This is a genomic window from Massilibacteroides vaginae (assembly GCF_900178525.1).
Classification (GTDB): Bacteria; Bacteroidota; Bacteroidia; order Bacteroidales; family Tannerellaceae; genus Massilibacteroides; species Massilibacteroides vaginae.
Genome location: NZ_FXDJ01000009.1, coordinates 1,472,672 through 1,530,342 on the forward strand (window position 1 = coordinate 1,472,672; position 57,671 = coordinate 1,530,342).

44 protein-coding genes, 2 tRNA genes and 1 other RNA gene (2 of these 47 running past the window's edge) are annotated in these 57,671 nt (G+C 38.6%); 29 read left to right on the forward strand and 18 right to left on the reverse strand.

What is annotated here, in order from left to right:
• The 14 genes from gmd to B9Y81_RS14670 all read left to right on the forward strand — a co-directional run.
• On the forward strand, positions 1–601 hold the 3' portion of the coding sequence (gene gmd, locus B9Y81_RS14605) for a GDP-mannose 4,6-dehydratase (protein WP_085537635.1). It extends 551 nt beyond the left edge of the window; only the last 601 of its 1,152 coding nucleotides appear in the window; the start codon falls outside the window, past its left edge; the stop codon is at positions 599–601.
• Positions 598–1,542: an NAD-dependent epimerase/dehydratase family protein gene (locus B9Y81_RS14610; RefSeq protein WP_085537636.1), complete on the forward strand. Its 945-nt coding sequence runs from the start codon at positions 598–600 to the stop codon at positions 1,540–1,542. The genes gmd and B9Y81_RS14610 overlap by 4 nt, the downstream gene beginning before the upstream one ends.
• A 268-nt stretch (positions 1,543–1,810) precedes the next feature.
• Positions 1,811–2,752, forward strand: coding sequence for an MraY family glycosyltransferase (locus B9Y81_RS14615; protein WP_085537802.1), 942 nt, complete (start codon positions 1,811–1,813; stop codon positions 2,750–2,752).
• A 272-nt stretch (positions 2,753–3,024) separates the two neighbouring features.
• The gene (locus B9Y81_RS14620) at positions 3,025–3,780 is read left to right on the forward strand and encodes a polysaccharide biosynthesis/export family protein (RefSeq protein ID WP_245832472.1); all 756 of its coding nucleotides are present in this window, start codon (positions 3,025–3,027) and stop codon (positions 3,778–3,780) included.
• 10 nt (positions 3,781–3,790) lie between these two features.
• Positions 3,791–6,139, forward strand: a complete 2,349-nt coding sequence (locus tag B9Y81_RS14625; protein WP_085537638.1) for a GumC family protein — start codon at positions 3,791–3,793, stop codon at positions 6,137–6,139.
• Complete coding sequence (locus tag B9Y81_RS14630; RefSeq protein ID WP_085537639.1) at positions 6,136–6,879, forward strand: tyrosine-protein phosphatase; 744 nt, start codon at positions 6,136–6,138, stop codon at positions 6,877–6,879. The genes B9Y81_RS14625 and B9Y81_RS14630 overlap by 4 nt, the downstream gene beginning before the upstream one ends.
• Positions 6,880–6,947: 68 nt before the next feature.
• Positions 6,948–8,228 (forward strand): phosphopyruvate hydratase, encoded by a 1,281-nt coding sequence (gene eno, locus B9Y81_RS14635; RefSeq protein ID WP_085537640.1) that lies wholly within the window; start codon positions 6,948–6,950, stop codon positions 8,226–8,228.
• 185 nt (positions 8,229–8,413) lie between these two features.
• Positions 8,414–8,485: transfer RNA gene (locus tag B9Y81_RS14640), tRNA-Glu, on the forward strand.
• Positions 8,486–8,529: 44 nt separating this feature from the next.
• Complete coding sequence (rpsT, locus tag B9Y81_RS14645) at positions 8,530–8,784, forward strand: 30S ribosomal protein S20 (RefSeq protein WP_085537641.1); 255 nt, start codon at positions 8,530–8,532, stop codon at positions 8,782–8,784.
• A gap of 63 nt (positions 8,785–8,847) precedes the next feature.
• Positions 8,848–8,919: transfer RNA gene (locus B9Y81_RS14650), tRNA-Glu, on the forward strand.
• 171 nt (positions 8,920–9,090) lie between these two features.
• Positions 9,091–11,046, forward strand: coding sequence for a DNA topoisomerase (ATP-hydrolyzing) subunit B (gene gyrB / locus B9Y81_RS14655; protein WP_085537642.1), 1,956 nt, complete (start codon positions 9,091–9,093; stop codon positions 11,044–11,046).
• Between the two features lie 20 nt (positions 11,047–11,066).
• The gene (locus B9Y81_RS14660; protein WP_085537643.1) at positions 11,067–12,851 is read left to right on the forward strand and encodes a gamma-glutamyl-gamma-aminobutyrate hydrolase family protein; all 1,785 of its coding nucleotides are present in this window, start codon (positions 11,067–11,069) and stop codon (positions 12,849–12,851) included.
• 5 nt (positions 12,852–12,856) lie between these two features.
• Positions 12,857–13,840, forward strand: a complete 984-nt coding sequence (locus B9Y81_RS14665; protein WP_085537803.1) for a M28 family peptidase — start codon at positions 12,857–12,859, stop codon at positions 13,838–13,840.
• A 10-nt stretch (positions 13,841–13,850) separates the two neighbouring features.
• Positions 13,851–14,270 (forward strand): SufE family protein, encoded by a 420-nt coding sequence (locus B9Y81_RS14670; protein WP_085537644.1) that lies wholly within the window; start codon positions 13,851–13,853, stop codon positions 14,268–14,270.
• A gap of 4 nt (positions 14,271–14,274) precedes the next feature.
• Here the strand turns inward: B9Y81_RS14670 and B9Y81_RS14675 are convergent, their stop codons facing one another.
• The 10 genes from B9Y81_RS14675 to B9Y81_RS14720 form a co-directional block, all read right to left on the reverse strand.
• Positions 14,275–14,874 carry a ribonuclease HII gene (locus B9Y81_RS14675; protein WP_085537645.1) on the reverse strand — a complete coding sequence of 200 codons (600 nt, stop codon included), beginning with the start codon at positions 14,872–14,874 and terminating at the stop codon, positions 14,275–14,277.
• Positions 14,875–14,879: 5 nt separating this feature from the next.
• Positions 14,880–15,275: a VanZ family protein gene (locus tag B9Y81_RS14680; protein WP_085537646.1), complete on the reverse strand. Its 396-nt coding sequence runs from the start codon at positions 15,273–15,275 to the stop codon at positions 14,880–14,882.
• A 10-nt stretch (positions 15,276–15,285) separates the two neighbouring features.
• A complete protein-coding gene (locus B9Y81_RS14685; protein WP_085537647.1) occupies positions 15,286–16,500 on the reverse strand; it encodes an aminotransferase class V-fold PLP-dependent enzyme in 1,215 nt (404 codons plus the stop codon).
• A 57-nt stretch (positions 16,501–16,557) separates the two neighbouring features.
• Positions 16,558–18,801, reverse strand: coding sequence for a GH92 family glycosyl hydrolase (locus B9Y81_RS14690; RefSeq protein ID WP_085537648.1), 2,244 nt, complete (start codon positions 18,799–18,801; stop codon positions 16,558–16,560).
• A gap of 92 nt (positions 18,802–18,893) precedes the next feature.
• Positions 18,894–19,400, reverse strand: a complete 507-nt coding sequence (locus B9Y81_RS14695; RefSeq protein ID WP_085537649.1) for a hypothetical protein — start codon at positions 19,398–19,400, stop codon at positions 18,894–18,896.
• Positions 19,401–19,478: 78 nt separating this feature from the next.
• Positions 19,479–20,846, reverse strand: a complete 1,368-nt coding sequence (locus tag B9Y81_RS14700) for an MATE family efflux transporter (protein ID WP_085537650.1) — start codon at positions 20,844–20,846, stop codon at positions 19,479–19,481.
• A 9-nt stretch (positions 20,847–20,855) separates the two neighbouring features.
• Positions 20,856–22,220 carry a YihY/virulence factor BrkB family protein gene (locus B9Y81_RS14705; protein ID WP_085537804.1) on the reverse strand — a complete coding sequence of 455 codons (1,365 nt, stop codon included), beginning with the start codon at positions 22,218–22,220 and terminating at the stop codon, positions 20,856–20,858.
• A gap of 17 nt (positions 22,221–22,237) precedes the next feature.
• Positions 22,238–22,601, reverse strand: an RNA gene (gene rnpB, locus B9Y81_RS14710) — RNase P RNA component class A.
• 126 nt (positions 22,602–22,727) lie between these two features.
• On the reverse strand, positions 22,728–23,537 hold the full coding sequence (locus B9Y81_RS14715) for a formate/nitrite transporter family protein (RefSeq protein ID WP_085537651.1): 810 nt from the start codon (positions 23,535–23,537) through the stop codon (positions 22,728–22,730).
• 157 nt (positions 23,538–23,694) lie between these two features.
• Positions 23,695–25,218: a hypothetical protein gene (locus B9Y81_RS14720; RefSeq protein WP_085537652.1), complete on the reverse strand. Its 1,524-nt coding sequence runs from the start codon at positions 25,216–25,218 to the stop codon at positions 23,695–23,697.
• A 166-nt stretch (positions 25,219–25,384) separates the two neighbouring features.
• Here B9Y81_RS14720 and rbsK point away from each other — a divergent pair, with 166 nt between their 5' ends.
• From rbsK to B9Y81_RS14745, 5 genes are all read left to right on the forward strand, one after another.
• The gene (gene rbsK / locus B9Y81_RS14725; RefSeq protein ID WP_085537653.1) at positions 25,385–26,317 is read left to right on the forward strand and encodes a ribokinase; all 933 of its coding nucleotides are present in this window, start codon (positions 25,385–25,387) and stop codon (positions 26,315–26,317) included.
• Positions 26,318–26,327: 10 nt separating this feature from the next.
• On the forward strand, positions 26,328–27,878 hold the full coding sequence (locus B9Y81_RS14730) for an ADP-ribosylglycohydrolase family protein (protein WP_085537805.1): 1,551 nt from the start codon (positions 26,328–26,330) through the stop codon (positions 27,876–27,878).
• A gap of 42 nt (positions 27,879–27,920) precedes the next feature.
• Positions 27,921–28,922 (forward strand): GRP family sugar transporter, encoded by a 1,002-nt coding sequence (locus B9Y81_RS14735; protein WP_085537654.1) that lies wholly within the window; start codon positions 27,921–27,923, stop codon positions 28,920–28,922.
• 96 nt (positions 28,923–29,018) lie between these two features.
• Positions 29,019–32,096: a SusC/RagA family TonB-linked outer membrane protein gene (locus B9Y81_RS14740; RefSeq protein ID WP_176221502.1), complete on the forward strand. Its 3,078-nt coding sequence runs from the start codon at positions 29,019–29,021 to the stop codon at positions 32,094–32,096.
• 10 nt (positions 32,097–32,106) lie between these two features.
• Positions 32,107–33,684 carry a RagB/SusD family nutrient uptake outer membrane protein gene (locus tag B9Y81_RS14745; RefSeq protein WP_085537656.1) on the forward strand — a complete coding sequence of 526 codons (1,578 nt, stop codon included), beginning with the start codon at positions 32,107–32,109 and terminating at the stop codon, positions 33,682–33,684.
• Between the two features lie 207 nt (positions 33,685–33,891).
• Here the strand turns inward: B9Y81_RS14745 and B9Y81_RS14750 are convergent, their stop codons facing one another.
• The 4 genes from B9Y81_RS14750 to B9Y81_RS14765 form a co-directional block, all read right to left on the reverse strand.
• The gene (locus tag B9Y81_RS14750) at positions 33,892–35,685 is read right to left on the reverse strand and encodes a RagB/SusD family nutrient uptake outer membrane protein (RefSeq protein WP_085537657.1); all 1,794 of its coding nucleotides are present in this window, start codon (positions 35,683–35,685) and stop codon (positions 33,892–33,894) included.
• 23 nt (positions 35,686–35,708) lie between these two features.
• On the reverse strand, positions 35,709–39,047 hold the full coding sequence (locus B9Y81_RS14755) for a TonB-dependent receptor (protein ID WP_085537658.1): 3,339 nt from the start codon (positions 39,045–39,047) through the stop codon (positions 35,709–35,711).
• Positions 39,048–39,146: 99 nt separating this feature from the next.
• Positions 39,147–40,127, reverse strand: a complete 981-nt coding sequence (locus B9Y81_RS14760) for a FecR family protein (protein WP_085537659.1) — start codon at positions 40,125–40,127, stop codon at positions 39,147–39,149.
• Positions 40,128–40,275: 148 nt separating this feature from the next.
• Positions 40,276–40,851 carry an RNA polymerase sigma factor gene (locus B9Y81_RS14765; protein ID WP_085537660.1) on the reverse strand — a complete coding sequence of 192 codons (576 nt, stop codon included), beginning with the start codon at positions 40,849–40,851 and terminating at the stop codon, positions 40,276–40,278.
• A 643-nt stretch (positions 40,852–41,494) separates the two neighbouring features.
• Between B9Y81_RS14765 and B9Y81_RS14770 the strand changes: the two genes are divergently transcribed.
• On the forward strand, positions 41,495–42,988 hold the full coding sequence (locus tag B9Y81_RS14770; RefSeq protein WP_085537661.1) for a Do family serine endopeptidase: 1,494 nt from the start codon (positions 41,495–41,497) through the stop codon (positions 42,986–42,988).
• Between the two features lie 131 nt (positions 42,989–43,119).
• Positions 43,120–43,980, forward strand: coding sequence for a sigma-70 family RNA polymerase sigma factor (locus B9Y81_RS14775; protein WP_085537662.1), 861 nt, complete (start codon positions 43,120–43,122; stop codon positions 43,978–43,980).
• Positions 43,981–44,037: 57 nt separating this feature from the next.
• On the opposite strand, the gene B9Y81_RS14780 is transcribed toward B9Y81_RS14775, so the two are convergent.
• Positions 44,038–44,871 carry a CvfB family protein gene (locus tag B9Y81_RS14780; RefSeq protein ID WP_085537663.1) on the reverse strand — a complete coding sequence of 278 codons (834 nt, stop codon included), beginning with the start codon at positions 44,869–44,871 and terminating at the stop codon, positions 44,038–44,040.
• A 195-nt stretch (positions 44,872–45,066) separates the two neighbouring features.
• On the opposite strand from B9Y81_RS14780, the gene B9Y81_RS14785 reads away from it, so the two are divergent.
• The 7 genes from B9Y81_RS14785 to B9Y81_RS14815 all read left to right on the forward strand — a co-directional run bounded on the left by B9Y81_RS14785 (position 45,067) and on the right by B9Y81_RS14815 (position 53,003).
• Complete coding sequence (locus B9Y81_RS14785; protein WP_085537664.1) at positions 45,067–45,867, forward strand: polysaccharide biosynthesis/export family protein; 801 nt, start codon at positions 45,067–45,069, stop codon at positions 45,865–45,867.
• Positions 45,868–45,981: 114 nt separating this feature from the next.
• Positions 45,982–47,604, forward strand: a complete 1,623-nt coding sequence (locus B9Y81_RS14790) for a GumC family protein (RefSeq protein WP_245832459.1) — start codon at positions 45,982–45,984, stop codon at positions 47,602–47,604.
• A 40-nt stretch (positions 47,605–47,644) separates the two neighbouring features.
• On the forward strand, positions 47,645–48,445 hold the full coding sequence (locus B9Y81_RS14795) for a glycerophosphodiester phosphodiesterase (RefSeq protein ID WP_085537665.1): 801 nt from the start codon (positions 47,645–47,647) through the stop codon (positions 48,443–48,445).
• Positions 48,446–49,855, forward strand: a complete 1,410-nt coding sequence (locus B9Y81_RS14800; protein WP_085537666.1) for an MATE family efflux transporter — start codon at positions 48,446–48,448, stop codon at positions 49,853–49,855.
• A complete protein-coding gene (locus B9Y81_RS14805) occupies positions 49,852–50,643 on the forward strand; it encodes a LicD family protein (protein ID WP_176221503.1) in 792 nt (263 codons plus the stop codon). The genes B9Y81_RS14800 and B9Y81_RS14805 overlap by 4 nt, the downstream gene beginning before the upstream one ends.
• Before the next feature lie 4 nt (positions 50,644–50,647).
• Positions 50,648–51,817 (forward strand): non-hydrolyzing UDP-N-acetylglucosamine 2-epimerase, encoded by a 1,170-nt coding sequence (gene wecB, locus B9Y81_RS14810; RefSeq protein ID WP_085537807.1) that lies wholly within the window; start codon positions 50,648–50,650, stop codon positions 51,815–51,817.
• 1 nt (position 51,818) lies between these two features.
• Entirely contained in the window at positions 51,819–53,003 is a 1,185-nt protein-coding gene (locus B9Y81_RS14815; protein WP_085537668.1) for a glycosyltransferase, read from the forward strand.
• A 3-nt stretch (positions 53,004–53,006) separates the two neighbouring features.
• On the opposite strand, the gene B9Y81_RS14820 is transcribed toward B9Y81_RS14815, so the two are convergent.
• From B9Y81_RS14820 to B9Y81_RS14830, 3 genes are read right to left on the reverse strand one after another with little or no spacing between them, the layout of a single operon-like run.
• A complete protein-coding gene (locus B9Y81_RS14820; protein WP_085537669.1) occupies positions 53,007–54,095 on the reverse strand; it encodes a glycosyltransferase family 4 protein in 1,089 nt (362 codons plus the stop codon).
• Positions 54,096–54,098: 3 nt separating this feature from the next.
• Positions 54,099–55,319: a glycosyltransferase family 4 protein gene (locus tag B9Y81_RS14825; RefSeq protein WP_085537670.1), complete on the reverse strand. Its 1,221-nt coding sequence runs from the start codon at positions 55,317–55,319 to the stop codon at positions 54,099–54,101.
• Positions 55,297–56,553: a hypothetical protein gene (locus tag B9Y81_RS14830; RefSeq protein WP_085537671.1), complete on the reverse strand. Its 1,257-nt coding sequence runs from the start codon at positions 56,551–56,553 to the stop codon at positions 55,297–55,299. The genes B9Y81_RS14825 and B9Y81_RS14830 overlap by 23 nt, the downstream gene beginning before the upstream one ends.
• Before the next feature lie 243 nt (positions 56,554–56,796).
• Between B9Y81_RS14830 and B9Y81_RS14835 the strand changes: the two genes are divergently transcribed.
• On the forward strand, positions 56,797–57,671 hold the 5' portion of the coding sequence (locus tag B9Y81_RS14835; protein ID WP_085537672.1) for a UDP-glucose dehydrogenase family protein. The gene runs 466 nt beyond the window's last position; only the first 875 of its 1,341 coding nucleotides appear in the window; it begins with the start codon at positions 56,797–56,799; its stop codon lies off the right edge, out of view.

Genomic DNA, 57,671 nt, shown 5'->3' on the forward strand with positions numbered 1-57,671 from the left:
ATTTAATCATGAGTCACCTCTTCGCGGAGAAACATTTGTGACCCGCAAAGTAACCCGTGCGGTATCTCGTATTGCGTTGGGTATACAGAAAGAGTTGTTTATGGGGAACTTGTCCAGTAAACGTGATTGGGGGCATGCTAAGGATTATGTTAAAGCAATGTATTTGATCCTTCAACAGGAACAACCGGATGATTATGTCATTGCAACGGGTATCACCACTTCTATTCGTGATTTTATTCGAATGACTTTTAATGAAATTGGTATTGAAGTGCTGTTTGAAAAGGAAGGATTAGCTGAAAAAGGTATTATAAAAGCGGTTGATGAGATCATATTCTCTCAAAAGGTAGGTGCTGAATACTTGAACGCATTCAGAGAAAGAATAGGAGAGTCGGTTGTGGGTGTAGATCCTCGATATTTTCGACCAACGGAGGTCGAATTGTTAATTGGGGATGCTTCCAAAGCCCGTAAACAATTAGGATGGAAGCCTGAGTATGACCTTTCTGCCTTAGTTCAGGATATGCTCCAAAGTGACTTGAAACTGATGAAGAAAGAAACCTACCTCAAAGAGGCAGGATATCAGATTTTGAATTATTTTGAATGAAAACAATCCTAATTACAGGGGCCTATGGCTTTGTTGGCTCAAACCTTGCCGCTTATCTTAAAGGGCGATATACACTTTGGGCATTAGATGTAGAAGATCGAAGTCCCGGTCTTTATGCTCGTTTTTTTTCATGGAAGCAATTTGATTCTATTCCATGGGAAGAAATACAGGCTGTAATTCATTTGGCCGGAAAGGCGCACGACACAAAAAACATGAATGAGGCACAGGTGTATTTTGATGTGAATACCGGTCTGACTCAAAAAATATTTGATTCATTCTTAGCTTCAAAAGCAAAGCAATTTATCTTTTTTAGCTCGGTTAAGGCTGCGGCTGATAGTGTAACTACTGATATATTGACCGAAGATGTTATTCCGGCTCCTGTTGGTCCTTATGGAGAAAGTAAAATCAGGGCGGAAGAGTATATACTGTCGAAAGATGGAAAGGGTAAGGGAGTTTATATTTTTCGTCCCTGTATGATACACGGACCGGGTAATAAGGGGAATCTTAATTTACTCTACGCTGTAATTAATAAAGGTATTCCGTATCCACTCGGTGCGTTCGATAACAGACGTTCATTTACTTCAATTGACAATTTATCCTTTATTATAAACAAGGTCATGGAATCGGAAATTCCTTCGGGTGTTTATCATATAGCAGATGATAAACCACTCTCGACAAAGGAGCTGATTCGCATTATCTGCCGGGTGCTCGGAAAGAAAGAACGTGTTTATAATTTGCCAAAAGGATTCGTTGAGTTTGCTGCTAAATGTGGAGATGTACTTCATCTTCCTTTGAATACATTTCGGTTGAATAAGTTGACGGAGAATTATGTGGTCAGTAATTTAAAGATAAAACAAGCTATTGGCGTTGAGGAATTACCCGTATCTGCACACGATGGGTTGATTAAGACGATACGGTCATTTGGTGATAGGGCTACGTAGCGACGTAGTCTGGAGACTACGCCGAGCGTTGGAGATAAAATATTAGGGTTGCATGGTCTTTGTAAGAGGGTGTCCCATAAGTCTGTTACACATGCCGAGAAATGTTGCTTGTCATCCTGAGCTTGTTGAAGGATCTTTTTTAGTGCTCTGTAGAGATCCTTCGACAAGCTCAGGATGACAAAACGATCAACAAATAAACTTGCCGGACACTCTCTTGTTAGTTAGGGTAACTGAATGTCTTTTATGATTTTAACACTTGATATTAATGATTAGTTATTTGATTATTCTGGCATTATTGCTAGTCTTGGAGTTATTGTATTTTAAGGTAGCGAACAAGTATAACATTATAGATAAGCCGAATGAACGAAGTTCGCATACCCGGATAACCTTACGGGGCGGTGGTGTGGTATTCTATTTTGGCATACTGCTTTATTTTCTTTTTTTTGATTTCAGTTATCCCTGGTTTTTCATCGGGTTGACATTGATTACCGTAATTAGCTTCGCGGATGATGTTCGCTCTGTTCCGAACAGGATACGTTTGGGAACTCATATTATAGCCATGTTACTGCTGTTTTATGAACTCGGACTTTTTTCGGGCGTTCCACTCTGGTATATACTTGTTGCATTAATCTTCTGTACCGGAATTATTAACGCGTATAATTTTATGGACGGGATAAACGGAATTACCGGAGGGTATAGTCTGGTAGTTTTGTTGTCGCTTATCTACATCAACCGGATGGAAGTGACATTTATTGATCATGCGTTTTTGTATGTGGCTTTTCTTGCGGTGTTGGTGTTTAACCTGTTTAACTTCCGGACTAAGGCTAAATGTTTTGCCGGGGATGTGGGGGCAGTATCCATTGCTTTTATATTGGTGTTCGCCATCGGAAAACTGATTTTGCTGTCAGGAGACTTTGCTTATATTTTGTTGTTAGCTGTTTATGGTGTGGACAGTATACTGACAATACTTCATCGTTTACTGTTAAAGGAAAATATCTTTCAACCCCATCGAAAACATGTCTATCAGCTTTTAGCAAATGAGTTGAAGGTTAAGCATGTGGTTGTGTCGGGTGCATATTCGATTTTACAACTGTTGATAGCTGTCGGACTGATTTATTTGAATGACCGGCATCTGGTTTATTCTATATTTATTATTGGAATACTTTCAGTTGTTTATGTTTTAATAAAATGGAATTTCTACAAACGGTAGAATAAGTAAAAAATACCCCTGCCAACCAAACTAAGTGGGTGGTGAAAATGTTTATTGATAAGTAAGTGATTTTTTAACGTTTTAAGCAGATATTAATAGGAAAGAGAACGAATAAAATGTTATTTTTGTGGTTGAGGATCACTTTATTTTAACGCGATTATAGTTTGATTTATAAATGAGATTATTTGATTATGGAAGTTGAATGCCGTTTTGCGACGGGGAAAATCCTTGTTTCCCGTTTTTTTGCCGCTTTGCTTTTAGGTGGACTGATTATGTTGGCCGGGAGTTGTGCTTCTCCGGAAAAGGTGTTGTATCTGCAGGATGTAGCGCAATATAAGCAACAAGATATAGCTGAAATTTATGAAGTGCATATCCATAAAGATGATTTGTTGTCCATCATGGTCAACAGTAAAGATCCGGAACTGGCGCTTCCGTTTAATATGCCCATGGTAACGTATCAGTTAGGAACGAATATGGGAGCGGCTGGTCAGCAGCGTGTGTTGGGTTACTTGGTAGACAGTGAAGGAAAAATAGACTTTCCTATTTTGGGAAAGATAAAGGTGGACGGACTGAGCCGCTTGCAGCTGACGGAGCTGATCCGGAAGAAACTGATCGATGAAGATCTGATTAAAGACCCGATTGTAACGGTGCAGATGCTGAACTTCAAAATTTCGGTTATGGGAGAAGTGGCACGCCCGGGTAGTTTTTCGATAACGAGTGACCGGGTTACCTTATTGGAAGCGTTAAGTATGGCCGGCGACCTCACCATTTATGGAAAGCGTGACCGCGTGGCTGTGATCCGTGAAGTGGATGGAAAGCGCACCATCTTGTATCACGACCTGAGATCTGCCGATGTGTTTCGTTCGCCCTGCTATTATCTCCAACAAAACGATATTGTTTATGTAGAGCCGAACAGAGCGAAAATAGGGCAAAGCGAGATTAACCAGAACAACTCGGTTGGCGTATGGCTGTCTGCCTTATCCGTGCTGACTTCTATTGTAAGTATCATTATAGTATCCAGAAAATAATCCTTTTTTAATTGTGGAGCAAAACAATAATTTTAAGTCTTCGGCAGAAGAGCAGGAGATAGACTTAAACGATCTGTTGAATGTGTTGGTGGTGAACTGGAAATGGTTTGCTTTATCTGTTCTTGTATGTGTGGGGCTCGCGTTTTTGTATATCCGTGCAACCCCCAAAGAGTATAGCCGTTCGGCAACGGTGCTGATTAAAGACAACTCGAAAGGAGGTGCGCCAATGGGCGAGGCGGCAATGTTTCAGGACTTCAGCATGTTTAACATTAAGAGTAGTGTAGATAACGAAATGCTGGTGTTTCAATCTAAACGCTTGATGCACGACGTAGTGGTCCGTTTGAAATTAGACAAGAGTTATAAGATACGCGAAGGTTTAAAGAAAGTAGAACTTTACACCCAATCTCCCGTAGCGATACAATTTGCCGATGCCGATCATCCCAATGAGTTAGGACTGAGTATAACCCCTTTGACGGAAACCGAAGTTCTTTTATCCGAATTTACGGAAGAAGGCGATGACATGATCGTAGCATTGCGGGATACGGTGGAAACGCCTGTGGGACGATTAACAGTCGTTCCTACCTTATATTATGGAGAAGGCTATATAGACCGGAAAATAGAAGTGAGCAAAGCGGAGGTAGCCGAACTGGCACTGACCTATCAAAAGAGATTGCAGGTGGCCTTAGCCAATAAGCTGTCCACAATCATAAACCTGAGTATTGTAGATGAATCCATTCCGCGTGCGGAAGACTTGCTGAATACGCTGATTGCCATTTACAACGAAGACGCCATTAACGATAAGAACCAGATTGCGGTAAACACGTCGGAGTTTATCAATGAACGCTTGATCATTATTGAAAAAGAACTGGGTTCGGTGGATTCGGATATCGAAGCCTTTAAACGTGAGAACCAGTTGACCGACATCCATTCCGAAACAGGCATGTACCTGCAGGAAAGCAGTTCTTACAGTAAAGAAGCACTCAGCTTAGAGAATCAGATCACCCTCGCGCGGTTTATCCGGGAATACCTGATGGACCCGTCGAAGAACGCTGACCTTATTCCTTCGAATACAGGAGTTTCTGATGTAAATGTGGAGAGCCAGATCAGTGAATACAATGAATTATTGCTCAGGCGAAATAAACTGATCAGCAATAGTAGTGATCGGAACCCGGTGGTGATGGATCTGAACAATTCCCTAAATGCGATGAAGCAAACGATCATCCGTGCGGTAGACAACCTGATTGTAGGGTTGAACATTCAGATTCGCAATACGAAGGAACGGGAAGTTCAGACAGTGAAACGTATTACAGCCGTGCCTTCACAACAAAAATATGTGCTTTCGGTAGAACGCCAGCAAAAGATCAAAGAAGAATTGTACCTCTACCTGTTGAATAAACGCGAAGAGAACGCCTTGACACAGGCCATTACGGAAAGCAATGCCCGTATTATCGACCCGGCAACGGGAAGTGATAAGCCGGTGGCTCCCCGATCGATGATCATCTTATTAGCCGGATTAATGATCGGCTGTTTGATACCGGCGATGATCCTTTGGCTGAAAGAAACACTCAACCAATCGATCCGCAACCGCAAGGATGTGCAAGACGTAGTGACTATGCCTTTCTTAGGAGAAATACCTTTGCGCGATAAGAAAACGAATGGCGAAATTTTAGTACACAAAAATGGGCGTGACGCCGTATCCGAAGCATTCCGTATTGTGCGTACGAATATGGAATTTATGCGGGTAAAGAAAAAAGACATGAAGGTGCTGACCGTTACATCTGCATTCCCGGGATCAGGAAAGACATTTGTGGCTATCAACTTAGGAATGAGTCTTGCCCTAACGGGTAAAAAGGTTATCCTGGTGGATTTGGATATTCGTAAAGGAACGATGAGCGAGCGTGTGCATCAATCGGCAAAAGGGGTTACTTCTTATCTGTCCGAACAAGTAAATAAGGTGGAGGATATTATAGCACCAAGTGGATTAGATGAGAATCTGGATATGATCTCTGTTGGTCCGGTTCCACCTAATCCGGCGGAGTTACTACTCAGTGAACGTTTGGATTCTATGATCGCGTACCTACGTGAACATTATGATTATGTGATATTAGATAATGTGCCTTCCCTACAGGTGGCGGATTCATTTATTATTAATCGTGTGGTGGATATGACGATTTATCTGGTTCGCGTAGGGAAGTATCCTCGGCGTATGCTGCCCGATCTGGAGCAGATGTACAGAAATGAACGATTTAATAACATGGCTGTTTTGTTAAACGGCGTTGATTATAAGAAAGGTGGTTACGGCTACGGTTATGGCTATGGTTACGGTTATGGCTATGGCAATGACGAAAAGAAAAAATGAAAAAGAAGAATGCATTCTTTGATCGTTTTTCACCGAAGAAATCATTTGTAGAGGCCGGCTTTTTGAACGGCTTAACAGACATCCACTCCCACTATTTACCGGGGGTGGATGATGGTTTTCAGACGGTTGAAGAAACGGTTCAGGCGCTGAGCACGATGGTAGAGCATGGTGTGAAGCGTATTTATTTCACCCCGCATATTATGGCGGACATACCCAAAAACCGTCCCGGATTTTTACAGGAACGGTTTGCCGGTTTTCAAAAAGAGGCCCCTGCGGGAATTGAGCTGCGGCTGGCTGCTGAATATATGTTGGATGTTGGTTTTTATGCTCAGCAGGAAGAAGGCTTGCTTACCTTGGGAGGCAGGCATGTATTGATTGAAATGTCTTATCTGTCGCCTTCTCCCGAGCTTATCAATGTTATTTATGACCTGCAGCTAAAAGAATACGTGCCCTTGCTCGCGCATCCGGAACGTTATCTGTTTATGGATAAAGCGCAATACAGCGAGCTTAAAGCGAAGGGGTGTAAATATCAACTGAATCTGATGTCTCTTTCCGGACAATACGGCCGTCGGGCGCAAGATGTGGCCTGGTTCTTACTGCAGAATGGGATGTATGATTTCGTAGGATCCGATATCCATCGGCTGAATGTATTTATGCACCATGTGAATCGTATTAAACTAACCTTAAAAGAACAAAATTTGCTGCAAGACCTTATCCGACAAAATGATTTGTTGTGGTGATAAAGAGAAATTATTTTTATCTTTGTGGGCATTTAGTAAATGTAACACTAAAATAAAAGCTTAAAAGTATGGAAATTGTAAAAGTAACAGGTAGAGAAGTGTTGGATTCACGTGGTAACCCAACGGTAGAAGTCGATGTGACTTTGGCATCAGGAGTTATCGGACGTGCAGCTGTACCATCCGGAGCCTCAACTGGAGAAAATGAAGCTATTGAATTACGTGACGGAGATAAAGGACGTTATTTAGGTAAAGGTGTACAAAAAGCCGTTGCTAACATTAACGACGTGATTGCTCCTGCATTGATCGGTGTGAGTGCGTTGGAACAACGCGCGATCGACCACAAAATGATTGCCCTTGACGGAACAAAAACAAAATCAAAATTAGGCGCGAACGCTATTTTAGGTGTTTCTTTAGCTGTGGCAAAAGCTGCTGCTGCTTATTTAGATCAACCTCTATACAGATATATCGGTGGAACAAATACATTCGTATTGCCGGTTCCTATGATGAATATTATCAATGGTGGTTCTCACTCGGATGCTCCTATCGCGTTCCAGGAATTTATGATCCGTCCGGTTGGCGCACCTTCATTCCGCGAAGGTTTGAGAATGGGTGCTGAAGTGTTCCATTCATTGAAGAAAGTACTTCACGACAGAAACCTGAGCACTGCAGTAGGTGACGAAGGTGGTTTCGCTCCAACATTGAACGGAACAGAAGACGCTTTGGAATCTATCCTGAAAGCTGTTGAACTGGCCGGTTACAAACCAGGTAAAGACGTTACTATCGCATTAGACTGTGCTGCTTCAGAATTTTACAAAGACGGTGTTTACGACTATTCTAAATTTGAAGGCGCAACAGGCGTAAAACGTTCTTCTGCCGAACAAGCTGAATTCCTTGCTGAATTAGTAAGCAAATACCCAATTGATTCAATCGAAGACGGTATGGACGAAGGCGACTGGGATGGCTGGAAAGTGCTTACGGATAAGATTGGCAGCAAATGTCAGTTGGTAGGTGACGACTTGTTTGTTACTAACGTAGAATACCTGAAAAAAGGAATTGAATTGGGTTGTGGAAACTCAATCCTGATCAAGGTAAATCAAATCGGTACATTGAGTGAAACACTTGACGCGATCGAAATGGCACACCGTCATGGCTTTACTTCAGTAACTTCTCACCGTTCAGGTGAAACTGAAGATGCTACAATCGCTGATATCGCTGTAGCTACAAACTCAGGACAGATTAAGACCGGTTCTTTGAGCCGTTCTGACCGTATGGCTAAATACAACCAATTGCTTCGTATCGAAGAAGAATTGGGCGACCTGGCCGTTTATGGTTATAAAAGAGTAAAATAAAACATCTTTTAGAAGATGAAAGGCAGCTGCGTCGGAAGGTGCAGCTGCTTTACTTTTATTTTAACTGTACGCGGTGTTTTTTTTGTGAAATGTTTTGGATATTCGGATAGATCGTCTATCTTTGCACTCGCAATCGGAAATCCGGTGCGCCGGTTCGCAATAGAGCGGACTTTTTAAAACATGATGGCCCATTCGTCTATCGGTTAGGACGCAAGATTTTCATTCTTGAAAGAGGGGTTCGACTCCCCTATGGGCTACAATAAAATAAAATTAAAGAATTTAAAAAGAGGATAGCTGAAAAATGGCAAATCATCAATCATCAATCAAAAGAATCAGACAGACCAATACTCGTCGTCTACACAATAGATATTATGCGAAGACTGCGAGAAACGCGGTGAAAGTTTTGCGTGCGACTGAAGATAAAGAAGCTGCAAGAGCATTGTATCCAAAAGTGTCTGCTATGTTGGATAAGCTGGCTAAGAAAAATATTATTCACAAGAATAAGGCCGGTAACCTGAAATCAAAATTAGCGAAGCACGTAAATCGTCTTGCGTAAGTAAAGGATTAAGGTACTGAGTGTAGCCGGACCCAATTAAGCCCGGCTTTTTAATGCAAATTTGGCCCATTCGTCTATCGGTTAGGACGCAAGATTTTCATTCTTGAAAGAGGGGTTCGACTCCCCTATGGGCTACAGTGTTTGGGTTAGACTTGATAAGTTTAGCCCTTTTTTTATTTGTGCTTTTTTTGGCTAATTTGCCTGTGTGTTTCTCGAAACGCGATACCGGCAAAGTCAATTTTTTTTACTATATTTGTTAGGATTTTTAAGAATAAGGTAATTACAGGTTTAAAATCAGATAAACTCATGAGCGAAGAATTGAAGAATATGTCCGGAGACTATTCGGCGGATAGTATTCAGGTGCTTGAAGGATTAGAAGCGGTTCGCAAGAGACCTGCCATGTATATTGGCGATATAAGTGAAAAAGGACTTCATCATTTAGTGTATGAGGTTGTAGATAACTCTATAGACGAAGCGCTGGCCGGTTTTTGTTCAAATATCCACGTGACGATCACCGAGGATAATTCTATCATTGTATCGGATGACGGACGTGGTATTCCGGTGGATATCCATGAGAAAGAAGGACGGTCTGCCTTGGAAGTGGTTCTGACGGTGCTTCATGCCGGCGGAAAATTTGACAAAGGCAGTTATAAGGTATCCGGCGGTCTGCACGGGGTGGGTGTGTCTTGTGTGAACGCGCTCTCTTCTTATCTGAAAGCTGAGGTACATCGCGGAGGTAAGATTCACATGCAGGAGTTCTCCTGTGGAAAGCCGCTTCATGATGTTGAGGTTGTCGGAGATACGGATAAAACCGGAACGACTGTCAGCTTTACACCGGATAATACCATATTTGCTGTTTTAGAATATAAATACGATATATTAGCCGCTCGTTTACGCGAACTGGCTTTCTTGAATGCCGGGATTACCCTGCACCTGACTGATAAGCGCGTTAAGAAAGACGACGGTAATTTTAAAACGGAACTGTTCCGTTCTGAAGAAGGGCTGAAAGAGTTTGTTCGTTATATAGACAGAGCCAAGGAAAAACTAATTCCTGATGTGATTCACATCGTAACCGAAAAGCAGAATATCCCGGTGGAGGTAGCTTTGACTTACAATACATCTTATAACGAGAGTGTATTCTCTTATGTTAATGATATCAACACAATTGAAGGGGGAACGCATTTGGCCGGTTTCCGTCGTGGATTGACCCGTACGTTGAAGAAATACGCGGAAGATTCTAAATTGCTTGAAAAGGCGAAAGTGGAAATTCAGGGAGATGACTTCCGTGAAGGTCTTACCGCTGTGATCTCCATCAAAGTGGCTGAACCTCAATTTGAGGGACAAACAAAAACAAAATTAGGGAACTCGGAAGTGACCGGAGCGGTTGATCAGGCGATTGGCGAAGCTTTGGGTTACTACCTGGAAGAGCATCCTAAAGAAGCGAAAATCATCGTTGATAAGGTTATACTGGCTGCTCAGGCAAGACAGGCCGCTCGTAAAGCCCGTGAACTGGTGCAGCGCAAATCTCCGCTTACGGGAGGTGGGTTGCCCGGAAAACTGGCAGACTGTTCTTCCAGAGATGCTGCGATTTGTGAACTGTTCTTAGTCGAAGGGGATTCGGCCGGTGGTACAGCGAAACAAGGTCGCGACCGTAATTTTCAGGCCATCCTGCCTTTGCGTGGTAAGATTCTGAATGTGGAGAAAGCGATGGATCATAAGATTTTCGAAAGTGAGGAAATCCAGAATATTTTCCGGGCGATGGGCGTAACCATTGGAACGGAAGAGGATCCGAAGGAATTGAATTTGAGTAAACTGCGTTATCATAAGGTAATAATCATGACCGATGCCGACGTGGACGGAAGCCATATCGCGACGTTGATTCTTACGTTCTTCTTCCGCCGTATGCGTGCATTGATTGAAAATGGTTATGTGTACTTGGCTACTCCGCCGTTATATCTTTGTAAAAAGGGTAAAGCGGAAGAGTATTGCTGGACAGAACAGCAACGACAGATGTTTATTGACCGTGTTGCCGGAGGAAATGAATCGCAGATACATACGCAACGTTATAAAGGTCTTGGGGAAATGAACGATCATCAGTTGTGGGATACGACTATGAATCCGGAAAACCGGACACTCAAGCAAATTACAATCGATAACGCGGCAGAGGCAGACCAGATATTTTCCATGTTGATGGGTGAAGAAGTAGGTCCTCGTCGTGAATTCATTGAAGAAAACGCAACCTATGCGAAGATAGACGCTTAAGAATAACAAATATAAATCTGATGAACACGAAAGTCCGTCATCCGAATTTAAAAGACCTGATTCAGGAGGTTGATCATTTTATACCACAGACAAATAGTCCGGGATCTCCTAAAATTGGTTTGTCTGCAAATCGGAAAGACGGTCTTTCTTGTATCGCGGAAACCTATATCCACTCCGTTCTGAAAGCGGGAGGAACTCCTGTTCTGATTCCGGTAATGACAGATATCGACGCGCTATCTGCAATTGTATCAAGTCTGGATGGCTTGTTGTTTAGTGGCGGCGGCGACTTTAATCCGCTCTTTGTCGGAGAGGAACCGATTCCACAATTGGGGGAAGGTGATCAGATCAGGGATGAATACGACCTGATGTTAGTAAGGTTGGCTGTTAATCGCCAGATTCCAATACTTGGTATCTGTCGGGGGCACCAGCTAATAAATATCGCTTTCGGCGGAACGATTTATCAAGATATTTATGTTCAGCATGACCGGGCGTTGTATCAGCACAGTCAGCAGACACCACGCGAGTTTGCTTCTCACACTGTTCGTATAGCGGACGGAAACCATTTTCTTAAAGAGATATTCAAAGAGAAGGATAGCTTGTATGTAAATTCTTTTCATCATCAGGCCGTTAAAGACGTAGCTCCTGAATTTGTTTCTGTAGCGGAAGCAGGCGATGGAATAAATGAAGGTATAGCTCACGTTGAAAAACAAATATACGGTGTGCAATGGCATCCGGAAGCCATGGCGGCAGCAGATAATAAAGACATGCTTCGACTGTTTTATTATTTTGTGGACAAAGCGCGTGGATTTGCAATGGCAAAAGACATTCACCGACAAATTGTCACCATAGATTCGCATACGGATACCCCCATGATATTCCCGGGCTCTTTTGATCTGGGAAAGAAGGAGGGAGGAAAAGTAAATCTTCCGTTCATGGAAGAAGGAATGATTGACGCGACGTTTATGGTGGCTTATATCCCTCAGGGTAAACGTGACGATGCTTCCTTAAAACAGGCGACTGCTTATGCGATAGAGCGCCTGAATGAAGTAAAAAGACAAGAACGTATAAATTCTTCCCGAATGGGAATTGCCTATACTCCTGCAGATATATACCGATTAAAAGGTGAAGGAAAAAGAGCGATTTGTCTGGGTGTGGAAAATGGATACGCGATAGGAAAGGAACTGAACAACCTGCAGTTGTTTAAAGATATGGGGGTTTCTTATATCACGCTATGTCACAATGGAGCAAATGATATCTGTGACTCTGCCCGTGGTGACGCGGAATGGAATGGTTTAAGTCCGTTTGGTAAACAAGTGGTGGCTGAAATGAATCGTTTGGGAATAATGATTGATCTGTCTCATGCGGCTGAACGTACTTTCTATGATGTGTTGGAACAAAGTAAAGTTCCTGTCATTGCGTCACATTCTTCTGTAAGAACGCTTTGTGATCATCCACGAAATCTGACAGACGAACAGATTAAAGCGATTGCCGGTAAGCACGGTGTAGTACAGGTCTGTCTGTATGCCGGCTTTATAAACAAAGAGGAAGATAAGGCTTCTTTGACAGACGCCATTAACCATATTGATTACATAGCGAATCTGGTTGGCATAGATTTTGTCGGTATTGGCTCAGATTTTGATGGTGATGGCGAACTGATTGGATGTCGGTCATCAAATGAACTGATAAATATAACTGTTCGTCTTATGCAAAAAGGGTATGACGAGATAGATATACAAAAAATATGGGGTGGAAACTTGCTGCGGGTTATGACCGAAGCACAAGCATATACCCGGAATAATTCATGAAGATTATGTCGAAAATAGGATTATTACTTATTGCTTTCTTGTTTACGTCATGCGGACAAAGACAGAATGTTGAGAATAGTTCAACTGCAATGAAGGAAGAACAATCCGTGACAAACAATACGCCTGACTTTAACGCTGACAGTGCGTATCAGTATGTAGCAAATCAAGTTAGTTTTGGACCGCGTGTGCCAAATACAAAAGCACATAAAGATTGTGCGCTCTATCTGGAATCCGAATTGAAACGTTTCGGAGCCAATGTGTTCATTCAGGAGGCTTTGCTGGAAGCCTATAACGGCGAAATGCTGGAGTCTAAGAATATAATAGGTGCATACAACCCGGAGGCTACTAAAAGGGTACTTCTGTTCGCGCATTGGGACAGCAGACCTTTTGCCGACAGTGATCCGGATAAAGCAAATCATTATACCCCGATAGACGGTGCTGACGATGGAGCCAGTGGTATAGGTGTGTTATTGGAAATAGCACGCCAGCTACAACAAAAAAGTCCGGCGATAGGGATAGATCTCATTTTCTTTGACGCGGAAGACTATGGTACGCACACCGGCGAAGTGGAACGGAAGGACCATACTTGGTGTTTAGGATCACAGTTTTGGGCGAAAAACCCCCACGTTCCTAACTATAAAGCAGAATATGGTATTTTGTTGGATATGGTTGGACATAAAGATGCGCAGTTTTATAAAGAACTAACCTCGCTCAAATATGCTGCACCGGTTGTGGAAAAGATATGGCAAACAGCCAAGGATTTAGGTTATGGAAGATTCTTTATTAATGCCAGAGGAGGCGGAGTGGTAGATGATCACGAATATGTGATAGCCGGAAGGAATATTCCTTGTGTCGATATCATAAATTATGATCCGAACCGAAATGGATTTGGTGATTACTGGCATACAATGGATGATACAATTGATAATATCAGTACAGCTACCCTAAAAGCTGTTGGGCAGACTGTGCTTGAAATTATATATAATTAAAGCACTGAGAATGACAATTAACGAACTACAAGATAACATTATCGAAGAGTTTTCCGTATTTGATGACTGGATGGATAAATATGCCTTACTCATTGATCTTGGGAATTCTCTTCCGGAATTAGACGAAAAATTTAAAACAGAAAATAACCTGATCGAAGGATGTCAAAGCCGTGTGTGGTTACATGCTGATTACGCAAACGGCATCATTACGTTTCAGGGAGAAAGCGATGCAGTGATTGTGAAGGGAATCGTGTCTTTATTGATTGGCATCTATTCCGGACATACTCCGAAAGAAATTCTTGATTCGGAGCTATATTTCATTGAAAAGATAGGTTTAAAAGAGCATCTTTCGCCGACGAGATCAAATGGATTAGTCGCAATGGTAAAGCAAATGCGCATGTATGCACTTGCTTTTCAGGCAAAAGGGTGATTGATCAGAAGTCAAAGCTCAACTGTTCGGGCAATAAAGTAAAGGTTTTTCTATGATAGGAGGTAATACCAATGTTGCGGATAGCTTCCCGATGAGCCTTTGTAGGATAGCCCTTGTTTTCTTTCCAGTGATAACCGGGATGCTTGGTGTCTAATTCCATCATATAATCGTCGCGGTATGTTTTTGCTAAGACAGATGCGGCGGCAATGCTCAGGTATTTACCATCGCCTTTTATAATGGTGCTATGTGCAATTTCAGGATATGGAGTAAAACGATTTCCATCTATCAGAAGGTGTTCAGGGCGGATAGATAGTTGATCTATTGCTCTATGCATGGCAAGGAAGGAGGCTCTAAGGATGTTGATCTTATCGATTTCTTCAGGACTGACAATACCTATTGCCCAACTTAGTGCTTCTCTCTCTATAATAGGGCGAAGCTCATATCGTTTTTTTTCGCTTAACTGTTTGCTGTCATTTAGCAATTCATTACTGAAATCCGGAGGTAGAATAACGGCTGCCGCAAAGACTGCTCCGGCTAAACATCCTCTTCCGGCTTCATCACATCCGGCTTCAATTACTCCTTTTGAAAGATAAGGTAATAACATAAATACTATTGCTTCTTTAAGATTCTGGGGCGTAGTAGAAAATAAGCGATCAAAGTAGCGATAATAACACCGCAAGTGTTTGCCAGGAAATCCAGCCATTCACCTCCGCGATAGGAAGTGAGGTATTCCTGTCCTATTTCAATTCCCCCACTTAAGAGGATCGGACAAAAAACAGCTCCGATCCAGGCATGAATCAGTTTGGGTGAATCATTGAATCTGTGATTGCGAAGGAATTCGAGCCACAACATACCTGATAAGCCCCCATACATGCAGAAATGGACAATTTTATCGAAATAGGCAATCGGCGGTATGTTGATTGACGGGGGCTTGAAGAACGACAAATAAATTACCGTTACGATAATAAATAATGAAAAAGGATATTTTTTGAGATAATAGAACATTGATACACGTTTAAAACATTTTACGAACTCTCTCTATACCTTCTATTAACGTGTCAATTTCCTTTTTCGTATTGTATAGAGCGAAAGAAGCTCTTACAGTTCCCTCTATTCCTAACTCGCGCATAAGCGGTTCAGCACAGTGATGTCCGGTTCTGACAGCAATACCGAGCCGATCTAATAACATACCCATATCGTAATGATGGATATTCCCGACAAGAAACGAAATAACGCAACTTTTATGCTTAGCTTCTCCGAAAATGCGCATGCCTTCAATGGCTTTTAGCCTTTCCGTAGCGTAACGAAGTAATTCATCTTCATAAGCTGAAATGTTATCAATGCCTATGTTTGTAACATAATTAAGTGCTTCGGCAAGGGCGGTACTTCCGATGTAATCCGGGGTTCCGGCTTCAAACTTGAAGGGTAATTCGTTGAAAACTGTTTTTTCGAAAGAGACAGAAGCGATCATTTCGCCACCACCCTGATACGGAGGTAGCTTTTCCAGCCATTCTTCCTTTCCATAGAGAATACCTATGCCGGTGGGCGCATATATTTTATGTCCGGAGAAAACGTAAAAATCCACATCTAAAGCCTGTACATCCACTTTTATATGAGGAACGGCTTGCGCGCCATCCAATAAAACCGGTACACCGCGCTTGTGAGCCTCTTCGATAATTTCTGTTACAGGATTTACGGTGCCCAGAACATTAGATACATGAGTGACGGAAACTAATTTCGTTTTCTCGCTGAATAAGCTCTTGTAGCTATCCATGCATAATTCGCCCTTTTCAGTGATTGGTATCACTTTTAAGGAAATCCCCTTTCGAGCAGCTTGTATCTGCCAGGGCACAATGTTGGAATGATGCTCCATCGCGGATACGATTACCTCATCACCCGCTTCCATGAACTCTTCCGAAAACGAGGATGCGATCAGATTGATAGCCTCTGTTGTTCCTCGTGTAAAGATGATTTCATTGGATGATTTTGCATTTAAAAACGATTGTGCCGTTTTTCTTGCTTCTTCGTGTGCTTCCGTTGCTTTTTGGCTGAGGTAATGAACACCACGATGAATATTAGCGTTCAACGTATAGTAGCCTTGCTCAATCTTTTCAACAACTCTTTTTGGCTTCTGAGTTGTAGCACCATTGTCCAAATAAACTAAGGGCTTGCCGTATATTGTCTCTTCAAGAATGGGAAAATCCTTACGGATAGTATCTATATCAAACATCGTATCTTTCTTTTTTATATAACAAAAACAAAGATACGATGTTTAAGGCATTTTTCTTTACAGTGACGGTGGAATCGATTCAGGACTTGTTGCCCATAATTTGTTCGGGGTGTCTCCCATGATAAACGAAAGCACTCCGCCCTTCATGATGTCTTCATGAAGAATGTAGCTTTTATTGTAATCTTTGCCATTTAAACGGGCGGATTGGATATAGATATTCTTATCCGAGGCGCCTTTAGCTTCAATTGTAAATGTTTTTCCGTTTTCCAGTGTAATTGTACTTTCTGCAAACGTGGGACTGCCAATCACGTAAAGAGGCATTCCCGGGCAAACGGGATAAAAGCCCATCATTGTAAACACTAACCAAGCAGACATTTGTCCGGCATCTTCATTACCGCAGTGTCCGTCCGGTGTTGTGAAATACTCGGTGTTGATAATGTTATGCACCCATTGCTGTGTTTTCCAAGGTTCGCCGGCGTAAGCATACAGGTAGGAAATGTGGTGTCCCGGTTCATTACCGTGCCAATAATATTTTCCCTCAAAAAATGTATCTAACCTGTTGATAAAATGATCTTTGCCGCCCATTTGCTTAATCAGACCCGCCACGTCTTGTGGAACATACCAAGTGTAATGGTAAGGCGTTCCTTCACAAATGTAGGAGACAAACTTATTCGGATCAAAATCTTCTATCCAGCTACCATTTGCGTTTCGTCCCCGTGCATATCCTGTTTCAGGATCAATCACATTGCGATAGTTTTGCGCACGTTTAACAAGCACTTGATAATCCTCTTGTTTCCCAAGTTTCTTGGCTACCTGCGCAAGCACATAATCATCGTAGGCGTATTCCAGTGTGCGGGAAACCTGTTCGCGTTTATGAAAAGCATCCAACACCTCGTCTTCCAGTGGAATGTAGTTATACTTGAGGTACGACTCTAATGCTCTACGACCTTTGCCATCACGATAGCTGGCGGAGTCGGTGTTTACTTCAAACGCATTCTTGCGCATAGCCTTGTATGCCTTTTCGTAATCGAAACCGGGAATGTCTTTCATAATAGCATCTCCCAACATAGCGATGCAGTGATCGCCAATCATTGCCGCGGTGTAGCTATTCCACGATGGGAAGATCGGTAGCCAACCCCCTTGTTCCGCTTTTATAATTAAAGAGTTTGCCATATCACCATTTCGTTTCGGATCAAGAATCGTAAAAAGAGGATGCACGGCTCTGTACGTATCCCATTGGGAAAAGTCGCAATAGTAAGTAGAGCCGTTTGTATTCAGAATTTCCTTGCCCGTGTCAAATCGCGGATAAGAGCCATCTACATCACTAAACGTACGAGGTAAAAAATGTGTGCTGTAGAGGGCCGTGTAGAATTTAACTTTTTGCTCTTCTGTTCCCCCTTTTACCATTACTCGGCCTAATGTTTCGCTCCAAATTTGAGAAGATTCTTGTCTGATATATTCAAAAGACTTGCTTCCAATTTCAGCTTCAAGATTTTTCCTTGCGTTTTCTATACTTGTAAAAGAGGTTCCAATTTTCACCTCCGCGCTTTTAACACCGGAAGGAAGTTTTACCCAAGCCCCCGTGCTTAACTCATTTTGCCATACGTCCGAATCAAGAAACTCATCATCAAGTTGAATAATGAAATGTCCGCTGAAACCCGTCTCCATTCCCCAGCCCTGATAAATACGGTGAACAGGATTATACCCCGTGATTTCTTTTTTCTTAACATCTATTGAAATATAACCTTGACCTTCATCGCTGTTAGGTTCAATAATAATGTAGCGATCTCCCTCTCCGTCAAACGTAAAGCGCATAACTGAAGAGCGTGAAAGCCCGGCAAGTTCAGCGTTGATCTTATAATCCTCCAGGAAAACGCTGTAATAGGAGGGGGAGGAGATTTCCCTATCATGACTGAATCGAGAGGACCGTTCTTTTGTGTCGGTAATTAGTTTTCCACTTAGAGGCATGATCGTTACACTCCCATAATCTTGCGTACACGATCCATTCATCCAATGACTTGCCCTGAATCCCTGAATCCGATCTTGAAAATAATAGTATGGAGGATGACATTTCTGTTCAGTTTCCTGAGTCTGTGCAACCCAGTTAGTCATACCATGTGGTACACCTACCGCCGGCATAATCTGTCCCCGTTCTTCCGTAGAATTATGATCTTTCCCCTCAACTACGCGAATATCCGTACCAATAAGCGGATTCACATAGATTTCAGGATTATACCTCTGTTTACTACAGGAAAGAAAAACCGTGATTAGTAATGCTAATATGAGATTGTGCTTTTTCATAAGTATACTGATAACCCTATTGTGTCTGAATTGTATGCATACATTTCTAACAAAATGTAAATATAGAGGAATGAAATGTGAATGCAAAAGATTTAGGGATTCGTTTCGGTGTTTCGTAGATAGATTATATGATCTGTTACTGAGAATGAGGTGAAGACGGGGTGAAGTAATAAGGCGTCTTCTTCAATTTGCAGATCAAAATTGTTGGTTTCGGGTCCGCGAAGGAAGATTATGTGTTTTGTGTGGGTAGGGATTTTAACGCTTGTGTTGGCCGGACCTTCAGGCGAAATTGATATGCCGGGTTTTACTATGTCTTCCAATCGGATCAACAATGTATCGCCGGTCTGAAATGTGCTTCTGAGAATTCCATAATTGCCATACGGGTATGTTTTTGTGGTTTCAATATGTAGGTAAATACCTTCTTCATCGGCAGGTATCGAGTCGGTCGATGAGGTCTGCTCTGTCAGCGTTATCGTTATGTCAGACATTAATGCCTGGGGGGTGATGTATTTCGCAAACAGATCATCTGTTTCATCCTGACTGCATGCCGTGAATAAAACCGATAAAATGGTCAATATGTAGAATAAACGACTTTTCATATACTATTGTATATATATAAGACGTAATTGAGGGTAAAATGTTGCATTAAAGAGTAAGTTTTTTTTCACTGCTGCTTTTTATTTTCGTTTAACAACGCAGCGTTTTTTCCAATAACCGGTTTTGTAATAAATAAAGGTAATGGTGAATGCAATCACAATACTTAATCCGATGGCCCACCAGATACCGATACGTCCGAATGTTTCGCCTAAATAGTAAGCAAGTGGGATTCGGATTAGCCAAAGGGAGAATAGGCTAACCATCATCGTGAAGAAAGTATCCCCGGCTCCACGAAGAGCGCCATTATAGATGTTTAATGCTCCGTGGAATACAAGGAAACCGGCTGTGATTACTAAGAATTCCCGGCCTATCTGTATTACCTGACGGTCATTGGTGAAGGCTTGCATAATAACATCTCCCCAGAACCATAAAACCGTAAACATCACCAAGCTGAAACAAACATTTATATAGAGGGAGAAGCGCAATCCTCTTCTTACACGATTGAATTTCCCGGCACCTATATTTTGTCCGGCAAAGGCCGCTAAAGCACCGGAGAGTGTAAGTATAGCTTGTGTAATAATGGTGTCTATTTTTCCTGCTGCCCCATAGGCCGTCAGCGTATCTGTACCGAAACTATTTACAATGCTAAGTAAAGCGATGAGGCCAAGAGCAATCGCGCATTGTTGTATGCTGGTTGGCAGTCCGATTTTTAACCCCTCCTTGAATAACTTCATATTGAACAGCAGGTCTTTTTTCTTTATAGAGAGTAGAGGGTGCGTGTTGTTTACATAGATAAGCGCAATACACATTCCGACTCCTTGAGCAATTACTGTCGCTCTGGCTGCACCTTCAATACCCCATTTAAGGATGAGGATGAAAACGAGGTCGAGCGCGATGTTTAGCATAGTGGTAATCAAAATAAAAATCATAGGTTTGATCGATTCGCCTATGCCGCGAAGTATGGAAATGATGCTGTTAAATGTAACAAATAGAAACGTACCTCCCACATAAATTTTAAAATAGGCTACCGCTTGTGGTATAACGTCTTCCGGAGTATTGGTCAGCCGGAAGATCGGTTCTGCGAAAATAATCCCGCCAATAGATAATACAATGCCAATGCCCAACATGAAAATAAAGAAAGACGAAAAAGCACCCTGCACCTTATCATATTCGCGTGCTCCGAAATACTGTGAAACTACAACCGAAGTACCGCTACCTATCCCGATCACCAATGAAATTATGAAGTAATAAATAAAAAAAGATGCCGAAATTGCAGCAAGTGCCTCTTTGCCAAGAAACTGCCCCACGATGATGCTGTCCGTTATCGTGTATGTCTGTTGTAATATGTTACCTATTAATAGCGGGATGGCAAATCGCAGGATTACTTTCCATTCTTTGCCTTGAGTAAGGTCGTTATGTCCATTCTTCTTTTTAGAATTCTCCGCCATGTCGATAAATCAAATGTCTTTCAAAAGAATAGACGAATTCTCTTTCATCATGTCTGCTCTGGTCTTTAAAAGCGCTTCCCATTCTTTTTTGAGTAGCTCAGACGTGTCGATCTTGAAATTTTCGGATCCACGTTCGTCTATTTTAGAGAAAAGCAAACCGATACTCAGTTGGTTGATGTCTAATGCCGGTTGATAATGAACAACACGATCGTCGTCTCCGTAACGGGTTTCCGCGATAATATTCAGCTCGTTCAGCAGGTATAAGATTTCAGTTGTAATTCGAATGGGTATGCGGTAAGTCTCAGATATTTCATCCGCTGTATAAGGCTTTTCCCCTTTTGCAAAACGCTTGGCTATTAAGGAAGCGATGAGTAATGTGAGAAAGTCTTTGTACCGGCGCGTAATATGTTTGCTGTCCCGGTCGAAACTGAATTTGTTTACATTTTGTGAAGCATAAGAAATCTCCGCACCGAAGAGACAGATCAGCCAGGAGAGTTGTAGCCAAAGTAATAATAACGGTAAGGCGGCAAAACTACCATAAATTGCATTGTATTTACTTACCCAAATCTGACCATTTATATAGAGGTATTGAAACAGCTGAAAAGCTGTGCCTGCTAAAACGGCAGCGAGCAAACCATTTATAAAACGTACTTTCGTGTTTGGAAGAAGCAGATATAAAACGGTAAATGCCAGAATTGTCATAACAAAAGGCGAGATGTTGAGAATAAACTCGACAACAGGAGTGAAAAATACATACTGATTCAGAAAAGTACCCCTCAACGTAGAAAGAAAGATCGATATACCACTCGATGCGGTTATCAGTATAGGTAATAAAAGGAATAGCCCCATATAATCCATGATCTTGCGCGTCCAAGACCGGGCTTTTTGTATTTGCCAGATATTATTGAACGTATCTTCAATGGATGAAATAAGATTAATAACGGTGTAGAATAATAAGATCAGACCGACACCGATGATTATCCCTCCTTGTGCTTGTGCCAAATAGCTTTCTACATACTCGAAAGCCTTACTCAGTTCCAGTTCGTGACCGGGAAAGAAAACAAACAGTTGTTGCCTTACCGCCCCCTGAAAACCAAAACCCTTAGCAATACCCACAAGAACGGCTAATAGCGGTACGATAGCAAGCAATGTGCTGTAGGTGAGTGCTGAGGCTTTTGTTTGTAGCTCCTGACTTTGAAATCCCCTTACTGCCAGAATAACGGTTTTAATCGTGTTTATATAAATCTCCTTCAGGCCGCTTACTTCGTGTTCTGTTATCCTCCAGATATCGTAAGAGACAAACCGGATCAGTCTGGAAAAGAAATTTCCTATCCGTTCTATAATTGTTTTCTTATGACTATCCTCTGTTTGCATAAGCTGAATTTTAAAAATATAACAGTCTGCCTGTAAGCCGGGTTCTGTGCTTCGCGCTTTATTAAGAGCGGAAGTGTCTGTCATTTATCTAATCTTATTGTCGCCAATAAGCTCAAGCGGTCTACCCCCCGGCATCGGGCGGACAGCCCTACATGCGCCGGTATACATGACCTTACAACCCATAAGGCGTACGGCATCTCGTATTGCTACGAAACCCGGTAGGCTCTTACCCTGCCTTTTCACCCTTACCGAACGAATCCGGCGGTACTTTTCTGTTACGCTTCTCTACCCTCACGAATAGCTTCCCGTTAGGAAGTATGGTGTCCTTTGTTGCCCGGACGTTCCTCTTGCCCGAAAGCAAGCGACAGACCGGCAGACTGTATCTGACAAAGATAATATAAAAAAACCGGCTGCAAAGAAATGTATCCCTAACGAAACACTACTATTTGTTATCCATGCTGACGAAGAGAAGCAATTTGTAAGTTGTTGATAAACGTTTATGACTTATCAATCGCCCTTGTTCGCGCTCATTTCAGCCTGTGTGCGCTTTATATGTATGAACCAATATAAACAACCGATTAAAACCCCTCCACCAATCAGATTGCCTATTGTAGACGGAATCAGATTCTGAAGAATAAACGTGGTCCAGGAAATATCGGCTCCGGAATAGATTGCTGCCGGAATAAAAAACATATTTGCGATAGAGTGCTCATAGCCTAACGTAACAAAAATCATGATGGGGGTCCATATTCCAATGTATTTCCCAATTACATCATTGGACGCGCACCCCAGCCAAACTCCCAGACAGACCAACCAGTTTGCGCCTATACCTTTAATTACTACCGTGAGGAAATCTTGGTTCACTTTGTTCTCGGCTAAATGAAACAAATAGCTTTGCCAGGGATCTTTATCAAGCAACCCTACATGATTAGACAGTAAAAAGGCGATAAATTGCGTACCCACAAAATTTAAAACGTAAGAGAGAAAAAGGTATTTCAAAAAGGTGCCAACACGGATCTGTTTCCTTAAAAGCGGGATGGTCAACGTAGCGCAATTACTTGTAAAAAGATCAGACCCTGTAAAAATGATCATGATTAATCCCACGGGAAAAAGTGCGCCGGCGGCAAACTTGATCAAACCTATACTGTCCGTACTCATACCCCCGGCCACCACAACACTCAGTAAGCTCCCTAATGCGATAAACGCACCACCTTGTATAGATAAGAACACAAAGGTAGATAACGGGTATTTCGTTTTTTGCAATCCAGCGTCACTGAATAGCAAAGTTGTTTTCCGGGGCGAATTATAATTCTCCATTATTTTTTTTAACCGCAAAGGTATATGTTTATCACTAAAGAATAAATAGCCCTTTTAATCAATGTAATATTGTCTGGAAATATTAATTGAGTGAGTTTTCTCATTAATTTGTATTAATGAATATTTATTGATTGCTCAGAGCCAAATGAGTTATATACTAAAATTTCACTTTTTGCTGTAAAATTTCAGCAAATGGAAATCTGGTTAATTTACTTTCTATCCATGAAAGAAAATCAAAAGTTTTTAGTAGTAGTCGTTCATATTTGCTATTCTCTATTTTTTCGATTTCTTTTCTGTATTTTCGCCATAGCTTCATTCGAGTCTTTTCATATGAGGGTAAAGGATAGTCCTGTACAAACCGGAAGATGAGTTTTTCTGTCATGTAAACTTGTTTTTCATATCGGATATTTCGTTTGATTGCGCTGATCTCATTTTCTAAGAAATCATAATTGCCTAACTCTGCTTGCAAGACAAGATTAACCAAACGAGCTGTTTTGTACGAAGGAAGTGTGTGAAATAGCTTGCCTGAATAGAATATTTTCCGCATATATTTTTTTGCAATAACTAATTCATGTGAACATAAATAGAGTATAGTTGCATTAAGATACAATTTGAGCTGATCTTCTAATCCCATTAAATTGATCTTCTTAAAGAGGTTATTATCGTATTCAATCATCAGTTCTTTTGCTGAATCGAAAGCACCGGTATTTAATTGTCGGTAAGATTCATATAAATAGAACGATGAACGAACTTTCAGTATAAATTCGCTTGGATAGTCTTGTTGTTCGAGGTTTTTTAATCTCATCAGAAAAATTGACATTTCATGATATAATCCCGCAATGCTCAGACTATCTAAAACGCCATGAATAGCTCTGAGGTAATAAATAGGAGGGTTAAGAAGCAAATGAGGATTGTCATCAAAGAGAGAAAGTAGATCATGATAATGCCGTGTTGCTAACTTATAATTACCTGAATTCAAATAATAGGTAGCTTGAAACAATAAATGAAGCTTGTTGGCTTCAAAACCTTTGTAAGAACTGTTCGCGATCAAATGCAGTTCACTTAAGACTAAATCATTCAAGTCTTCTTTTTGTTTGTCGGAACGAGCATATCCTTTATGTGTTAGACGGTGTCTTAAAATATCGTAAAGTTGCATGTGCATATTGATATTTTTAGTGTATTTCATAATCTCATTGATTTTTAATTGCTTTTTGATCAGCTCTCGTTCAGTTACTCCTTTAAAATCAAGGGCGCTTAAATAGAGAAGTTCAATTCTTCGGATTAGCTGCTGAAGCAAGTCACTTTCGAAGTCGGACGCCAATCGTTTGGCTTTACTTAGTTCTGTTAGTGCATCGTCATACAGTTCTCTTTCGAATAAAATATCAGACATCGTTATTTTGTTGAATATATCTGTTTGTACATTTTGATTTTTACGCAATTTTAGTAAAGTTTCCACAATAAGACGGTATAAATGTTTAGCTGCCATTTCAAAGCTGTTTTTGCCAAATGATTCAATAAATCGAGTGTAAACCTCTTCGGGAGAGTCGTGTTTTTCAAATAAACTAAACAATCCCATATATACTTTATTACCACATTGAAGATTCGCTTGTAGACTTAAATGACGCTTTTCTGCTTTAGAGAGTGTTCGTATTAAGATATGTAATGATTCGATTTTTGACATGATATTGTAATATATTGATTATGTGTGGTGTATGTTTCTTTGAGGTAGGTGTTTGGATGTTTTGGGTTTATCCAAACAGTCTTATTTTTGTACTTTTTTGCGTATTATATCTGTTAATTTTGTGTTGTCGACAAACTAGAACAAGAGTGTAAACATAAAAAATAGAATTAACGTGAAGAAACTACATCAGTCAAAAATACTAGTGGTAGGTAGCAGTAATACCGATATGGTGATTAAAACCAAACATCTTCCTCGTCCAGGAGAAACCGTTCTTGGAGGAACTTTTTTTATGAATCCCGGAGGAAAAGGGGCTAATCAGGCTGTTTCTGTAGCTCGTTTAGGAGGGCAGGTTTCTTTTGTCTGTAAAACCGGGAATGATATTTTCGGTCATCAATCTCAACAACTGTTTGAAGAGGAAGGTATTGACACTTCTTATGTCTTTTCAGACAACAAGAGCCCTTCTGGTGTAGCTTTGATTACTGTTGATGAACAGGCTGAAAATTGTATTGTTGTTGCTTCAGGAGCTAACGCAAATCTTCTTCCAGTCGATTTGGCGTCGATAGAGACTTTCATAGATAAATTCGATATTGTATTAATGCAATTGGAGATACCAATGGATACCGTTGAATATGTAGCAGAACTTGCTTACAAAAAAAATAAGAAAGTAATCTTGAATCCAGCTCCGGCCCATCATCTCTCTTCTTCTTTACTGAAACATCTGTATATTATCACTCCAAACGAAACAGAGGCTGAAATGATATCGGGTGTAAAAATTATAAATCAAGAAACTGCGGAAAGAGCTGCAAAAGTAATAATAGAGATGGGAGTGCAAAACGTTATAATTTCTTTAGGATCAAAAGGTGCTTTAGCTTATTGTAAGTCAGAACAGAAGTTGATACCGGCTTTTAAAGTTGAAGCAGTAGATACTACAGCAGCTGGAGACATTTTCAATGGTGCTTTAGCATTGGCATTGTCTGAAGGACGTTCAATTGTAGAGTCTGTGCAATTTGCTTGTAAGGCTTCCGCAATATCAGTAACAAGAGTGGGTGCACAAGCATCTGCTCCTTATCGTAATGAAGTAGATGTTTTTACTAAATAAATATATAGTTATGAAAAAAATCGCATTGTTAATTATTCTACAAGCAGTAACATTGTTAAGTATTGGTTGTACGATGAGTGTCTCTGAAAAACAAAAGAGTATGCCTTCTGAAGTTGTAATGACAAAGGAGAAGTTAATGGACAAAATAAAAGGAGGCTGGGCTGGACAAACGATTGGTTGTACATATGGGGGTCCTACCGAATTTCAATTTAATGGAACTATGATCCAGGACTATGTGCCAATTGAATGGCCGGAAGGATACATAAAATGGTATTATGAGAATGTTCCAGGTTTGTATGATGATGTCTATATGGATTTGACATTTGTAGATGTTTTCGAACGTTTGGGGTTGGATGCGCCTGTAGATTCATTTGCAATAGCTTTTGCCACGGCCGAATATGTATTGTGGCATGCTAATCAGGCTGCACGTTATAATATTTTGCAAGGGATAATGCCGCCCTCTTCTGGGCATTGGCTGAATAATCCTCATGCCGATGATATAGATTACCAGATTGAGGCGGATTACGCAGGGATTATGTCGCCAGGAATGCCAAACACGGCATCAGATATTTCAGACAAAATAGGGCATATAATGAATTATGGTGATGGTTGGTATGGTGGTGTTTATGTTGGTGCTATGTATTCACTAGCCTTTGTTTCCGATGATATTGAATTTGTTGTGACGGAAGCGTTGAAAACTATACCGGAACAAAGTACATATTATAAATGTATGAAAGATGTGATTGACTGGTATAAACGATATCCGAATGATTGGAAGCAAACTTGGGCAGAATGCGAGAAAAAATGGAGCTCTGATATTGGATGTCCTGATGGTGTATTTGTTCCATTCAATATTGACGCAGTCATAAATAGTGCTTATATTATTATTGGATTGTTGTATGGGGAAGGCGATTTTTATAAGACAATTGATATTGCGACCCGTTGCGGACAAGATTCTGATTGTAATCCAGCTTCGGCTGGAGGTATTTTAGGAACAATGATTGGATACAGTAAAATACCAGAATATTGGATGAAAAATCTTTATGAGGTGGAAGATATGGATTTTGCCTATACAACTATTTCATTGAATAAAGCATATCAGATGAGCTATAATCAGGCTCTGAAACTGATTGAGCGTAACGGAGGAATGGTTAAAGCTAGTGACGTTTCAATCAAATATCAACAACCAAAACCGGTACGTTTTGAAAAAGCATTTGAAGGACATTATCCTATAGATAAGATTAAAGTCAATAAACAGATTAATGAAGTAAATGAAATCTCTTTTGAAGGTATTGGAATCGTTTTTAGAGGGATGGTTCGTTCTAAAGATGAAAACTATGTCGCAAAAGCTGAGATGTATATTGATGGTAAGCTTGTTGAAACGGCAAATCTTCCGGCTTCTTATATAACCCGTCGACATGAATTGTTCTGGAAGTATCAGCTCCCGAAAGGCAAACATGTAGTCACGTTCAAATGGTTAAATCCGGCAGATGGAGTAACCGTAAAATTTGAAGACGCCTTAATCTATTCGGATATGCCTCATCAGATAAGGCACCAGTAAATTCTTTATGTGTAAAATATATCTCTTAAAAATAATACTATTATGTTTATTGTCTATAATTATCCGCTAGCTATTTTCTTTTGTTTTGTCACAATGCTTTGCTGGGGATCTTGGGGAAATACGCAAAAACTTGCGGCAAAAACTTGGAGATATGAATTTTTCTACTGGGATTATGTGATAGGCGTCTTGTTGTTTTCTATAATCTCAGCCTTTACATTAGGTAGCATCGGATCAGAGGGACGCAGTTTTCTTGCTGATCTAGCACAGGCCGATTGGATTAATTTGGGAAGTGCTTTCCTTGGAGGCATCATATTCAATGCGTCTAATATTCTCTTGTCGGCAGCAATAGCCATTTGTGGTTTGTCTGTCGCTTTTCCGTTAGGTGTCGGAATAGCATTGGTGCTTGGCGTATTGGTAAACTATTTTGGTGCTGCCAAAGGCGAGCCTTTGTTTATTATTACTGGTGTTTTACTAATTACTATAGCGATCATTTTGAATGGGCTTGCTTATAAAAAGGCTTTAGTTGGGACAAAAAAAGTTTCTGCAAAAGGGATTCTTGTCGCTGTTTCTGCTGGTGTGATCATGTCTTTCTTTTATCGTTTTATAGCAGCCTCTATGGATCTTACTAATTTTACAAATCCGGCTGCAGGGAAACTAACTCCCTACACTGCTGTATTCATTTTTTCCGTAGGAGTTTTTATCAGTAATTTTGTGTTTAATACAATTGCTATGAGGAAACCTGTAGAAGGAGAACCTGTCTCTATTAAAGGCTACTTTATGGGTAAATCTGTTACTCATATGGTGGGAATTTTGGGAGGTATCATCTGGTGCGTAGGACAATCATTTAGTATGATAGCTTCTGAAAAAGCCGGCGCCGCTATTTCATATGGTCTGGGACAAGGTGCTACCTTAATCTCTGCACTTTGGGGGATTTTAATCTGGAAAGAATTTAAAAATGCTCCCATAGAATCAAATTATCTTAATATAGGAATGTTTGTCCTGTTTATCATTGGACTTGGCTTTCTGATTTACGCAGGAGCCTGATTTAATTTATATTTTGATGACTTTTGTTGGTTATGTTTTTTAGTCAACATAAGGGAGTATTGTGTCTTTTTATTACTAATCTTAATAATGCGAATTATGAAAACTTGCGTATTACGGAAAGTACCGGAATCGGTATTTTTAAAGATTTTGGTATTTTGTGTTTTTTCTTGGTTATCTATAGGGATATGTGCAGCAGATATTACTTCTTCGCTATTTACGCAGCAAAACAGACCGATTGAAGGTGTTGTTAAAGACTCAAAAGGCGAAGTTATTATAGGTGCTAATGTTTCTGTAAAAGGAACTACTATTGGAACAATTACAGATATTGATGGACATTTTGTGTTAAGTATACCTGCAAATGCGACTTTGTTAGTATCTTATATTGGATATATTACATTGGAGGTTGCTTCTGGTTACAATTCCAGTCTGTCAATAACATTGCTGGAAGATACACAGGCTCTGGAGGAGGTAGTTGTGGTCGGATATGGTGTCCAGCGTAAACTGAGTGTTACTAACGCAATAAGCAGCGTAGGGGCTGATGATATTTCCGAACGTAATGCAACAAATACCAATCAGGCATTGCAAGGAAAACTTCCTGGGTTGACTATTATAGATAGAGGTGGTGCTCCTGGCGCGGAAGAACTAACTATGCGTATCCGAGGAGTAACTTCTTTGAATGATAATAATCCGTTGGTGTTAATAGATGGAGTTCCCGGAAATTTATCGCAAGTAAATCCTATTGATATAGAGTCTGTTTCGGTTTTAAAGGATGCAGCCTCATCTGCAATATATGGATCAAGGGCTGCTGCTGGAGTAGTTTTAGTTACAACAAAAGCTCCTAAAGAAGGACGGCTTTCAATTACATATAATGGATATTTGGGGTTTGCTCGCTCTAACAATCTTCCGGAACACATGGATGCTGTAACTTATATGAAACATCAGAATGCAGCGTATATGAATACGTATGGGTATAAATTTTATACAGATGAATATATTCAACAATGGCCTGCTAATCATGCAAAAGAACCTGAAAGGTATCCGGAACCGAATACTTGGGCTGATGCAATGTTCAAAACAGCACCGCAGCATAGTCATACATTAACATTGGGAGGAGGAAATGAAAAAATCACTAATAGAATTTCTGTTAGATATATGGATCAAGAAGGCGTTCTTCCTAATTATGAGTTCAATATTACGGAGTTTAGAGCAAGGAATGATTTTAAAATAAGTAGAAAGTTAACACTGGGTTCTAATGTTAATATCCGTTTTTCTGAACGTCAGGGGCCTTATAATGAATGGGAATCATATAATCGGATGTGGCAAAATAGCCAATGGGGAGTTCCTGTATACAATGATGGTTCATATGGATTATCCGTTGATAGTTATAGTCCGCTTATAAATGCGAAAGAGAGAGGGCTTTCGACTTCAAAGAGAACGAATATTACAGGTATTTTTAGAGGTGAATATGAACTCTTTGATTGGCTGAAAATTATTGCGCAATACTCTACTCAGCATTATTTTAGCAATCGTACATCATTTGAAAATAAATATGACTTTACAGACAAATTTTATCCTGAAAGAAGGAACTTTAACACTATCAATAGGATGACGGATAGAAGAGACTGGTCACGGGAAAATCAAATTGATATGCAACTGGTGTTTGATAAAAAAATTGCGAAACATAATGTCAGTGGAATCTTAGGTTATTCTGAAATAGATTACGTAGGAAATAATCTGGAAGGATATAGGCAAAATTTTCATAATAATGATTTGCAATCTCTTTCCATGGGAGCAAATGATGCGACAAGAAATGGTACCGGAGGATATTCTGAATGGGGATTACGTTCGTATTTTGCTCGTGTTAATTATGAATATGATAGTAAATATCTTTTGGAAATGAATGCAAGGTATGATGGCTCTTCCAGATTTTCAAAAGGGCATCAATATGGGTTTTTTCCTTCTTTTTCTGTTGGATGGCGAATTTCAAGTGAGAGTTTTTGGGATCCATTAAAAGAAATAGTCAATGAACTTAAATTTAGAGGCTCATGGGGAGAGGTTGGTAGTCAACAGGTGGGATTATACTCTTTTATGAAAACCTATAATCAGAATAATTATATATTTAATGAACAACTGGCTACCGGTTATCGAATTGTAAATTTGGCAAGTGAAAAAATTTCTTGGGAAACAACTGCTCAGACTAATTTTGGATTGGATAGTTATCTGTTTGATAGTAAAGTGAATTTTTCTTTAGATTATTATAAAAAAAGGACTGAAGATATTCTGCTTAGCGCACCTATTCCTACAGTTATGGGACTTAATCCTACAAACACTAATGCGGGGATTGTAGAGAATCGAGGGTGGGAGTTTATAATTGGAACTCGTCAGGATTTTGGCGACTTTAATGTGGCGATAACTCTTAATGCAAATTACAATAAAAACGAAGTTATAAGTCTAGCTGGTACTGGTCCTCATATATCTGCTTTTGGAAATAGTGACTATCGAACGATAACAACAGAAGGTCAACCTATTAATTCTTTCTATGGATTTGTAACAGATGGTTTTTTTCAGACACAGGAAGAGGTTGATAATTATGCCAAATGGGATGGGTCTGTGGGGCCAGGAGACATTAAGTATGTTGATCAAAATAATGACGGTGAACTTACGCCTGAAGACTTTGTCATTTTTGGAAACGAAATGCCTGACTGGACATTTTCTTCGAATATGTCTGTTTCGTGGAAAAACCTGAGATTGGATTTGTTTTGGCAAGGTGTGGCTGGCTCAGATAAACTTATGACCGGTGCAATTTTAGAACATGGAATCTGGGGAGGTTTTACTCATAAAGTATGGGCTGATTATTGGACGCCTGAAAATCGTCAGGCTAAATATCCTAGACCAACTAAATATACAATGAAAAATGCACAGATTTCTGATTTTTCAATGCTTAATGGGAATTATATACGATTGAAAAATATCAGACTTTCTTATGATATTCCGAAAGAGTGGTGTGCGAAATTCAAAATAAATGCAGTTAATGTATATATGTCAGCAACAAACTTATTTACATTCTCAGCTTTAAATAAATATAATATTGACCCGGAAATGATAGAGAGAGGTCAAGAATCAAGTTTTCCGCAAACTTCAGTAACTACTATAGGTCTCAATATTAACTTCTAAAAATAAAAAGATGAAAGCTCTAAAAATAATAATATACATTAGCTTTTTAGCAGTAATGTTTGCCTCTTGTGCTGATTTGAATCCATTGCCCAAAGACAGATTGGCAAGTGAACTTTTTTGGAAAACTACAGATGATGCAATTTTTGCTTCTAATGGTGTTTATTCAATACTTGGCGGACAATGGAGGTACACTTCTATGGATGCATATTCTGATATTTCTCACTTTGTTTTACAATGGAGAGCAGAGTCTCAGATGGAGAAACATACATTTGACGCTAGTAGTAATGTTGTGGCTGATGAATGGAGCCATTATTATCGGATTGTTCAAGCAGCAAATACATTTCTTGAAAATGTTGATTTGGTTGAAGAACTGGAAGTAGATCTTAAAAGTCGGCTGATTGCAGAAGTAAAGACATTGCGTGCATTCGCTTATATCAATTTAGTAATGTTTTACGGAGATGTTCCTTTGTTAATAACAAACCCGGATATTCAGGAGGCGAAATCGATAACCAGAACTTCAGCAAATGAGATATGGAATTTTATATCTGAAGAGTTATCTTCATCCTCAGTCAATCTACCAATCGAGCAAATTGAGCGAGGTAGAGTAACCAAGGGAGTGGCGTTAGGTTTGAAAGCTAGAGCTATGTTGTATGCAGGAAGGTATCAGGAGGCTAAGCTTGCCGCTAAAGCTGTAATGGATATGGAGGCATACAAAATATATGAGTCGTATGCTAAACTTTTTGATTACGAAGGAGAAACCGCATCGGAGATAATGTTTGCAAGACAATATGCAAAGAATTTGAATGCACATGAGATTTTTAATTTTTATGTACCTAACAGTCTATATACCCAACGATGTCAGGCTGTTCCGACAAAAAAACTTGTTGATGCTTATTTGATGAAAACAACAGGATTGCCCATTGAAAATCCTGCAAGTGGATTTGATCCAAAAAATCCATATACAAATAGGGATCCTCGGTTAAATCATACTGTTTATGTGAGTGGAGATAAGTTACCCGATGGGATGATTCTTAATACTTTGCCAGGGAATGGATCAGGTGATGATATTTCTATATCGGCAGAGAATGTAACACCTACAGGTTGGTATTTTAAAAAATATGTTAATGATGCTGATTATGTAGACCCTTATAACTGTGGTGTTAATCTTGTTTATTTACGATATGCTGAAATTCTATTGACTTATGCCGAAGCAAGTGTTGAACTTGGAGAGATTAATCAATCAGTGTTAAATGCACTAAATGAAATAAGAAAACGTCCGGATGTTAATATGCCTGAAGTAACAACATTGGATCAGACAGAGTTAAGGGAAATTATCCGAAGGGAGAGGATGGTAGAGTTGGCGATGGAAGGGCACCGTCTTTTTGATATTAGAAGGTGGCGTATTGGTGAAGAAGTGATTCCAGGGACAGTAAAAGGAATGACTTATGAAAATTCAGGTGGCGTTTTAGTAACAGTTGAACTATCTGGCTATGTTAAAGAATTTAAGAAAGACAGACATTATTTATGGCCCATTCCTTTTAGGGAGATAGATTTAAATCCTAATCTGATACAAAATACTGGTTATTAGTCAAATTAAGAAGAAATGTGAATAGATTGTTGTCTGTTGCTTTTCTGATGCTATTCATTGTAGATAGTTTGTGCTCAGAAATCAACTCAAGAAGCATTAGGTATTAATTATATAGCCTACCGGCCACATTAAACATAAAAATAATTTGTGGTCGGTAGGTTTTATAATTAATACTTAATTGTTGGAGTATTAAAAAAATCCTAACTTTTAATAATAACCTTCATTTTGTTCTTCGCTTATTTCACCTGCAGGACTAAGCCTGTCTATATGTTTTTGTGGAATTGGACGAAGTTTGTGATAAGGTTTTATGAAAATCGCATCCGGGTTGTGTTTTTTTACCCAGTCATATAAAAGCTCACAACGTACTAAATCTTCCCAACGATTGGTTTCACCTAATAATTCGCGACCACGTTCATCAAGAATGAATGAAATGAAGTCATTGCTTAAGTTAGCTGGTGTAACCATTAGTTTATCATATGTGCTTTCTGTATCATTTTTTCCTCCTTCAAACATCCATATTTGTTGATCTTTTTGCTCTCCATTAGCCCATGCTGCGCGTTTGCGAACAACGTTTATATATTGAGCTGCTTTGTCAAAGTCATTTTTTCGACCTGCAGCTTCTGCAGCTATCAGGTAAGTTTCTCCTAAACGCATACGAACCCACTCCCGAGAGCCCTTTTCTTCTGATACGGATGGTCTGGAGGGATCAAGATATTTTATTAATGATGGGAAATAGCGGATTGAATGTGTTTCACGCGGAAAATAAGCGTATTTATAATTCGCACGTAGTTTACGCATTTCGTTTGTGTTTGTTTCTAAACCAACTTTCTGCATGGTGTAATAGATAGCTGTGTCACCCAAATCAAATTTTTGTTTGCCTTGGACCTGTCCTTTAGAAGGATCAGGTGTGAAATAGACTGTTCCGTCAAAAGATAATTGCTCCCATTTAGGCAAAGTTTTCGCATTGTTTGCAAAATAAACCCATTTGAAACTTTTATAAAAACGAGAGTCATTCAGGCGATCATATAGATTCTCCATTGTCTTTTTTGTGGCTACATGACGACGGAAGGGACGTCCGTTTTCAATATCCCGTAACATACCTGCCTGATCTTCATACCAAGATAACCAATAGAGATGTTGTTTATTTCCATCCCCATTATATATTGGTGATATTGTAAATTGAATTGCAAAAATATTTTCTGAATTCCCTTGGTTTTTAATATCCCATAATGATGAAAAATTTTCCTGAAGCTTATAATATCCGCTATTGATTACTTTTTCTGCATAAAACAATGTGCTATCTATATCTGTCGATTTCTGTCCACGATCTTCTGTTACCGCACTACCACGCGTCAGATACACTTTAGATAGCAAATGTGATGCGGAGAAGCAAGTTGCTCGTCCTGCATTTGACGCCTTTTCCGGCAAATACTCAACAGAATTACGTAAATCGCTGATGATTTGATTATAAATCTCCGGGATTGCAGTGCGTTTAAAGTCTGTGCGGATTTCGAAACTACCCTCAGTGACTAAAGGAATGCGCCCAAATTGTTGTACCAAATCAAAATAAAGGAAAGCACGGATAAACTGCATCTCGGCATAGCCTTTATTCTTGATATTTTCTTGTAAATCGGAATCAAGAATTTTCTGCATAGCAATATTGGCATCACTGATACCTTTATAGTGATTTTCCCACATACTATATAAAATACCTTCATCCGGATTTAGTTGTGTTGCATATTTATTGTATGATTCGCGATAACTTCCGTCTTCTCCCTCTGTGAAAAGATCAGTACCATGTTCTGTCAGAACATCAAAGCGTTCACCACCTACACCCCAACGAAGAAAACCATAGGCTGCTGTGATTGCAGCGTCAACGCCTTGTTCTGTTTCATAATAATCATATGACATTATGGGGGCATCATCTTCGCTTAGCCAACTGCTACACCCCGAGGTCGTTAATATTACGCCGGCTAATAAATAATAATATATTGTTTTCATTTTTACTTTTATTTATCAGATTATTAGAACGTCATATTTACTCCGAAAATCCAGGAGCTTATACTTGGTGTGCCAAAACCACTACCATCTGTTTTTGGGTTTCCTGCATCATCCACTTTTGCTGCTTCCGGGTCAATTCCCGTGTAATTTGTGAAGACAAATGGATTCTGAGCAGTGAAATAAACACGTAGTTTTTCTGTAAGGAACTTCTTTGTGAGATTTTTGGGCAAAGTATATCCCAGTGTCATTGTTCTTACTCGTAAATAATCTGCTTTTTCGTAATAAGTCGTTGTTACATAAACCGGACGTTCTTCGTCAATGCTTGGACGTGGATAAGCATTTGTTGGATTAGTAGGTGTCCAGTAATCTATTTTCACACCTCCATTTCGAGCGGAATGTTCTACAGCGTAAATATCGTTATAAAGCATAGCACCAAAACTGGCATATAAGAAAACTGATAAGTCAAACCCTTTATAGTTAAAGGTGTTTACCATACTGGCAGTTAGTTTTGGACGTGGATTGCCTAAAATCTGTTTGTCTTCATCTGTAATCTTATAGTCTCCATTCACATCTTGTATTTTAATATCACCCGGAGAAAATTCTGTTCCGTTTGTTGCGAATTTTGCTATTTCAGCCAGATCTGCTTCTGTGTTTTGCCAGATGCCGATTTTCCGGTAATCGTAATTCACATTAACTGGTTGACCGATAAACCACTTACTTCCTATGTCATCAATCTTTCCGTTATACAATTCAACAATTTCTTCTTTGTTTGCAGAAAGCATAAGGTCTGTATTCCACTGGAAATTTTTTGTGTCTATGTTAACTGTATTTAAGGACAACTCCACTCCTTTATTACGTGTTTTTCCTACATTGGAGAGTACTTCAGGGAAGCCTGAGACAACGGGAAGTTGACGTTTTAATAATAAATCGTGTGTGTTTTGTAAGTAAAACTCGACTGTTCCATTAATACGTCCTCTCAATACACCGAAGTCAAGACCTATGTTCCAGGAATCTGTAGTTTCCCATGTTAATAGTTTGTTTGCCATTACGCTGGGAGCATATCCGATTGTAGGGGTTGATCCGTTATCAAACGGATACCAGCTCTGTCCCAGACTACCTCTTGTCTGATAAGGATCTACCGCTGAATTTCCTGTCTTACCAAAACCAAATCTTAGTTTTAGATTATCCAACCAATCAGCTTCTTTAACAAACGCTTCTTCATTGATGCGCCATGCTAAAGCGGCAGATGGGAAAAGTACCCATTTATGACCATCAGCCAGACGGGAAGAACCGTCATAACGAGCTGATACAGTAAGTAAATATCTACCTAAATAATTATAGTTAATACGTCCCATAAAAGATGCCATATTCCATTTTATAAGTCTGCTTTCAAGTGCTTTGGGTGTTTGACCGGAAGCCATGTTGTAGTATTTCAATTGATCAGAAGGTAAATCTTCCACCTCAATTTTATTGGTTTCTGCCATATCTTCTTGGACTGATTGCAATAATGTTACGCCTAAAGTATGCTTGTCGTTGAATGTCTTGTTATAAAATAACATATTCTCTAATGTGAACATCGTGTATTTGCCTGTTTCATTTTTTGCGAGAGATGTACCCATACCACGATTACTGGTTCGGGCTGATCTGAACTCATAATCCTGAACTGTTCGGGAATCAATACCTAGATTAGAACGGAAATTCATTCCGTCAACAGGTAATTTAATATCAAGGAAATAACTTCCCAGATAACGAGTTGTTTTAAGAGGTCGATCCACTGCGCCTGGTTCAAGATCCATTAATGTGTTGTAAACATTATAAGAGCCGGGAAGCGGGATAAGCTCACCGTTTTCGTCACGCAATGCCGCCAATGGGCTTAAACGCCAACCTCCGGCTAAACCTGCTCCACGATTTTGGACAGAACGCGAGTATTGTGTTTGCGCTCCAATTTTTACATAGTTGTTAATTTCATGATTGAGATTCAAACGAATAGAGTAACGTTCATAATCTTCGTCTTTGAAAATACCTTCGTTTTTATTATACGTAACTGATGCTAAGAAGTTCGTGCGTTCTACACCACCGCGAATGCTTAATTGGTGATCCGTCAACATACCCGTACGTGTTACATGATCCATATAATTAGTTGTAGGTATGCGGGAAGGATCATAAACGCCGTCTTCACCCCAACCCATCATAACTGCCTTCATTATTGAAGCATCACGCGTAAAACCCGGACTGATCATGTCTTGCTCCTTGGTAGGGACATTTGAATTGTAACGAATGGCACTATTGCTGGTATTGCGATAAGCTTCACGAGCATATTCAGCGTATTCTGCTCCATTCCAAAATTCTAATTGATTCAGAATCGTTTGTGCGCCCACATATCCGTTGTAATCAATTTGAGTTTTTCCTGATTTTCCTTGTTTAGTGGTGATCAAAATAACTCCATTTGCTCCACGAGCACCATAGATTGCTGTAGCTGAAGCATCTTTCAAAACTTCCATTGATTCTATATCCGCCGGGCTTATTTCGCTTATTCCTCCGGTAACAGGTACACCATCAATCACGTATAGTGGATCGTTACTTGCTGTGATGGATCGTTTGCCACGGATCATTACGCTTGGAGTTGATCCGGGAGACCAGTTTGAATTAGAAACGACAACACCCGGTATGCGTCCTTGTAAAGCTTCAGACGCAGTGGTGGATGGAGTAGACGTAATAGCATCTGCGCTTACGGAAGCCACAGAACCCGTTAAATCACGTTTTTTTACTGTACCATAGCCAATCACCACAACCTCTTCCAGTCCCTGCGTGTCTTCTCTTAATAGAATATCTACTTTGTTGGTATTTGTAACCGCGACATCCATTGGTAGATAGCCAATATAAGAAATAGCCAATAATTGTCCGGGGGCTGCTTCGATAGAGAAATTGCCGTCAAAGTCAGTAATTGTTCCATTTGTAGTTCCTTTTACAACAATATTGGCTCCGATAACGGGAATGCCCGCTTCGTCAAGAACTACACCTGTAATTGTTTTAGCTTGTAGTTGAGGTACTGTTGCTTTGGTTTCTGCCTTAACAATCGCAATGGTTTTGTTGCTTACTTTATACGAAAGCCCTTGTTTCTCGAGCACTTGTGTCAAGATTTCTCTTAAAGGACGATTTGAAGATGTTACGGTTACCTCTGGTTTTTCGCTAAGAATAATATCTCGATAGACAACCGAAAATGACGTTTGAGCTTCAATAGTATTAAAGAACTCTTTTAGGGTTACTTTTTGTAGATTTATTGATATCTTTTGCGAAATGTCTTGTGCATATGTCATAGCACAAAATAGCAGGAGTATAAGACTCCAAAATATTTGTCTCATAACTAATCTATATTAGATTTGGTAATATATTTGTTGATAAATTTTTGTGAAAAGAAAATCTCTTTTATAAATCATGGTGTTATTTCATAGGCATATTTGTTATTTTAAGTTTACTTTGGTGATTATTACATTGTTTCCTGTTAATTCATAATTAAATCCGTATTGTATTTTTAATGCTTCCATAACATAAGGTAGTTGTTCATCTTTGAACGAGCCGGAAATAAGATCATTGGCTATTTCAGGACACATTAGAGTGATTTTTACACCATACCAACGCTCTATACGATGGAACACGGTACTTAGCCTTTCCGATTCGAAAACCAAGTGGTTTTGCAACCAGGCTGTTTCCTTTATATTATCTGTGTCTTGAAAACGAATCTTTCGGTCGTTTCTGGAGTAAATAGCTTTTTGAGAAGGTCTTAGCATATAAGTTTCTGTAGGATTTTTGGAATCGAAGAGGCGAATAGAACCTTCTATTAAAGACGTTTCAATAACATCTGAGTCAGAATAAGAATAAATATTAAAAGAAGTCCCTAAAACTTCGATGTTTAAATCTCCAACTTGTACGATAAACGGGTGTTTTTCATCTCTTGTAACTTGGAAATAACCTTCCCCATTTAATTTTGTAATTCGTTTGCCTTTTTCGAAGTAATAGGATAGAGAGCTTTCTGAATTCAATTTAACAGAGCTCTTATCTGGTAAAGTCAGTTGAACTTTGCTATTTCCTGATGCAATAGCTTGGAATATATCTGGAGTATAAGGTTTGTTTGATTGAATGAAGTGCAATGAAGATACTATACAAAATGCGACTATTGCAACAGCTGTTGCCATTCGAGTCCAGAATGTCGAACTCAATTTTTTGCGATAAATGATCTGTTTGTATAACTTTTCACGAATTCGTTGTTTTCTTTCTGAATTTAGTTTTGGGTAATCATTATGATTTAGCCAATAGTCTTCCATATGTCTGAATAGCTCCTCATCAGAAAGTCTGTTAATAGAGTTTTTTAATTCTTCAAACTTTCCTGATTTTATTTCCCCTTTTAGGAATTGCGTATATAATTTTTGAAAAGAATTTTCCATAATTTATTGTTACTATATATTACACGAAAAAAGACTAAAATAGTACTATGGAAAATTGTGTGTTGCATAACATGCTTGTTAGGGGGCGAAGTGAATTCCTTTGTATTAAGGAATAAAAGAGAATACTGAAAAGTGTAGATGTTATGTTCTAAATAAACAAAGCGAAAAGATAATTGTATTTCCTAAGTTCGATGCGCAATGTTTTAAGTGCCGCTGAAAGATGGTTTTTGACTGTTTGTTCTGATAGATTCGCAAGTGAGGCTATTTCGGAATTGTTTAAACCTTCTTCTCTACTTAATTCAAAAATATTTCGTTGGGCTGGCGTTAGTTTTTGCTTTGCTATTGCTAATTTCTCAATAAGTTCATCATAATATATTTTCTCTTCCGATGTGTTGTCTAATAAGTTTTTATCTTCACAAAAACGGATGTACTCTTCAAAATCAGGACGATTGATCTGTTGTCGAAAAATATCCGTAACATGGTTTTTTGCGATAGTGAACAGCATAGCCTTAAACGAACCTTCTACGGAAAGCGACGCACGCATACTCCAGACTTTCAGGAACGTTTCTCCTACGATATCCTCTGCTTGAACACGAGACTTAGTGTGTAGTAGTACAAAGCCATATAAGGAATCTGCATATAAGTTATATAACGCATCAAAGGCCTCGTATGAACCTTCTTTGAGCTTTTTTACCAGATCGCTATGTATGAATAAGTTTGGCATTAATAACCTTTTAAACTTTGACAAATATAACGAAAATAATTAATACCAATTCGAATACGAAAAGCGTTCGTTCTTTATACTAAAGCATTGTGTTTCTATTTTGGTGTTAATGAAATCATTTAAATAGCCCTTTTAATCCTATATCTTTTTTAAGAAAACCTTTGTTTTGCTTTTTCTATATATGTGGAAAAAGCTTTCTATAGATATAGAAAAACTTTACTACATATATGGAAAAACATTACCACATATATGGAAAAAGAAAAATATCCTTTGTTGAAATTATTATGTACTTTGTTGGGAGACTTTAATTACTACCTGAATTTTAAAATAAACGTATTCTGTTTTTGAGTCCGAACTCTCTTCGTCTGAGGTTTAAATGTAAACTGAACTTAAACTGACATGAAATAAAAACAATCTGACATAATTGCTGTTATTAAGTTAGTAATATATGTCTATAATGACACTTAAATTTATTTACAGGGTACTTGGTATAGCACGGTACTGTTAAACGCCGTTAAGTTAATTGTGCTTGTCGTTAAAAGAGATGAAAAAGAGGTCATAAATAAACTATTAGCACATTTTTTGAGTTTAATTTGCTGCAGTTTAAATGTTAAATTTAAGTGTTTAATTAAAAATAACAGATATGAAGAAGACATGGAAAAATGTATTTGGTTTTGTGCTGATCGCGGCGGTAAGTTCTGCGGTGGCAGTTGGAACAAATACGTATTTGATGAACAAAAAACAACATGCTGAACAGGCTTTAGCCGAGGGAGTGTTTTCTCAGCCTGTGCGTATGACTAATTTTGCCTCTGTTGCGGCCGAAAATATTGATTTTACTACCGCGGCAGAAGCGACTGTGCATGGTGTGGTTCACATTAAATCAACATCAACAGTTCAGGCAAGCGGAGGTCAATATATGGATCCGTTTGAGTTTTTCTTTGGAAATCGTGGTTTTTCGCGGCCAAATCCTCAACCGCGTGAAGGGGCAGGATCCGGTGTGATTATTTCTACCGATGGTTATATCATGACCAATAACCATGTGATTGATGGTGCGGATGAGCTGGAAGTAACGCTAAACGACAATCGGAAATATCCGGCTAAAGTAATTGGTGCGGATCCGCAAACAGATATCGCGCTTATTAAAATTGAAGAAAAGGGTTTGCCTACCATTCCTTTTGGGGATTCCGAGAAAATTAAAGTAGGAGAGTGGGTGTTGGCTGTTGGTAATCCTTTCAATCTGACTTCTACGGTTACCGCCGGTATTGTTAGCGCGAAAAGTCGCTCGATATCGTTTGATCGTACATCCATAAATCAGATTCAATCTTTTATACAAACAGATGCGGCCGTTAATCCGGGTAATAGTGGTGGTGCGTTGGTGAATACGAAAGGAGAATTGATTGGTATTAATACGGCCATTTATTCGCAAACAGGAAATTTTGCCGGTTATTCTTTCGCGGTGCCCATTAGTATAGCAGGAAAGGTGGCTGCAGACTTGAAACAGTATGGTGCTGTGCAGCGCGCTGTTTTAGGTGTGATGATTCAGGATATTCAAAATATTCCGGAAGAGGCGAAGAAAGATGTGAAAGTGCTGGAAGGAGCTTACATCGCTTCTTTTGCAGAACGCAGTACCGCTAAAGAAGCAGGTATGGCGGAAGGAGATGTTATTGTAGCCGTAAATGATGTTAAAATTAAATCATCGAATGCGTTGCAGGAACAGATCAGTAAATATCGTCCGGGAGATAAGGTTAAGCTGAAAATAAACCGCAAGGGAACCGAAAAAATATTGACTGTAGAACTTAGAAACGCACAAGGAAGCACTGAGGTGAAGAAAGGTGGCGATACGGCCGAAATACTGGGCGCAGCATTCAAGGCGCTTACTGATACACAGAAAAAACAGTTGAATGTAAGCTATGGCGTAGAAGTTACCGGAGTAACAAATGGAAAATTGCGTGATGCCGGTATCAAAAAAGGGTTTATTATAATGATCATAAATAATCAGAAAATGTCATCAGCGGATGATATTGAAAAAGTGGTAGATAAAATAGTAAAAGGAAACACCGAAGATCAAGGGCTGTTTATAAAAGGCTTCTATCCAAACGGACGTACCAGATACTATGCAATCGACCTGTCTGAGTAAATAGTGAAAGTGTTTTCTGAGCAAAAAGATTGTTAAAGGTGCTTAATTGGCTGGATGTGGGATGCTTCCGGCCAATTGTTGCAATAAAAAGTGTTATCTTTGCATCCCGTATTTCTCAATAAAATCGTTGGATGAGACAATTAAAAATTACGAAGTCCATTACCAATCGCGAAAGCGCTTCGCTTGATAAGTATCTCCAAGAAATTGGACGTGAGGATCTTATCACAGTTGAAGAGGAAGTAGAATTGGCACAGGCAATTAAAAGAGGAGACCGTAGAGCATTAGAAAAATTGACTCGGGCTAATCTTCGTTTTGTTGTTTCAGTAGCAAAACAATATCAGAATCAAGGACTAAGTTTACCCGACTTAATTAACGAAGGTAATCTTGGTTTGATTAAGGCTGCTGAAAAGTTTGATGAAACAAGAGGGTTTAAGTTTATTTCTTATGCCGTATGGTGGATTCGCCAATCCATTCTGCAGGCCTTGGCAGAACAGTCAAGAATCGTCCGTCTTCCGTTGAATCAGGTAGGTTCGCTGAATAAAATCAGCAAAGCCTTCTCGAAATTCGAACAGGAAAACGAACGCAGACCGTCGCCGGAGGAATTAGCAGAAGAACTGGATATTCCCGTAGATAAGATTACCGATACGCTAAAGGTGTCGGGAAGGCATATCTCTGTGGATGCTCCGTTTGTGGAAGGTGAAGACAATAGCCTCTTAGACGTGCTTGTTAATGATGATGCTCCTATTGCTGACCGATCGTTAATGAATGAATCACTGGCGAAGGAGATTGATAGGGCACTTGCTACATTGACCGAAAGAGAATGTGAGATAATCAAAATGTTCTTCGGTATAGGCTGTCAGGAAATGACATTGGAAGAGATTGGCGACAAATTTGGCCTCACAAGAGAGCGCGTCCGCCAGATCAAGGAAAAGGCAATCAGAAGATTAAGACAAGGAACACGTAGCAAGCTCCTCAAATCGTATTTAGGTTAACTTGGAGTAAAAACTCTGAGAAGACAAAAAGGTAATCCTGCCCGGATTGCCTTTTTTTTATTTAACTAAGCGTATCCCGTTGCTTTCGATGATGATGCGTTTTTGTTTGTATAAAGTGCCAATTGCCTGTTTAAAACTTTTTTTGCTGCAACGAAATAAGGAGTAAATCAATTCCGGTTCACTTTTGTCGTGTACGTTTAAGAAACCTCCCTGGGCTTCAAGACTATCTAAAATTATACTTGCTACACCCCCTACTTTTTCAAAACCTAATTTAGTGAGGCTGACATCAATCTTTTCATCCTCCCGTATCTCCTTAATATAAGCTTTAAGTTCCTCCCCTTTCTCAAGTCTCTGGAACACCTCGTTCCGATAAATTAACCCCCAGTGGCTGTTGTTGATAATTACCTTATAACCGATTTCCGTTTCGTCGGCAATCAGAATATTTACCTCTTCGTTGATTTTGTATGGTGGTGGAGTGTTGTTCAAAAATTTTTCGATCCGCGCAGAACCCATTATGCGCTGAGTAACATGGTCCAATCGTATATAAACCAGGTACCAACGGCCCTCCTTCATCTCTGTTTTTTGCTCTTTAAACGGCACCAGAATATCTTTCATAATGCCCCAATCGAGAAACGCGCCCATTTGATTGGCCGACCTGACCTCCATAAATTTAAATTCACCCACAGTAGCATACGGACGAGCAGTTGTAGCAATCAACCTCCCCTCATTGTCGTGGTAGATGAAAACCTCAATCTCATCCCCGGGCTTAACATTCTTAGGTACATACCGAGCCGGAAGCAGAATCTCCAGTTCATCACCACCATCAAGATAAAGACCAAAATCAAGATCTTTAACAACCCTGAGCGTATTATATTTTCCGATTTGAATCATGTCCGTTTATTTATCTACACAAATGTACGCCATAAATTAAGAAAAATGAGAAATGGAACATTAATTTAAGATAGAATGCAGCAATATACCGTAAATTGCATCGTTATTATAGTGATTAAAATAGCAGACCGGGAAAATAGGCTTTTCACTTACCGGGAAATATCATAACTTTGTAATTAATTTTGAAAAACAGATATGAGATCTAAAATTGTTTCTTTTATACTTTTCTTATTTGCAATGAGCGCATGTTCAGTACCCAAAGACGTAGCCTATTTTCAGGGAGTGGATGATCTGACTGAGCAGCAGTTGGAGCAAATGACCCAATCCTATGCCTCGACAATTGTTAATGATGATCTGTTAACCATTACAGTTACTGCTTGGGATCCTACCGTAACGACACCGTTTAATCCGCCTGTTTATTCTTTCGCAGCCCAGGGAGAAGTTAATGTAGGGACTGCTTCCCAATTACATACTTATTTGGTCGATAAGGATGGGTATATTAATTTTCCTGTTCTGGGAAAACTGCATGTTGCAGGATTGCAAAAGCAAGAGTTAAGTAAGATGATGGAAGAAAAAATATCAAAATATATAAAAGAGCCAATTGTAAATATACAAATCGTTAATTATAAAGTCACACTAATGGGTGAAATCTCTCGTCCGGGGGCACTTACCGTTAGAAACGACAGGTTGTCGATATTGGATGCTATAGGTCAATCCGGAGATTTGACAATCAATGCAAACCGTAAGAATATAATGGTAATACGTGATAATAATGGAAAGAAGGAATACGGGAGAGTAGACCTTACCAATCCGGCCTTATTTGCGTCTCCTTATTTTTATTTGCGACAGAATGATGTAGTTTATGTAGAACCGAATGATGCGAAGAAGAAAAATGCTAATTATAGTCAGGCAGAGCAATACAAACTAACTATTTTCTCAACTATACTTAGTACCGTATCAGTCATATCTTCAATAATAATTGCTGTAACGAGATAAAGACAGAACAACGAAAGAGCGTATAAATATAGAATTAAAGAGCATTTGTATTTTTTTGATAATGGTTGCTTCTGAAAAACAGCTGTAATGCAACTTAATAAATAAACACGAACAATGATTTTAGAAAATAATATGAATCAGCAAAACGTAGATAAAGAGGTTATTAACTTAAAGCGAATAATTATCAACTACCTTCATCATTGGAAATTGTTTCTTGTCTCATTTCTTATCTCATCGGTTTTTGCTATACTTTATTTGGTCTTATACCCAACTACTTTTGAAATTATTGCCAGTGTTCAGTTGCAAGAAGATCAAAGTGTTGGTCCGGCTTCTATAGGTATGGGAGAGGCGTCAGGATTAATGAAGTCTTTCGGACTTGGTAGTATTGGAAGTGGCGCAATAAACATGGATGATGAACTGGCGAAGTTTCTATCTGTCGATATGATGGAGAAAATGATTTTGGAACTTGGCGTTAATGTAAAGTTCCTAAAACCATGGGCGTATAAACATTATATGTATAGTGATGTTCCAATAACATTGGTTCCTGATTCTGCAACAAATAAAACACTAAGAACCTATGTTGATTTTGATATTGATATTAAAAAAGACGGAAGTGTTGTTGTGAAAACAGAGGCAGATAAAGTGCGGAATAGATTTGATTTTTCAGCTCTACCTGCTACAGTAGATTTAGCCCAAGGACGGTTTACAATAGGGTATAAAACGGATGCTGTATTCCCCTATTCTGTAGCAGTGCAAGTTCAACCTGCGATTTGGATGGCTGAAGGGCTAATTGAAGATTTTTTGATTGAAGAATATTCGAAAACATCAAAAGTGATTGAAATTACCTATAGGGATCACGAGAAAATCCGTGGAGAAAATATGATAAACACCTTGATATCTGTATATAATGACCAAGAAAGGGATTTTAAAATAGAATCAGGTAATACATCGTTAGTGTTTCTGGATGGAAGGATAGTCTCAATAATGGATGAGTTAAGTCTGCTTGAAATAAAAATTGAACAATATAAAACAAAAAATAAAATGACGAATATTGAGGCTGATATTCTGTTTTATGTTGAACAAATGAAAGAACTTCAGATTAAGATAATTGAAGCTGAAACGCAATACCGTTTAATCGAATTGATGGCCAATTATATTAATGATCCGATGAATGCGAATAAACTTATTCCCGCGTTAGTTTCTACATCAGAAAAAGGAGAAAGTAATCCGATAACGATATATAATGAAGCATTACTGGAGAGAGAACGTCTTATGCAAACCTCAGAAGAAGAGAATCCATTGCTTAATTCTATAAATACGAGGATAAGCCAACTCAGACAAAGTGTGTTTCTATCAATTGAAAACACCCGGAAAGGGGTGAAAATGCTCATTGATGACCTAAAGTATAAAGAAAATGCCATTCTATCTAAAATGGGAGATGTGCCACTTCTTGAACGTGAATATCTGGACTACAGACGGCAACAGGAAATCTTACAAGGAATGTATTTAATTCTTTTGCAAAAAAGGGAAGAAGTGCAATTCTCTGTAGGAGATGTACAAGATAAGGCACGTGTAATAAATGCTGCTTATGTGAAAGAAAATCCGGTAGCCCCAAGGAAACTTTTTGCAGTTTTAGGGATATTCTTTTTTACTATAATTGTGCCTATCGGCTTTTTATTTGCGAAGGAACAAATAGTTGATTTTGTCAAAGAATATAAAGGAGAAACAAATAAATAGTTGTTATCTTTATTGCTTAAGTTTTAATTAAGTAGTGTGTATGAAAAAACTTTTATTTCTTACTTCTTTATTGTTTTTCATCGGTTGTAACAAAGAAGCTAATTTAGAGGAATATGAAATTTCTCACCTTAAAATTATAGCTCATAGAGGAGGTGCTGCGGCAAAATTTCCTGAAAACAGTTTGTCAGCAATTGAGAAATCTGTATCCTTAAAAGTAGATGGGATAGAGATTGATGTAAGATTAACGAAGGATAAACAAATCGTTTTATGCCATGATGAAACAATTGATAGGACTACTACCGGTACAGGTAAAATCCAGAATTTGACACTGGAAGAGTTAAGACAGTTTAAATTGATCGGAGCCAATAATGAAGAAACTGATCAATTAATCCCTACGCTGGATGATGTTGTAAAACTTATAGATGGGAAAACTGACTTATTCGTAGAACTAAAAGATAATTCAGAGAATCTCTCTTCTGCTTTAATGGCTTATATCAAAGAGAATGATTTATATGAACGGGTAAAAGTCTTATCATTTGGCAAGAACGTTTTGTTAAAGATGAATAATATGGAAGCGAAAATCCAAACGGGAAATATCTTGTATAGTGAAACTGGAAGAATAGAATTAAGAGCTGCTGATATATCTTTTTTAAAATACTTATTTGTAGATTATAGAACGTTAGACAAAAGAAACACAACAGAGCTTAGTCGTAGTTCAAAACTAGTTTATCTCTATTCTTTGAATAATATTTATGATGTTGCTAAAGGTAATTATTTGTGGATTGATGGTATTGTTACTGATGATCCGGAATACTGGCTTGATTTAAAAAAGAGAAAATAAATGGGAGGATTGTTCAACTTTGTCAAATCTACGGGGCTTTACTTTTTGGGAAATGTATTGTCAAAGTTAATCTTGTTTTTTCTTCTTCCTGTATATACACATTTTCTTAGCCCTGAAGATCTCGGTTATTATGATGTAGCCAATACCTTCCTTAATTTGATTATAACGTTTTTATTTGTAGATATTTATGTCGGGGTAATGCGTTTTATTTTTGATGAGAAAGGGCATTCCCTATTTCGTCCAATAACAAATGGTTTTGTCATTTTTTTTGGTTCTTTATTCCTTTATACAGTTGTTGCTTTACTCTTATACTTTTTCTCAGACATAAAATATTTAGTTTATATTTATTTCTATGGAGTTTGTCTCGTTCTAAACAATATGTTTAGTTATATAGCCCGTGCTTTAAAATTTAATACACTTTTTGCTATAACGGGCGTGTTAGGTACTATTGTCACTTGTCTTATTAGTATTTTGGGGCTTGTAGTATTGAGGCAGGGTGTAGAATTTCTTTATATTGCGGCAATTACTGGTCTGTCCGTACAAATATTTGTATTGGAGAGTAAAGTGAAAGTCTTGTCGCGTTTGTCCATTTCTTATATAGATAAATCGTTATTGAAAAACTTGTCCAGATACTCTTTACCTTTATCATTAAATTCTCTTTCTTACTGGTTACTGACAGGGTATACAAGTGTCGCAATCGCTCATTTAATAGGATTGGAAGCAAATGGTTTTTTCCTGATTGCTGTAAAGTTCGGAATTATTATAACCTTGTTTGCTTCTTGTTTTAATTTTGCCTGGCAGGAACTCATTTTTGAGAAAGGGAATGATGAAAAGAATGAATTAAGCTCTTTTTATAGTAAGGCAATGAATATTCTTATTTCAATGTTGTTGTTAGGGTGTGTACTTATTGTTTGTGTGACGAAGATTGTGTTCCCAATCATGGTGGCTGATACTTATGCGGAATCATTCTTTATAATACCAATTTATATTGTTGTTGCGATTTTGAGCGTTTTGAGCGGTTTCTTAGGACAAATCTATGCAGCATTGAAAACAACTACAGTTTTGACGTACTCAACAGCTGTTGCTTGTCTTTTAAATGTTATATTAGTTCCTTGCTTTATTAAGATTTGGGGATTGCAGGGCGCTGTTTCCGCAATGTTAATAAGTTATGCCGTAAATGTAATATTACGACTTTTATTTCTTCGGAATCAAGTTAAAATAGCTTTGGATTATTCTCTTGTCTCTTTGGGCATTATACTAATCGGAGCTTCTTTCTGCGTGTATTATATGATGGGAGTGTTAGCTAACTTATTCTTTGCAATGCTTGTAACTTTATACTTTAGTGTACGTTACCGGCTGAGCGTTATAAGCTTTTCAAAACTCGTATGGGAAAAAGTCAAGAAAAGATGAATGATATTAATAATTTTAATGCGACTGGTACTACATTGCGAAAGCATCAACTTAAAATGTTGGATATGCTTATCTATGTTGATGATTTATGTAGGAAAAACGATATAACATATTATTTATCCGGAGGAACATTGCTTGGTGCTGTAAGACATAAAGGATTTATTCCGTGGGATGATGATTTAGATATTATCTTGACGAAAAAAGATTTAAATAAACTCCATAAACTATTGATAAAGAATGATTCAAATATATATGTACTTCATTCTAATGAAACAGATAAGAATTATGTGGCTCCATATAGTAAGCTGAGAATGAAAAATACACGTGTGGAAGAATCGAATGGTGCTGATTATAATTATAAATATCGGGGCATATATATTGATCTTTTTTACATAGAGCCGGCAACTAAATTTTTTCATAAAATCGCCAATGTATTACAAACTCGCTTGATCAAGTTGTTGCAGAAAAAAAATAATTCTTCAAAAGTATTAGGATGTATATGTTCAATATATTCAACGTTTTTGAATAAACTTCTTTTTCCTTTTTTTAGTTTGCTATCTTTATGTATAAGTTCTCGTAAAATAAGTTATCCTTTAGGTTCATTTTTCAATACTCAATTTGATAAAGTATGGCTATCTCCTCCTATTGAAATAGAGTTTGAGGGTAAATTCTTTTTTGCTCCTCAGAATTATGATGAAATGCTAAAGGCTCAATATGGAGATTATATGAAGTTACCTCCTTTGGATACAATTGTATATCATATTACTCATGTAGAATTTAATGAATAATCGTATGAAAAAAATAATGTTGGTATTTGGCACACGCCCTGAAGCCATAAAAATGGCTCCGTTAGTAAAAGAACTTCAATCACGCAATGATAAATTTGAAGTACTTGTTTGCGTAACAGGACAACATCGGGAAATGTTGGATCAAGTTCTTTCCTTATTTGGTATTAAAGCTGATTATGACTTAAATATAATGAAGCCGGGGCAGGATTTGTATGATATTACTTCTAATGTTTTATTGAAATTAAGAGACGTAATAAAAGAAAGTCATCCAGACATTGTTTTAGTACATGGTGATACAACAACTTCTGTTTCTGCTGCTCTTGCGGCTTTTTATCAACAAGTTCCTGTTGGGCATATAGAAGCCGGTCTTAGAACATATAATAAATATAGCCCTTGGCCAGAGGAGGTTAATCGCCAAATGACTAGTCGTATAGCATCGTTGCATTTTTGTCCTACTACAACATGTTATGATCATTTATTGACAGAAGGGGTAGATAAGTCGTCTTTACATATTACAGGAAATACTGTTATAGACGCACTGCATTTAGTTTTAAATATGATTGAAGAGAGACCTTCTTTGCGGAAAGAAATAGAGTGTCTTTTGACAGAAAAAGGACTCCCTGGTAAATTGTTTCAAGAATGGAATGGAGCAAGACGCCTGGTTTTGGTAACAGGCCATAGAAGGGAGAATTTTGGCGATGGTTTCCTAAATATTTGTAGGGCATTGAAAGAATTGTCAGAACGTTATCCTTCTGTTGATTTTGTGTATCCAATGCATCTTAATCCCAATGTGAGGAAGCCGATAAATGAAATTTTTGGCGAAGATGAGCTGAGAGCCCACCAAAATGTATTTTTTCTAGAACCGTTAGAGTATCTTCCTTTTGTTCATTTAATGCGCTTATCTACGCTTGTGTTAACCGATAGTGGCGGTATTCAGGAGGAAGCTCCGGGCCTCGGAAAGCCAGTACTTGTGATGAGGGATACAACTGAAAGACCTGAAGCTGTTGCTGCAGGAACGGTTCTGTTAGTTGGAACTAATCGTGAGAATATTGTGGCAAATACTTCGAAGTTATTGGATGATGTAACATTTTTTCAAAAAATGTCTAAGGCTGAAAATCCGTACGGTAGTGGTAACAGTAGTGAATTAATAGCTAATATTTTAGAAGCAAATTGACATGAAAAAACGGATTTTGGTACTTCACAATGGCTATCCAATGTTGTCTGATAGTGGAGATAAAACCCGGACGATAAGTATGTTGCGTTCCTTATGTAAGGATACGGATGAACTATTCTTTCTGGCCTTTTATAAACGAGGAGGGAGGTTTGTAAATAGAGAAAGAAGTAAACTTCCTGGTAATGTAACATCTTTCTTTTTCTATACACTGCCGGATCGTTTCCCATTTTTCCGTTTTTCTCTTCTCTTAAGGAGTATTATTACATGGTGGGTTGTTCGTTGTAACCATATTGATATTATTCAGGCTGAAACTTCCTTATCTGCAAAATCTACGATGTTTGTACGTGGTAAAGTTAAATTGATCACGGACTTTCATGCAGATCCGGTACCTGAGCTCTCCCTAAATAATGCATCTGTTTCTGCTATAAATAATGCGGAAAATGACATTACTTATGCTTTGAAAAATTCTGATAGCATAATTGCAGTTTCGGAAACGTTATATAAGAATCTATCGAAGAAACAAGATAACAACTTACCTGTGTCTATTCTCCCTTGCTGTTTTAATGCTGAGTTATTTGAGTCAGTTGAACAGAAAAAGATAGAACAGCTGAAAGAGGAGTACGGTTTGAGTAATCGGATTGTACTTTGTTATCTTGGAGGACTTCACAAATGGCAATGTGTCGAAGAAACTATTTTATTGTTTCTGAAATTGAGGAAATTAAACCCTGATTACTTTCTTTGTCTTTATACAAATGATGATATTTCGATTTATGCAGACTTATTAAAAGAAGCAGAAGGACATTATCTCTGTAAAAGTTTGAAACATACGGATGTGCCTCTCTACTTATCTATAGTGGATGTGGGCTTTGTACTGCGAAGTGATAGTTTGGTTAATATAAATGCATCGCCTACTAAAACCTCGGAATATATGGCAGCAGGTGCTATGGTTGTTACTACACGTTATGCAGGAGATGCGCCTGAAATTATCAATGCATGTGGTTATGGTGTAGTTCTTGATGAGGTTGAAATAGAAAAAGAAGACATTCTTAATGTGTTAAACTCAAGTATTCATTTATTTGTTGAGAATAAACCTCAAAGCTCCCAACAGGTAAGGCAATATGCCTTTGAACATCGCGTATGGCAATCAAATGAGCAAAAGCTAAAGGTTTTATATAATACTATTTGACTCTTATTTACGCAGGGTTTGTTTATAAACCTCTTCAACTTGTTGAGCGATATCTGCCCATGAGTAGAAATCTATTGCATAATCTTGCTCTTCGAACGCTTTGCTCAATGAACAATCTAGTTTTTCAACTAAAGAATTAACATCCCCTACAGGGAAATAATTCTTTGAAGGTAGGCCTATCTGCATATTGGCAGAAATATCACTAGCTAAAATAGGACGTTTGTAATTAATAGCTTCGACTAAAACCAAAGGGAATCCTTCATTGAAAGATGGAAGAACAAATAATGCGGCTGATGAATAAAGTTGTCGTAAGTTTTCCCCTTCTACAAATCCCACAAATAGGACTTTGTTTATTTCTGCTTTAGAGAATAGCTGCTTTGAATATTCAGAAGAATGATCAATACCCCCGGCAATAACTAACGTGTAATTAGAGGATGAAGAGCTTTTAGTAAAAGCGTCAATAAGATAATCAAAGCCTTTCTCTTGTGTTATTCGACCTACAGCTAAGATAAATTTGTGTTTTTCCAGGTTTAGGGAGTCTAAATATTCGGTGTTGCTTGTTATGGATTGTTTATCTACTCCATTGGGAATGAGACTGGCTTTTCTCTGTGTTTTTTCAGGAAAAGTAGCTAACAAACTTTTGTTAATGAAAATTAGACTATTTGCGGTTGATGTTGCGAATAACTCCCCGCATTTTAAGATAAAGCGTCCAAATCGATTCCATTTTTTGTGTTCATAATTCGGACTATGGTAGGTAACAACTGTTTTAAGTCCGAAAATGCGCAATAGAGGCGTAAATATTCCCGGTCCGATATTATGAATATGCACTATGTCAGGGCGAGAAAATAAACACCAAATAGCACAAAGGAAAGAATGTAAAAAAGCCTCTACTCCTTTTATTTTTGTAGAAGGCAAATCAATAAAAGATATGTTTTTGTAATGTTTGTTTACCGGAGAAGAAAGATAACTTTTTCTTCTGAAAACTGTGATTTGTTTGTCTTTAGACATATTGGTGTATAGATTTTCACAGTGTTTCTCAACCCCTCCCTGTATGTTAGGGAAACCTCTTGTACCAAACACATATACCCTCATATTTTAGTTTCGTTTAGCAATTACCTCTTCATAGATGCGGATAAGTTTGTTGTAATGGCTTGTTTCTGAAAAGTTCTCATCGGCAAATTTAATTGCTGATTTAGACATTTCCTGATAAACACCATTTGGAACGTCGTTTGCTTTTTGTATAGCATTTTTAAGACTTTCAACAGACTTAGTCTTGAATAAAAACCCTGTTTCATTATCAACTATTAACTCAGGAATTCCACCGAGATTACTGCCAATAACGGGCTTGCCTAAAGTATATGCTTCAATAATCGACATGGGATTGTTCTCGTAACACTCAGATGATACAATGACAAATGACGCTTTTGCAATACAATTCTCCAATTCTTTTCCGGACATAAAACCAAGAAAATCCACATTTGGAATGTTTTCTTGTGTCAACTCATCCCAAAGCGGCCCTGTACCGGCAATTTTTAAATTTATATGTGGCAAACCTTTAATCGACTGAATTAATGTTCTGAGTCCTTTCTCTTCGGAAATGCGACCGAAGAACAGCATATATTCTCCTTTTTTTATGTTTGTATCCTCTACTGTAGGCGTGAAGTTATATAAATATACAGATTTGTCTTTAAACATAGAGTTAACCTGAATATGTTTGTTTCTTGAAAAACTACTGACGAAAATAAACTTATTTATGTACGCTATAGGAGGAATAAATAAAGCTCTGAAATAACTATCAAGAGATAACATAGTGCTGTTAAAGAAGCTTTGTTTAGAGCATTTATTTGTAATACAGTGATAGAATTTCCCGGTACTACACTTTTCGCAAAAATTACCTTTCCCGTCGGTAAATGTATATGCAGGGCAGACAAGTCTGTAGTCATGTACGCTCATAACAACCGGGATATTGTGTTTTCTTAATACAGGGAGTATAGATACTGATAGACTGTTGAATAATAGGTGTATATGCGCAATGTCCGGCTTCTCTTTAATGATAAGCTTTTCTATCTTTCGTGCAGCTTGCTTGTTGTAAATGAATCGAAAAACATTCTTGATCTTTGTGAAGAGGTTAGACTCTGATAGTTCCGGATAATCTACAAAATAAGAGCTGTAAGGCGATTCCTGATTTTTTTTATTCTGCAGACAAAAGGGAATGACCGTGTGTCCTTTTAATTCTAACAAGGATATTGTGTTAAAGAAGACGGTTTCAGCTCCTCCTTTTTTATAAAAATATTTATTGATTTGTAATATCTTCATGTTTGGGTAACTGTTTTTTTTCGTTTAAAGTAGAAGTTAGTATCCTTTTCATATCGCCCAATAATAATCCTAAAAACATCAGTATAAAGAAGCCTCTATGAGTTGTGAAGGTTGAATCTGCAACTCCTTCAATGATAAAGAATACAATAATCAAAATGACAAATGTTGGATAAAAATTGTTTTTAGTTACTTTATAGAAGTTGAACGCTTTTTTTGCAATGTAAAGCCAAAACAAAACATAAAGTAACACCCCTACAATCCCGAATTGTGCAAGTGAAGGATAATAAGTATCGGCTACATAATTGTAGAAATCTTGACTGATACCCCAAACTTTCTCAATCCCATACTTGATATAAATATCAGAATAATATTGACCTGACGCAAATGTACCAAAACTTGCAAAACCACTACCAAAAGGAGCATAATCAACAAGGATATCCGGTGCAGTACGATATAGAACAAATCGAGCTAAATTGTCTCGGTCCACTTCTCCTGTGAAAGTTTGAAAGAAATAGAACGATATTTTTTCCCAAGCAACTAAAATAACTACAGCAACAACCGCAAGTAAAATAGAAATACTTTTTAGGTTTAACTTGAAGTTGTCCAGTTTTACAGAGAGAAATAAGACAAGTATAGACGCGAATGCGTAAAAACCAAAGAATTTAGATCGTCCGGATATGAGTCCTAAGGCAAGGATTAGTAAAAATGTAATTTTTGTTTTGGTGGTATAAGGTGAAGTATACAGATAGCATAAAGAACACATAATTACAGCAGCGGCATAATAGGTAGCATGTCCCATAACAACAACAAGCGTGTTAGGTACGAAAATTTCAACAATTGCCAGGAGAAAGAGAAAGAAACTAAAGATCAATGCCGTTAATCTTAGTCTGATTTTTTGATCATTAGAGAATAAAGGAGCCAACGAATAAGTGCAAAATAAAGCGAGATAAGGTTTTATCTGGATTATTAGATCTGTAATTATGGCCTTTGTTATATTACTCCCTATAAAAATTGAATAACAAAAATAAAATCCAAAAACGAGTAATGTGAAAAGGAAAGCCTTGTTTATAGTCCATTCAGGCGTTTTAAACAGTTGGTAGCCAAATAAAAGAAACAACACAGATGCACATATTTCATCGGTATAGTCAAATCCTATTAAATCGTACAATAGAATCCCAAAGATTAATGTAATTACAAAAAGTGAGAAAAAGGATTTGTTAATAAATTCTTGCATAGAAACATGTATGTATTTATTCCTAAAATAATAAACGTAAACCATATCCGGTTTAGTATTTTTTTAAGAATACGAATCTTATTTTAAAACTGCTCTGTTCTGATTTACAAAAATATAAAATAAAACATGAATAGATTCGTTTCCTCATAGGAAAATAGATGAATGGAAGTGATTCTACGCTGCATCTTATGAAGAATTGTGGAGCTAATAATCTATATTTGTATCAGATAAAAGGAAAACATTATGAAAATAGCAATCGTTGGAACGGGGTATGTTGGTTTAGTGACGGGTACTTGTTTTGCGGAAATGGGGACGGAGGTTTTTTGTGTGGATGTGGATACGCGGAAAATTGAAAATCTTAAGAAGGGGATTATTCCTATTTATGAGCCCGGACTGGAGGAAATGGTTAATCGTAATTTTCATGCGGAACGGCTGCGGTTTACTACTGAACTGAAGGATTGTGTTAATGAGGTGGAGGTGCTTTTTACGGCTGTGGGTACGCCGCCTGATGAGGATGGTAGTGCCGACTTGCGTTATGTGCTGGAGGTAGCGCGAGAGATTGGACGGAATATTAATAAGTATGTGCTGGTGGTTACGAAAAGTACGGTTCCGGTGGGAACTGCGCTTTTGGTGAAGCAGGCTATTCAGGAAGAACTGGATAAGCGTGGGGTGGATGTTGAGTTTGATATTGCTTCTAATCCGGAGTTTTTGAAAGAGGGGGCGGCTATTAAAGATTTTATGAGTCCGGATCGTGTGGTGGTTGGTGTGGAGTCGGATCGCGCCAAGGAGTTAATGACGCGGTTGTATCGTCCTTTCTTGTTGAATAATTTTCGTGTTATTTTTATGGATGTGCCTTCGGCCGAGATGACTAAATATGCGGCCAATGCGATGTTGGCTACGCGTATTAGTTTTATGAACGATATGGCTAATTTGTGTGAATTGGTTGGCGCCGACGTAAATATGGTGAGGAAAGGGATAGGGTCTGACAACCGTATCGGTGGTCGTTTTCTTTATCCCGGTTGTGGTTATGGTGGCTCTTGTTTTCCGAAAGATGTGAAGGCGCTGATTCGTACTGCTAAGGAATACGACTATCCGATGCGTATATTGCAGGCGGTAGA

Excerpts from the sequence above, each read along its gene's own strand:
- B9Y81_RS14610 (WP_085537636.1), top strand. The coding sequence starts at position 598 with ATGAAAACAATCCTAATTACAGGGGCCTATGGCTTTGTTGGCTCAAAC.
- B9Y81_RS14620 (WP_245832472.1), top strand. The coding sequence starts at position 3,025 with ATGTTGGCCGGGAGTTGTGCTTCTCCGGAAAAGGTGTTGTATCTGCAG.
- B9Y81_RS14630 (WP_085537639.1), top strand. The coding sequence starts at position 6,136 with ATGAAAAAGAAGAATGCATTCTTTGATCGTTTTTCACCGAAGAAATCA.
- eno (WP_085537640.1), top strand. The coding sequence starts at position 6,948 with ATGGAAATTGTAAAAGTAACAGGTAGAGAAGTGTTGGATTCACGTGGT.
- rpsT (WP_085537641.1), top strand. The coding sequence starts at position 8,530 with ATGGCAAATCATCAATCATCAATCAAAAGAATCAGACAGACCAATACT.
- gyrB (WP_085537642.1), top strand. The coding sequence starts at position 9,091 with ATGAGCGAAGAATTGAAGAATATGTCCGGAGACTATTCGGCGGATAGT.
- B9Y81_RS14660 (WP_085537643.1), top strand. The coding sequence starts at position 11,067 with ATGAACACGAAAGTCCGTCATCCGAATTTAAAAGACCTGATTCAGGAG.
- B9Y81_RS14665 (WP_085537803.1), top strand. The coding sequence starts at position 12,857 with ATGTCGAAAATAGGATTATTACTTATTGCTTTCTTGTTTACGTCATGC.
- B9Y81_RS14670 (WP_085537644.1), top strand. The coding sequence starts at position 13,851 with ATGACAATTAACGAACTACAAGATAACATTATCGAAGAGTTTTCCGTA.
- B9Y81_RS14675 (WP_085537645.1), bottom strand. The coding sequence starts at position 14,874 with ATGTTATTACCTTATCTTTCAAAAGGAGTAATTGAAGCCGGATGTGAT.
- B9Y81_RS14680 (WP_085537646.1), bottom strand. The coding sequence starts at position 15,275 with ATGTTCTATTATCTCAAAAAATATCCTTTTTCATTATTTATTATCGTA.
- B9Y81_RS14685 (WP_085537647.1), bottom strand. The coding sequence starts at position 16,500 with ATGTTTGATATAGATACTATCCGTAAGGATTTTCCCATTCTTGAAGAG.
- B9Y81_RS14690 (WP_085537648.1), bottom strand. The coding sequence starts at position 18,801 with ATGAAAAAGCACAATCTCATATTAGCATTACTAATCACGGTTTTTCTT.
- B9Y81_RS14695 (WP_085537649.1), bottom strand. The coding sequence starts at position 19,400 with ATGAAAAGTCGTTTATTCTACATATTGACCATTTTATCGGTTTTATTC.
- B9Y81_RS14700 (WP_085537650.1), bottom strand. The coding sequence starts at position 20,846 with ATGGCGGAGAATTCTAAAAAGAAGAATGGACATAACGACCTTACTCAA.
- B9Y81_RS14705 (WP_085537804.1), bottom strand. The coding sequence starts at position 22,220 with ATGCAAACAGAGGATAGTCATAAGAAAACAATTATAGAACGGATAGGA.
- B9Y81_RS14715 (WP_085537651.1), bottom strand. The coding sequence starts at position 23,537 with ATGGAGAATTATAATTCGCCCCGGAAAACAACTTTGCTATTCAGTGAC.
- B9Y81_RS14720 (WP_085537652.1), bottom strand. The coding sequence starts at position 25,218 with ATGTCAAAAATCGAATCATTACATATCTTAATACGAACACTCTCTAAA.
- B9Y81_RS14730 (WP_085537805.1), top strand. The coding sequence starts at position 26,328 with ATGAAAAAAATCGCATTGTTAATTATTCTACAAGCAGTAACATTGTTA.
- B9Y81_RS14735 (WP_085537654.1), top strand. The coding sequence starts at position 27,921 with ATGTTTATTGTCTATAATTATCCGCTAGCTATTTTCTTTTGTTTTGTC.
- B9Y81_RS14740 (WP_176221502.1), top strand. The coding sequence starts at position 29,019 with ATGAAAACTTGCGTATTACGGAAAGTACCGGAATCGGTATTTTTAAAG.
- B9Y81_RS14745 (WP_085537656.1), top strand. The coding sequence starts at position 32,107 with ATGAAAGCTCTAAAAATAATAATATACATTAGCTTTTTAGCAGTAATG.
- B9Y81_RS14750 (WP_085537657.1), bottom strand. The coding sequence starts at position 35,685 with ATGAAAACAATATATTATTATTTATTAGCCGGCGTAATATTAACGACC.
- B9Y81_RS14755 (WP_085537658.1), bottom strand. The coding sequence starts at position 39,047 with ATGAGACAAATATTTTGGAGTCTTATACTCCTGCTATTTTGTGCTATG.
- B9Y81_RS14760 (WP_085537659.1), bottom strand. The coding sequence starts at position 40,127 with ATGGAAAATTCTTTTCAAAAATTATATACGCAATTCCTAAAAGGGGAA.
- B9Y81_RS14765 (WP_085537660.1), bottom strand. The coding sequence starts at position 40,851 with ATGCCAAACTTATTCATACATAGCGATCTGGTAAAAAAGCTCAAAGAA.
- B9Y81_RS14770 (WP_085537661.1), top strand. The coding sequence starts at position 41,495 with ATGAAGAAGACATGGAAAAATGTATTTGGTTTTGTGCTGATCGCGGCG.
- B9Y81_RS14775 (WP_085537662.1), top strand. The coding sequence starts at position 43,120 with ATGAGACAATTAAAAATTACGAAGTCCATTACCAATCGCGAAAGCGCT.
- B9Y81_RS14780 (WP_085537663.1), bottom strand. The coding sequence starts at position 44,871 with ATGATTCAAATCGGAAAATATAATACGCTCAGGGTTGTTAAAGATCTT.
- B9Y81_RS14785 (WP_085537664.1), top strand. The coding sequence starts at position 45,067 with ATGAGATCTAAAATTGTTTCTTTTATACTTTTCTTATTTGCAATGAGC.
- B9Y81_RS14790 (WP_245832459.1), top strand. The coding sequence starts at position 45,982 with ATGATTTTAGAAAATAATATGAATCAGCAAAACGTAGATAAAGAGGTT.
- B9Y81_RS14795 (WP_085537665.1), top strand. The coding sequence starts at position 47,645 with ATGAAAAAACTTTTATTTCTTACTTCTTTATTGTTTTTCATCGGTTGT.
- B9Y81_RS14800 (WP_085537666.1), top strand. The coding sequence starts at position 48,446 with ATGGGAGGATTGTTCAACTTTGTCAAATCTACGGGGCTTTACTTTTTG.
- B9Y81_RS14805 (WP_176221503.1), top strand. The coding sequence starts at position 49,852 with ATGAATGATATTAATAATTTTAATGCGACTGGTACTACATTGCGAAAG.
- wecB (WP_085537807.1), top strand. The coding sequence starts at position 50,648 with ATGAAAAAAATAATGTTGGTATTTGGCACACGCCCTGAAGCCATAAAA.
- B9Y81_RS14815 (WP_085537668.1), top strand. The coding sequence starts at position 51,819 with ATGAAAAAACGGATTTTGGTACTTCACAATGGCTATCCAATGTTGTCT.
- B9Y81_RS14820 (WP_085537669.1), bottom strand. The coding sequence starts at position 54,095 with ATGAGGGTATATGTGTTTGGTACAAGAGGTTTCCCTAACATACAGGGA.
- B9Y81_RS14825 (WP_085537670.1), bottom strand. The coding sequence starts at position 55,319 with ATGAAGATATTACAAATCAATAAATATTTTTATAAAAAAGGAGGAGCT.
- B9Y81_RS14830 (WP_085537671.1), bottom strand. The coding sequence starts at position 56,553 with ATGCAAGAATTTATTAACAAATCCTTTTTCTCACTTTTTGTAATTACA.